The organism is Rhodococcus sp. H29-C3 (assembly GCF_030063405.1).
GTDB lineage: Bacteria > Actinomycetota > Actinomycetes > Mycobacteriales > Mycobacteriaceae > Rhodococcoides.
Genome location: NZ_JASITC010000013.1, coordinates 57,532 through 107,925, shown reverse-complemented (window position 1 = coordinate 107,925; position 50,394 = coordinate 57,532). Strand labels below are relative to the sequence as shown.

Sequence of the window (50,394 nt, the reverse complement as noted above, 5' to 3'; positions counted from 1 at the left end):
GTTGCATCTGCGAGATGCCCTTCGTTGTGGCCGAATCTTTCCCTAGACAAGATTGATTCTTTCACCACGGCAGGGCATTTCGCTTCTGCGACTCGGTCACGTTCACGGCCCAATCGGTGCATTCAGGCTTATTGCGTAGACCACATATCCGTAACTGCGTAGAGCGGTCACCCACGGACCGTTGTCGCGCTCGATACCGACCAACACGTCGCCGTCGCCGTGATCGGTGTCGCTGGTGTGTTCACTGATTCTCGTCAGAAGTGTGGCGAGTCCGTCCGCATCTTCTTGAACTCGGAACCTGGCCAGGACGTCCCCGTTCTCTGACATCAATTCTATGTCGTGATGGTCCTGCGCCCAATCGTCCCCGATAATGATCATCGTCACCTCGCTGAGTCGTGTGTAGCACTACAGGTCAAGGCAGCAGCCGTCGTTAGTCGCGACCAAATGACGAGTGCTCAAACGGCTTCTAAAGAAGTGGACCGGTCGGCACGGCATCCCATCAGCGATCAGGCGACGGCAGTCGACGAGGGCACGGTCATTCAGTAGGACTCCGCGTCACCGAGGGCCCAGGTGCTCCGTGTGCTCACCCGTCAACTGCTGCCCCGTAAGAATCTATGTTCAGTAGATCCTCACGACTCATTTGGTGCTCCTCGTGCTGGCTGGATTGTTTCCTTCGCAAGATCAATCTTCGCAGTTCAGAGCACCATTCTTCTTTTCTGACACGCCGCGCCTACCTACCGGCGTGAAAGCCCGAGGCTAAGGATTCCTATGAGCGGTTTGTCGCTGCCGCCAAGGAATTTCCCTCGCATCCCGCTGAGCGAGGGGTTCGTCAAGGAGACAATCTCGGCGTCCGACTTCGAGGCCACTACGTCCGGTTGATTGAATATTCGTCGGGGAAGTCTGTATCCATCCGAGTCTTGGGCTTTTGGGGCCCGCCGAGTTCATGCTGAACTCACCCTCGGTCACGCTATTGCCGTCGGACACGGCTGTACCGAATCGATGAGAGCTCCTGGTGTGAACGGACTTCCGGGAAACAAGCGCGCGGGTTCCAAGCATAAAACCCGACTGCGAGCGATCTCGTGGACCGTAAGTTCACTCGTGACGAGCCGAACAAGCTGTGGTTCAAAGACATTACGGAACATCCTACGCGCGAAGGTAAGGTCTATTGCGCTGTTGTCTTGGATACGTTTTCGAGGCGGGTCGTCGGGTGGTCTATCGCCAGTTCTCAGACGGCGACATTGGTGACGAGCGCGCTGGGAATGGGCATTTCGAATCGGGGCCCGACGCCCGGCACTTTGATTAATTCCGACCACGGAGTGCAAGGTAAATTCAATTGGTCGTCGCAACACCCTGATCTCGGAGGTGTGCGACTGGCTACGGCAGACTGGAGCAAGAAGGCCAGCGATGTTTCAGCGGGGGCTCGTCGGCAGTGGCGTGCTGATCGTGCGCTTCGGCCAGCGATGCGTCCGCCCGGGCGGCCGGAGCCTTCGCGGGCGGTGCAACGTCAGTTCTGGCGATTGATCGCGATTGCTACGCCAATGCCGTCATCGACTCGTTCTGGGGCAGAATGCAAACCGAACTTTTGAACAGGAAGCGATGGAAAACGAGGATCAAATTGGCCAACGCCATGTTCGAGTACCTCGAGATCTATCACAATCGCCAACGCAGGCACAGCGCTCTCGGGATGCTGACACCGATCGAGTTCGAGAACGTACACTTCACAGATCAACCCGTAGCCTGAAGTCAAATATGACGGCGCCACGAAACTCGGGGCACATCAAGTTCTCCGGACTCGCCGGTGCGGTACACAACGCATGCCGCCCTTGCGTGCGGCGCAAGATCTACCTTGGCATCCATGATTGATAGGTACGGTGTTGTTTGACTGGGTCCCCAACTGAGGAGTGAAGTGAAGACCGAAGTGCGCTCGCCGCTGGATATTTTCAATCTCCCGCAGCACCTGGTCATCCCGCTGTTTCAGCGGCCCTACGTCTGGAACCTGGAAAATCAGTGGGTCCCGCTGTGGGATGACATCCGTCGGTTGGCGGAACTGCGGCTTCAAGAACCTTCCGCCAATGCAACCCACTTCTTCGGCGCCGTTGTCCTTCAGGCCCAGGAGAACCAGACGGGAACCTTCCAGCCTCGGCTTATCATCGACGGTCAGCAGCGGCTGACGACCCTGCAGCTCGTCATGGACGCCACAGCATCGGTCCTCGAAGCGCGGGACGAGGACAACTTAGCTCGACGACTCGAAGAGCTCACGCACAACCCGGCACATTACGTCGAGCACGAGAACGACCGACTCAAGCTTCGACACACAAACCGAGACCGTGCAGCGTTCGACGAAGTCATGCAGGCAGATCCTCCCGTTGACTACGAAGCCCTGACGCATACGGCCAGCCTCCTGACCCAAGGACACGAGTACTTCTGCACAGAGGTAGACAATTGGCTGGGGGCTATGCCGGGGGCCGAATCCCATCTTCGGGCTGAGGCTCTGACGGGGGTACTGACAAGGGGTCTGCAGCTCGTAGTCATCGACCTACAGTGAGATGAGAACTCACAGGAAATCTTTGAGACGCTCAATGCGCGTGGCACACCCTTGACCGCGGCAGATCTCATCAAGAATTTCGTATTCCAAAGACTAGACGCGGATGGAACTGACACTGCGAAGTCCTACAGGGACGACTGGCCATTCGACTCTGTCTTCTGGGAACGCGAAGTCAGCGCTGGGCGCTATTTAATCAGCAGGAGTTCCCTGTTCCTAAATCAGTGGCTGGTATCGCGGGTGGGCGAGGAGATCAGTCCACGTCAAACCTTCGCTAGGTTCAAGCACTTTACAGAACATGAAGCGGCGCAGTCGATGACGTCGCTCTTACCCATTATCAAGCAACAGGCAGATCAGTACCAGCGTTGGACTGAGCGCGCTGGCGAGCCTAATTCGCCCTTGAACACAGTGGAATTGAATGTCTATCGGTTACACGCGAGTGAACTCGAAGTACTCAAGCCAGTGCTGATCTGGCTCCACGAACCGGGTTCGAACCATCACCAGACGGTGATCGACGGGGTTGTGAATGCTTGCGAAAGCTGGGTCATGCGTCGTGTGCTCACCCGCTTGGGGACCAGCGACCTCGGACGAGTGGTTGCCGATCTTATTAAAAGCCATCGTCAAATCGCATCTGAAAACCTGACCGGAGCCGTCCGCTCCTATCTGACCCGCCTCAACGCGACCAGTACGTATTGGCCCGGTGACGAACAGGTAATAGAAGAGATCAAGACTCAACCTGTTTATCGACGCTTCAAGCGGGGCCGCCTGCGGGTCTTTCTCGAAGCGATCGAAGACCACCTGCGGGGCTTCACAGGCGCGAAGCCCCTGGGCAATGAGCGGGTAGCGCGCGTCGGCTATCCAATCGAACACCTGATGCCCCAGAAGTGGGAGGCCAACTGGCCGGTGGAGAACCCATTCGAGCAGGAAAACCGCCGAGATCACATACATCGCTTGGGCAACCTCACCCTGCTGACACAGGCACTGAACGGCAAAGTTTCCAACGGTCCTTGGCTTGGCGACAACGGCAAACGAGCTCTGATAGACACCCATGACGTATTTCTTCTGAACCGACGCTTAAGAGATATCTCAGGACAAGGCTGGACAGAACAGCAGATCGATGACCGCACCCTTGCGCTCATCGAATGTCTACTCTTGACGTGGCCGGTTCCTGAGGGACATGTCGGCAAGGTCAAAGACCAGCCAGCCGGGCCCACTGCGTCAGTCACACTCAAGCAGCTTGCCTCCGCGGGGCTTCTCATCCCTGGTACCGAGCTGCGGAGTCGCGCGGGGAATTGGAAGGATATTCCCGCTATCGTAAACAACGATGCCAGCCTCTCACTGGACGGGCAACGGTTCACGACGCCATCTGGCGCCGGTCATTATCTGCGAAAGGGTGCGACCAACGGTTGGCATTTCTGGCTATTACCGGACGGTCAAAGGTTGTCAGTCTTACGCGACGAATTCCTGCTCGGCCGTCAAAGACCGAATGTAAGTCTCGATGCTTGACATGGCAACCGACTGGCAGGTCCCCGATAGTCGGACCACTTCGATCTAGAGCCGGTTCTGATTGATGTCAGTCGATCTCGCAGCCGTCCACCGGTTGGTGGATGTGGGTGCATTTCGCAGCGTACTCGGCCGGCGTTCGGTAGTTCAGCGACGAGTGGCGGTGCCGGTGGTTGTGGTCGTCCTTGAAATCCTCGATCACCACCCGCGCCTCGAGCAGACTCATCCAATGGTTGCGGTTCAGGCATTCCTTCCGTAGTCGGTTATTGAACGATTCGATGTGCCCGTTGTTCCACGGTGTGCCCGGCGGGATGTACGAGATTCCGATGCGGTCACCGCAGAACTGCTGCAGCACATGCGAAATGAACTCAGGTCCGTTGTCCATCCGCAACACCAGCGGCGGCCCACCTGGCAGGTCCCCGATAGTCGGACCACTTCGATCTAGAGCCGGTTCTGATTGATGTCAGTCGATCTCGCAGCCGTCCACCGGTTGGTGGATGTGGGTGCATTTCGCAGCGTACTCGGCCGGCGTTCGGTAGTTCAGCGACGAGTGGCGGTGCCGGTGGTTGTGGTCGTCCTTGAAATCCTCGATCACCACCCGCGCCTCGAGCAGACTCATCCAATGGTTGCGGTTCAGGCATTCCTTCCGTAGTCGGTTGTTGAACGATTCGATGTGCCCGTTGTTCCACGGTGTGCCCGGCGGGATGTACGAGATTCCGATGCGGTCACCGCAGAACTGCTGCAGCACATGCGAAATGAACTGAGGTCCGTTGTCCATCCGCAACACCAGCGGCGGCCCACCCCACAACGCGAACGCCTTCTCCAACTCCTCGGTCAACCGCCGAGCCGTGATCGACCGCTCCACGATGTTCAGCACGGACAGCCGGGTGTGCTCGTCGATCATCGACGCGATCTTGATCGCCTTGCCGCCGAAGGTGGAGTCGAACTGAAAATCAAGTGCCCATACGACTTTCGGAGCATCGGCCTCGATCTGTGGGGTCGAGCTGATGCCGGCACGCTTGCGGGGATGGTAGATCCGTACCTGCAGACCTTCCTCTTTCCACAACCGGTGCACCTTCTTCTTGTTCACCGTGATGCCAGCATCGTGCCTCAGATGCGCCCAGGCGCGGCGGAACCCGTGCATCGGGTTCTTCCCTGCGTAGGTGCAGAGCGCCGCCCTCAGGTCGGCATCAGGGTCCGCGGGTGTCTGCGCGATCGGAGTTCGGGCGTAGGTGGATCGGGGCAGCCCAACTGCTCTGCAGGCCAACCGTTTCGACAGCTTCAACGTCTTCACGAGCATGTCCACGGCGCGGCGCTTAGCAGCTGGGTCTAGAATTTTCCAGTAATAATAGGATCAACCCGCTGACGTGGTGGCCTGACTCCGAATTTTCCTGGCCCACCCGGTGCCTTTCGAAGGACCCGTCGACCGCCTCGCCCGCAGGCCACCACAACACTGTGGAGCACGCGAAGTCCGTGACCTCATAGGAGCCTGCCGCCCCACCTCGGCCCGTCACTGGCCCGTCCGAACCTCGCGCACACCACCCGAGGAAAGGCCGGACCACGTGACACCGAAACGCACACCACCACGCATCTACTGCGGCGTCGACACCCACGCAGACACCCATCACGCCGCCGTCATCACCGACACCGGAATCCTCATCGAAAGTCGCCAATTCGACACCACCACAGATGGATACCGCGAGCTACACACATGGATCCTCGGCCACGGAGCGCCCATCGCCGTCGGCATCGAAGGCACTGCCTCCTACGGCGCCGGCCTCACCCGGCATCTCCGCTCCCGCGCCGTCGCGGTCGTGGAAGTTCCGCGCCCGAACCGCAAACTCCGCCGCAACGTCGGCAAAAGCGACCCGATCGACGCCGAAGCAGCAGCCCGCGCCGTCCTCGCCCGCAACCAACTCTCCGAACCCAAACACTGCGACGGACCCATCGAGGCAATCCGAGCACTGCGCGTCGCGAGATCGAGCGCAGTCAAAGCCGCCACCGCATCGATGAACGCCGTCCGATCGATGATCGTCACCGCCCCAGAAACACTGCGCACCCACCTGCGCGGACGCACCACCACAGCACTGCTCGATGCGTGCATCGCACTCGAACCCGACCTCGGCGCGCTCACCGACCCGACCAACGCCACCATCGTCGCACTCCGCTCGCTCGCCGGGCGGTGCCGCGAATTGCGCAGAGAAGCAAAAGAACTCAAGCAATACCTCACAGCACTCGTCAAGCAGAGCGCACCACGAACTTCGGAAATCCTGGGACTAGGACCCGACACCGCAGCCGCGCTACTCGTCACCGTCGGCGACAACCCCGAGCGGCTACGGTCGGAATCGTCGTTCGCTCACCTGTGCGGAGTAGCGCCGATCCCCGCGTCGTCGGGCAAGACCACACGGCACCGGCTACATCGCGGCGGCGACCGACGCGTCAACCAAGCCCTACACACCGCCGTCGTCGTCCGCCTCAAATACAGCGACGAGGCACGCGCCTACGCCAATCGCCGCACAGCAGAGGGGAAATCGATGCCCGGGATCCTCCGATGCCAAAAACGCTACCTCGCGCGTGAGGTGTTCAGCGCACTGCGCGCAGATTACGGTGCGCTGACTGCTTGACATCTATTGGAGCGTCCTTGGCCACCTCCCTCAACGCGTCCTTCTCGAGCTCCGCATCCGCAAGCAGACGTTTGAGCCGGCCGTTCTGCTCGCGCAGGTCCTTGAGTTCCTTCGCGGCGTCGGTGTCCATGCCGCCGTACTGGCGGCGCCAGTTGTACAACGTCGCCGCCGAGACTTCGAGTTCGGCGGCGATCTCCTCCTGCGTTTTGCCCGCCGCGGTGAGCTCGTCGGCTCTGCGCAGCTTGCGCACGATGTCCTCAGCGGAGTTCCGCTTCCGTCCAGCCATAATTCTCATCTTCCTATCCGCCCAGGTCACGGGCAACAGGACTCTAGAACAAGATGGCGTCGTTCACCGGGGACACGCCAGTACGACCAAGGGCATGGCCGACGACAGACCACAAACGCGTGAAGCTGCAGTGGATCGCCACAGCCGATCCTGGCCTATACCGCGCCTAACTGATCAAACAGGCCTACGCACCGTCTTCAAAACCCCACGCCGACGAGGCCGCCAATGCACTCGAACATTGGATTCAGTGGGCACGACGCAGCCGTATCGAATCGTTCGTCATGCTGCAACGTCGCATCGTCGGGCACCGCGAACGAATCTTCGCTGCCATCGAACATGGAGTGTCCAACAGACTCGTCGAATCCATGAACACCAAGATCCGACTCCTCACTCGTATCGCCTTCGGCTTCGTCCATACCGAAGCGCTCATCTCCTCGGCCATGCTCTCTCTCGGAGGACACCGACCGTCACTACCAGGTAGCCGATAACACCCACGCATCCGGCACAAGGACCTGAAAGATTGAGGTTAGCTCGTCCAATACCGTTCAAATATTTTCAAGCCCGAACCCGTGCAGGTTATCCGCTCCCCCGCACGGGTTCCGCCCTCTAGCCAAGGAATCAGTACAGCATCTGCCGTCCATCGTGGATCGTCAAGCTTCTTTTCGAGGATTCAGAATCCCTTCGACCTCCGCGATCGCAGCGCGCAACCTCTCGGCCGAATCATGCAGGGTGTCAGATAGCTCTGCTTGTGCTGCCGCTTGACCGATTTCGTTGCGTGCTTCGGCAAGTACTTCCGCCCATGAATTAAGAGCTAGTGCGCTCACTTCCTGAGTCAGATTGTCAGTGTGACTGTTCAGTGATCGGCGCCCTTGAACTGCTACGGCTTGATGAGCCCGGGCATCATCGATCGCATCGACAATCTGTACAGCGAGCGGCAACAGTGCGGAAGCTAAAGCCAAACCCTTGCCGAGAGACCCGAAGTTGCTGGCCACCTGCGTAGCAACACCTCGGGCCTGAACTTTCTTCAATGAACCGCCTGCTTGGCTCTTTTCGAATTCGCGGAGACCATCGATGAGCAATGGTCCGAACTTTCTGAGATGCGGGGCCAACGCCTCGATTTGCGCTTCCGGTTCCTCGTTGATGTCCGCGGTGACGCGTGCTGTGAGTTCCTCCAAGTTCTTCCACGAGGGCTCATTTCGCTGCCGCACGTCGGTTCTCACCACATCCTGGAGGAGCCGATCAAGTTCTCGCTCGTGCTTCCTGAACCAACCGTCGAGCGCCGACTGCAAGTCCTTTACGACATTCGCCGAGTTGTGTTCCCCTCCCGCGTACGCCAAACGGACAGCCTGGCCCAGCGTCCCCTTTAAATCGGCTCTCGCGTCATTGTCCACATCGTCGAGTGAAATTTTCCACTGCTCGCGGCGAGTGGACGCAATATCAGCCTGAACGAGCAGCGGTGCAGACGCTGCAAGCTGGTCCTTCAGCTCGTTCACCGTGAGCAGGACAGCCTGCCTCCAATATCGCTGCTCGGTAGAAACCCTGAGGGCAACCACATCACCGGACACGACTTCATTGATCGCTTCTCCGAGTGCGTCCATACCGTCCCACGCACGCGAGTCGTCCCACACCTCGGCACCGACCTCTCGCGTGCCCCCAGCCATCTGAGCGAAGTCCTGCGATACGACATGAACTGGATGCGCTGACGAGAGCTTCAGTGAACTCGCCAATTCCGACGACTTCCGTGCTGCCAGTTGTCGATATCCGTCAAGGTCGTCGTCCGGGTCGATACCGGCTTCGTCGAATCGGGAGATGACAAACCACAGGTTCTCCGGAGTCCACCCATTCTCCACGATCTGACGTAGAAACTCGTATTCCCCGGTTGCCAATTGTGGTGTGACGGTGACGATCGCAATATCAGTTGTGCTTATGGCCGCACTTGCAAGTTCGGTGTTCAATGTCCCGCGGACGTCGTCCGCCCCGACTGCCAAGCCTGGGGTGTCACGCAACAGTGCACCGGCGCACTCAACACTGTTCACGCCGAAGGTTTCATGCCGAGCACTGATTGTCAGCCATTCCGGCACCGGTACACCATTATCGACCAGTAGTCGCCTGATCAGCGAGCTTTTTCCCGTGTCGTAAGAGCCGAATACCGTGACGACTGGTAGCTCAGTCGATGCGAACTGCTGCCAGCGCTCGAGATAGCCATCTGCGAGTGACCCTCCTGGCACGTTCGCCAGCCATGCTTTAGCCTTCAGGATTTCGATATCGTTCACTCATGCTCTCCGTTCGTGTTGGCGCAAATTTTCAGTTCGGGCAAGCAACTGTTCGATCTCCGAATGTGATGCCGTCAACGCCGCCCTCTCAGCGTTCGTCACTGCCTGCTCGGCCTCGAGCAGTTCGCCGTAATCAGAAAGTGAACGTGTGCACCCATGAAGGATCGGTATCAACCCGTCCTCTGCCGCCCCGTGCAATATCAACTTGACGTGTTCGTCTGCCGCATGTGCGATGTCTCCGTCTAGTTCCCGACGCTTTGACTCCCTGCTTTTCTGAGCAACTTCACCTTTGATCATCGTGGTCGCGTCTATTGCCACACCTACTGCGGCCAGGATCGGCGCAGCCTTGGCGACCTTACTGGCGGCGTTCACAGCTCCCCAGGGCTTAAATTTGACACCGACGCTCTTGCCAATCGCGTAGATAGCATCACGGTTTCCCAGTACCTTCGCTAAATTCGCGCCTCCCTTGGCGATGTTGGCCGCGAGTACGGTTCCGTCCAGGGCCGGTGAGTGAATTCCGTCGAGGCCGTCGTCGAGGCGTAACGCTGATACGAAATCAACAGAGGCTATCTCACGGCCAATCGTCGAGGCATGAATACGCAACCAGTCTTCGATCTCTGCCTGCGCCTTGATCCAGAACTGTCCTATATCAGATTCGAGTTCACTGTTGAACTTCCAGGAATTCATCGTGGAACCAAGTTTGTCGATCTCGTCCGAGCCTGCGGCTTGTACCTTCGCCCTAGCCGCATTCGCATGCGGAGCAACGATGCGGTGTGCCCGCTCCCTCACCGACGCTTCCAAGAGTTCGGAATCCTGCAAACTGTTCTTGATTGACTGCTGTACCGAACCGCGAGCTGTAGTCTCGCACTCGAGATCCATGATCTTTTGTTCAATTCGACTGCGTTCGTTTAACATTGCATTCAATGCTGCATCAAGCTGAGCGCCGATTACCCCCGCACGCCCCAACTTGCCCGAGAACGAATCAAGCATACGAACAAGCGGAGCAACGCCATCCCAATCACTGTGGTGGGCATAGTCTGTGCGACTGATATCCGTGCGCGCGCCTACTTCCCCGAACGGGTCACCGGATAGCGTGTGCACGTGAGTCGGATCGACCTCGATACCACGCGAGGCCAATGCCGCTATGAGTTCCGATTCCTTACGTCGTTTCAGCAGCAGGAAGTCGTCGGGTGCTGCGGTGGGATCGACGCCTAATTCGTCGGAACGATTGATCAGATAGATTATTCGGCTGCTCTTGGCGATGGTACTTCGCGTCCCTTGGACAATGTCCTGAAGCAGAACCATATCCCCGATAAGGAGATTGACGTGCAGCACAACAAGAATCAGCGAAGCGTCGCCGGCCGACGCAAGAGCTAGTGCGTCGTGGTTATGATTACCGCTCTGGAACCCGGGGGTATCGAGTAACTGCACATGTCCAAGGTCGTAGCGCTCAACCGAACTCGTTGTCGCGCTACCTCTCACATGTAAGTTCTCAGGAACTTTGCCGCTCATCTCCACCAGAAGGCGTTTGATCAAGCTCGACTTGCCGGAACTGTAGTCTCCGAGCACCACAACTGTCGGTTTTGTGACCACCTGAACCGACGCAACTTTGACGGGCTGTGCATCGGTCCTGGAAGCAACTTCGATCTCCCGAATCAACTCGGCAACAGAGTCACTCGATGGCATGTCCCAGGCATCCGTCAAGGCCTGACTTAGATCCGTGCGATCAGAATTGTCTTGCTCGACAAACACAGGCAAACGCGAAGCTTCCAACGAGCCCTCATCCATGTTTCCGCTGTCGTATTCGAACCAATCTTCACCCAACCAGACCTTGCGACCACACGCCGATCTTTCGACTTCCGAATGTCTAGAACCGTTGTCCTGCAGCATGACCCCCAACCGATCAGCCAGAACGCGATCTTGCGCGCGCGCCATAACCGTTCCAACGTCCACCGTTACCGGCAAGGTCGCCGATACTTCACGAAGATTCGCAGTCAGCTGTCCCGCAGCAGCCTTTTCGCCACGCAAAGACAGCGATTCTTTGAGTAGCTCCGTCAAAATCGGTTCAGCCATCTGCCAGGACAGGCTACGGCCCTCGACCAGCAAGTCTTGCTCAATTCGATCATAAGTTTTATGCACTGCGGCCAAGGATTCACCTATTGCCTTTGATTTGGCTTCTGCACCCTGCTTTTCAGTACTGGCTGCAATACGATCTCCAGCAAAACGACTGACAAAAGACACTGCCCCGAGGCCGACGGATGTGGTTACACCCACCCACCCCACAGGATTCCAAAAGTTGGCCACAGCGGGTAGAAAGACAACGCCTGAAGCGGCGCCGGCGGCCATGCCGGCAATTTGCATCGACCGTGCGAGGTTTGATGTCAACCCACCCGCTTTGCTATCCAGATTCGCCGAGTCGGTCGCAGTCCCGGTGATATCGGGCGCCTCATCAGCACTGGCCAATTGCAATTCCCGCAAGAGGAACGAAGCCTTGGACTTCCACATGCTCTCCACCGCGGTCTGAATGGCAGACATCGTGAAGACTACCTCTTGAAAGGTTTCCTGGTTAAACTGCTTGTCTTCGTCGAAGACAGCTTCCACAAGTCCTTTGGCCCTAGTTATGGAGTCTTCACGGAGTCCCGACAGATGAAAAGTGATCAGACGATTCATCTGCCGATCCAGCGAACCTTCGGCGCTCGCCGTAAATGGCCGACCCCGAGCTCCTTCCAGGGCAGACAGCAGATCCGGGCTGTCACCACTGAGATATTGTGCGCGTTCGTCCCCTTCGACGTACCCCAAGACATCCAGAAGCTGCGCAATCCGACGTTCCACAGCGTCGATCCGCGGATCGATCGCCTGTCCTAGTTGATCGAGTTCGCTAGCCTTTGCATCGAGCATCTCGCGCAACCCCTCCCGCAAGGACGTTTGCCGGAGGTCGGACCCTCCTTCAACTATCGACGCAATGAGCAACTCCTCGAGTACGCCGAAGTTGGACCAACGAGACAAGTACTCAGTGCCAAATTTTTTGCGATCCGACAAGAAGTTCGCTTCCGCCGGGCCTTTGAACGGTGTACTTGCGCGAGCGAACAGGGCACGGCGACTCTGGACAGCAACGACCGGTGTACGCGGAAGGTCGATCTTGGATAATTCAGTCCGAATGTTGTCTACATGTTCACCGACGCCGCGAGACAAAGAATGCCGTGCGGCATGACTGGCCACTTTATCCGGGTGACGCCATCGCAGATTACGCACATTCAGAACGGCTACTGCCGGCTTTCCGTAGGCACGCACCCACTGAGCTACTTTCGCGAACTCTGATGCCTGCTGGCTCTGGCTGTCGAAGCACAGCAAAACTACATCGGCAATTTCGACCGCGCGCCGTGCAGTTTCCTCGAGGTCAACCCGCGTCTGAGTACGACCCCAGCCGTTGATTCCCGGCGTATCCCAGAGCCGACATCCATGCCATGCGATTTCCGTTACGTCTGTGGTCCAATCGCTTTCACCAGGCGATACGTAGCCACCGTCAAGCCCACCGAACGCAGAAAGCAACGTACTCTTGCCCGCACCTGTTCTGCCGAAGAAGGCGACATTGAACGTCGACAGGGCCCGGCGCTGCTCAATGAGGTGATTTCGAATGCTACTTGCGAAACCGTCGGCAGCTTCAGCAAGCTCAACCGTCAGTCCTGCACTAACCGGAGCGACCGTAGCAGGATCAGACACTGCGGCAAACTGACCGATCAGTGAGTCGGCCAATAAATCGAGACGATCCAACTCTCGCTCACCACTACGCACGGCCTGCTCGACGGCATGCTGCAACGCCGGTCCAGTCTCTTCCATATTTGCCTTTCTAAGGCCGCGCCGCTGCACCACAGAAGGCGGGATTTGAATCGCCAATCGATTCATGACGAAGTTTTCGACGATTGTCCAGCTATCGCTGCGACAGCCCGACGTCGTCGAGCTGGTCTTTGACCTGGACAGTTCCTTCGAGCGCCGCCAGCATCAAGTACTTCGCGTCGTCGGCCAACTCGTTGTCTGCGTCGATGGCATCCAACACGACCTCCATGAGCGGTCTGTCCACGGCCTCATCGGCTGCGGTCACCGGCACTCCCCTGTCGACTAGAACGGACTCAACCAGACCACACAGTTCCACATCGCACCGACAGTTCGCACACTGTCCACGATCCATGGGCTGCGACACCTCTAACGTCGGAGACCGCCAGGCCAACAGTGGCACAGATGCGCAGGTGCATCCAGCGCTATGAGAAGTGGTCCAGTAACGATGGAACCGATCGCTGCTCGTTGCCGTCCAACTAATGGGGCACGGACTTCAGTCAGCCCTGACCTTGCTCATGGTCCCATCGCGCAAAGTCACCTTCAGCCGCCATCAGCCGGTGACCCTCCCACGGATCCCCATAGATCTCGTACGGATTCCCCAGCTCGGCCAAGCGAGCGAGACCGGCATCGGTGATATCGGCACGAAAGACTTCGGTGTTCGCCAACTCCTTGTCAGTTGCGTTCAACACACCGGGACTGCCCTCGAACCCGTTGGCGATTCGACTGATAGCAACCTCGTCGGAGACCCCCCATGGCTCCCAAGTCTGAGTGGTTTTCATTGCCCAGCCACCAAAACGGAGCTGCCCCTTCGCTGCGATTTCGGCGATTACTTCGAGAATTCTTTGTCTCGAGTAGCCGGCCGGTGTGATTCGACGTATCAATGAGGCGAACGCGCCAACAGGCATCCAGTCATCCGACATCTCGAACAGCAGAAAGTGCTCGAGTCGTTTATCTATCATGCGATGTGCACCTTCGCTATTCCTCCGTCTGGATACGTGATATCCATTGTGGCACCGCCCGATCTGCTGGACTCACGCAACCTGACTTTAGTGCCGTCAGGCAATTCCATCACTTTTCCTGGATACTTGTCGCCCTCCGCAAGTCGCGCCTCGGTAGTCAGTGAATCCCATAGATCCCTCAGTTGCTGGTCGGTGTCCACCTGCCTTACCGGCTGATTCCGCCCGGGCACCGTCCCGTCCAAAATTTGGTCCCTTACGCCATCAGCACCAACCGGGCCAGCGTCTTCGAAAAACATACTTGGGACAGCACTTTCAATCGTGTCCCACGCATCGACCCCGAACTCATCGACCAGGGCAAACAAGATCGCGCCCGCCGACACGAGCCCAGCCGAGATCAAGGCCGCGACCGCGGCGTCGATAACGAAAGCAAGTCCGATTACGACAGGCACAAATCCGAGCAGATCCGGCCCAGCTCCGAATTTTTTCAAAGCGTGATCGATCGACCGCGCGGCCTCCGCATCGCTTCTGTGCAATTCGCTCAGGCATCGACGGAGGTTGCGCTGATATTCTTCCCGCAAAGCTGGATCTGTGCCGTCGCCCGAGATCGCCCAATCCTCTGTAACCACCCACCCCGCTATCTCAATGGACTCGATCGCCGTCACCACCTGCTGACGGGCATTCGCGAATCGCGTCACTCCCTCAACTACCGCTGACTCCAAGAATCGCGTCGCGTGCGCGACCAGTTGAATGCGGTCCGACTCAGCTATTGCCCAATCCTCAGCAGCTGATTGTGCATTGCCGCTCCAGGTATGCGATACGCGGAACGATTCCATAACTTTGCTCGGGCGGGGTGCTAGGTCGTCCAAGACCTCCGCGAGGCGACGAAGTTCAGATGCTTCTGCAAGGACGTTCTCTGGGCCCCAACCGAGAACGGTGGTCTTCCCCGGAGCGCTTCTCACAAGCTTGGTCTACCAACTTCTCCACCAGGGAGTAGTCCAAGCAACGAACTCGCGAACTCATTGTCGGTCTGTTCATACCCGGATGCACAGTCGTCGATACTCTCGGACAACTGCTTCAATCGTTTCGACGGTGCTTCGACGCTGGCCGTTACAACCAGGCGAACCTGCGCCAGCACGGATGCCAGCTGAGAGCCTGCAACCGACTGCACATCGAAGTTCACTGTCGAGGCCGAGTCGGTCAATGAGTAGACATAGGTCTGGAGCTCACTCGACGTCGAACGCATCGCTGCTGGATCTGCTTCCAAGGGGATAGCAGTTCCTCCGCCTACGTCACTCACCATTGCATTCTCCCGATTTGGTACGTCAGTTTCAGCGCGCACGAGCGATACTCGCTCCAGTAGGTTTCGACGCACGTCGACCACGTTTGGTTCCATCCGGTGCGGGTTTTGTCATTCATAGCCCAACGGGAATCCTTAGTGTCGGGACAGGTATAGCCGCCCGGCACGTCGATCATCCGTTGTTGAAGAGAAGGACTGGCCGGTAAGAGTGGATCCGGTTGTATCAGTGACCGTCAATCGATTGTTCACCGAAGTCGACGCGTTCGTGTCGGACGCTGCCCTACGCGGCTCCGACGATCTCGGCGAGCAGCAACTTCACTGTGCGCACAAGACGCACTCTCCGAACTGATCGTGCTGCAGCGCCGATGACTTCGTAAGGCGCCCTTCACGAACGACCACCAGCGGCGCTCGAGACGAGCAAAGATGCGCGACGAGTGACGACGCGTCTGGTATCACCGACGAGAGTTCAACGGCGTCCAACGAGCGGGAACGAGCGATAGACGAACTACCTGCCGCCGAAAGCCATTCTGTAGCTCCTGTTCCGGTGTCCAGTCGTCCGCCATCTCGAACCGCAACAAGTTGAGATCCCGGTCTTCAACTATGCGTCGAGCTCAAAAGTGTCGGATGCTTCGACTCCGCCAGTGCGGAAGGCTTCTTCGCTGCTAGCACTGAGACTATTCCAACCACGACTTACGCCCGAAGTACCCGTCAATATCGTCCCGCTCATCAATCATGCGGTGGCCGGAAAAATGCGCTGAGAAACTCTGATATCCCAGGTTGTCCGGGTTGGGCTGACTCAGCTCTCCAGATAGCGATTCTTGCGTGACAGACGCGGTTCTTTGATCAGCGCCGGTTTCAGTCGCTGGGCTGTTGCCGATAGCCGCGTCTGCGATTCGAGCCACGACTGGGTCGTCGCGGAGTTCGGCCATGATCGCGGTCGAACGCATCTGGACTTCCTGCGAGGTAAGCCGATACACGCGCGTGATCAGATCGGCCAGCGCTTCGGGCCCGCGTGCCCACGCGTCGTGAGCGATCGAGAGTTCGGTGAGTCGACCGTTTGCGTCTGTCCGAATGGTGACACCGTCGAGGTGCGTGTTTCCCTGAACTTCGGCCACAGCCCGTTGAAGTCGTCGAACTTTGGCACCAAGTTCTTCGCGGGTCATAGCGATTGTCTCCTAGGGACACGTAAGTCGTTTGGGGCGTGGTCAGTTGCTACCGTCGGGCCATCCTGGGTAGGCCGGCTGCACTGGTGGTGGGGTGCTCCTGGCATAGGCATTGCGAGTGATGATTCGTGGTGCGTCTGGGTAGAGCGATTGCGCCCACGGGGCGCAACGACCCTTCCCAGACGTGACCGGATCGATATCTATGAAGCCATCGATTTCCCAACCGCCGAATTGGTTGCCTGCGGGCGCTTGCCAGTGCAGGGCATCGCCTACCGGTGAAGACGTTGGTTGGGGCGCAGCAGGTGACGTCAAGGGGTTGCCGGTGCGAATAAAGCGCGAGCGAAGCTCTTGTCCGTCACCGTCGGTGAGCCGCGAGGGCGAATACTTTCCGTCTACGAGTACGTCGAGGCCGACGGAAAGCGCACATGACAGTACGTCGAATCCAGCGACCGTCGGGACGACCTGTTGAATAAGGCTGTGGACTGTACCGACAAACGGACCCTGTCCTGTGTCGGCCTGAAAAAGCGAGTACAGCGGGCCGCCTGCCTCGCTGTTCGAACTGGCCGCAAACCCTAGATATCTATAGTCAAGACCAACCATCAGCCCAATGACGAGCGACTCTCCGGCGGCGCGGATAACCGTTCCCTCAGCCGAGAACAGGTCGATACCAGGTTCTGCGGACCACACCATCGTGGCGTCGCGCACGCGATCAGGAACCTCGTAAACATCAATCGCTGGCCAAGGCGACATCGACGTTGTCTCTGGAGCGGCGCCGCCGTCGTCGACAGAATCGCACGCTGCAACCGCGGTCAGCATCGTCAGCAGGACTGCGGTTGTCATACTCGCCCGCCGGTTTCGCTGTTTCATCCGTAGATCTCCGCTCGCCAAGTATTTTTCGAGTCACGAGATGATTCACCGCTTGCCTGCCAGTCCACAATTACTCCACTATTCGGGTTGTTTCCTTCGGGTCGAATCGCCGCGGCCAACTGATACCGCTGCTCATCCCCCGTAGCATTGCGTGCGCACTCGTCCAGTTGAAGTCGTCGAACTTCCTTATCGAGTTCTTTATGAGTCAAAGCCATTCCTCCTACCGAGCACGGTGTTGTTCTGGACCAATTCAGTGGCTGCTGTCGGGCCAACCGGGGTATGCCTGTTGCACCGGGGGTGGGTTGTCTCTGGCGTAAGCATCACGGGCGATCGCGGAAGTCGTGTGCGGGTATAGCGATCGCGCCCACCGGGCGCATCGACCGCTCCCCGAAGTGGTCGGATCCCTGTCGGTGAAACCGTCGATTTCCCAGCCGATGAACTGATTGCCCGTGGGCGCCTGCCAGTGGCGACTATCCGGACCTGTTGAAGACGATGGTTGTGTCACCACTGGTGATTTCGCTGGCTCACCGGTGCGGATGAACCGTGAACGTAGTTCACCTCCCTCACCGCCCGCGAGCCCCGACGGGCTGTATTTGCTGTCGACTTTCACTTCGAGGCCGACGGAAAGCACGCACGAAATGACGTCAAAGCCAGCCTCAGTGGGAACGATCTGCTGGAGGTGACCGTGAAGCGTCCCCGCGAACGGACCTTGTCCGGTGTCGGCTCGGAACAGTGAATACAGCGGGCCGCCGGCCACGCTGTTCGAACTGTCTGCAAAACCTAAATACGTGTAGTCGAGCCCAGCCAAAGACCCGATAGCGAAGGACTCTAGAGCAGCGCGAATCAGTGTTCCCTCGGTTGCAAGGAGATCGATACCCGGTTCAGCAGACCAGACCATCGTTGCGTCACGGATCTGGTCAGGAACTTCATAGACATCTGTGGCCTGCCGATGTGAGCCTGACGTCGTCGCTGGCGCCCCACCGTGCTCGGTGGTTGAATCGCACGCTGCGACACCACCCAGCATTGCCAACAGAACAGCGGCGGCCAAACGCATGATTCGCCCTCCTTCGCTCATCCGTGAATCCTCACTCTGCTTCTCGGGTCATGTCACGATTCATCGCTTGCTAGCCAAGCCAGGATCTCGCCACTGGTTGGGCTCTTCTCTTCGGGCCGACTCACCATTGCCAGCTGATCCCACTGCTCGTCCCCCGTCGCGTTGCGTGTGTACTCGTCGAGCTTCGGAATTCCGCTTTCGCTGCATTGAATCCGAATGTCGATGTGTCAAGCGTGATCTCGCGGCTCATAGACGCTTCGCGATCATCCACCGACAGTACGTAGGGCTTCATGAACTCAGAAGCAGCTGCGACGGCGATTCCTCCCCGGCGCCATTCCCCCAGCGACCAGATCTCACCGAGATCCGCTCCCAACATGCATGAATCTTGTTTTGAGCGTAGTTAACTGGCACTATCCGGCCATCCCGGGTAGGCCGGCTGAACGGGGGGCGGGTTGTCTCGGGCGTATGCCTCACGAGAGACGATGGGCTCTGCGTCCGGATACAGTGATCTCGCCCATGGAACGCAACGACCACTTTCCGCCGTGCCAGGTTCAACATCAGCAAATCCGTCGATTTCCCACCCGGCAAACCTGTTATCGGTAGGTGCCTGCCAATGCAAATTCTCGGACTCCTGGATGGACGACGGTATGGATTCACGTGCTGTCGTTGTCTTGTCGCCGGTGCGGATGAAGCGTATGCGCAGTTCTTCTCCCGCTATACCGGTCAGGAGCGACGGCGAGTACTTGCCGTTCTCGAGGGCGTCGAGCCCGATCGACAGCACGCACGTCAACGCCTCGAATCCGTTATCACTTGGATTAACTTTTTGAATACGACCATGAATCGTTCCCGCGAACGGACCGTCGCCGGTCGCGGATTCGAAGATTGAGTATATCGAATCCCCGCCTTTGTAGTTGCCGCTGGCCGCGAAGCCTCGATATGTGTAGTCCAAGCCAACCGTAGCTCCAATAGCTATCGATTCCTGGGCGGCGCGGATCAAAGTACCCTCGGCAGAAAAGAGGTCGACCTCCGGCTCTGCGGACCACACCATAGTGGCATCACGCAGTTGATCTGGAACTTCATAGACGTCGGAGCCGGACGAACGCGACGTCGACGACGTCTGTTGGATAGAACTGTCCTCGACAGGAGACCCGCACGCTGTCACCGCAATCTGGATCGTCAGCAGAACGGCTACTACCATCCGCACGCGTCGACTTCGCTGTCTCATTAGTAAATCTCCCACGGCCACTGGTTGTTTGACAGGCTTTGGGACTATTCCAACCACGACTTACGCCCGAAGTAACCGTCAACATCGTCCCGCTCATCAGTAATGCGGTGGCCGGTAGAGTGTCCTGAGAAACTCTGACTTTCCAGGATGGCCATGTCGGACTGACACAGCTCTCCAGATAGCGATTCACGCGTCACATACGCGGGTCTTTGATCAGCGCGGGTTTCAGCCGCTGGGCTGTTGCCGATAGTCACGTCTGCGATTCGAGCCACGATTGGGTCGTCCCGCAGTTCAGCCATGATCGTCGTCGAACGTTGTCGGACATCGTCGGCAGTCTGTCGGTACGCGCGCATGATCGTGTCGGCCAGCACCTCTGGTCCACGGCCCCAAGCATCATGGCCGAAGGTGAGTTCGGTGAGTCGACCGTTGGCGTCGGTCCGAATGGTGACACCGTCGAGGTGCGTGTGGCCGTGAACCTCAGCAACAGCCGCTTGAAGCCGACGGACTTTGGCGCCTAGTTCCTCTCGAATCAAAGCGGTTACCCCCTACCTCGCACGAATGTTGTTCTGAGCGTGTTTAATTGCGATTGCCGGGCCATCCTGGGTACGCAGGCTCCACCGGAGGTGGGTTGTCGTGGGCGTACGCGTCAGGCGGAATCTTCACTGGCGCATCCGGGTACAGTGATCGAGCCCACGGCGCACAACGACCGTTCCTCGATGTGGATGGATCTTGATCGATGAAACCATCGATCTCCCACCCCACGAATTCGTTGCCTGACGGCGCCTGCCAATGCAACAAGTCGGGAGACGACACCGAAGGTGGAGGTGTAGGCGAAGTTGCTGTTGAGGACTCGCCAGTGCGAACGAAGCGAGAGCGCTGCTCACTGCCCTCCCCGCCGGTAAGTCGGGACGGGACGTACTTTCCGTCGAGCTGTCTGTCGAGGCCGACCGCTAGAACACATGACAGGACGTCGAAACCACCGTTGATTGGGATGATCTGTTGGATACGTCCGTGAATCGTTCCTGCGAACGGGCCCTGTCCAGTGTCGTCCCGGAACCCGCCCAAGATGCCGCCACCACCCAGGCTGCCCGAGCTCTTCGCGAACCCCAAATAGGCGTAATCGAGACCGAGCATCAGTCCGATTACGAACGACTCTTCCGATGCGCGGATTAACGTCCCTTCCAAAGAGAGGAGGTCTACGCCCGGTTCCGCCGACCACACCATTGTCGCGTCGCGAAGGCGATCGGAAACCTCGTAACCGTCGGATGACGGCTGAGGCGACACGGACGTTGTCACTGTTACTGGGCCGTCGTCTGCGACAGAACCGCACGCTGCGACCACAATCAACGTGGTCAGTACGGCGCAAAGTAGGGGAATGAGTCGAGTCGTTTTCATCCGAGGATCTTCCACGGCCACTTGTTCTTTGGGTCACTGGACGAATCGTCGCTAGCCAACCACTGCAGAATTTCTGCGCTGCTCGGGTTGTTTCCGAGTGGCCGGACTGTCAACTCGAGAGCATGTTGTTGGCCGTCACCCGTCGCATTGCGCGTGTACTCATCGAGATCGGAGATCCCGCCATCGGCGATCAACCGCATGGCGCTTTGGTTGGCGAGAAATCCATCCGTCCCCCCTGACTCCGAGAACGCCTTTGCCACATCGGAGTAGGAAAGCAACGATTCGCCGCTCTCGCTCTTGTACACGTCAGGAACGTCGTTGATATCGATCGCGCCGTTATGAACAAGGGCATCGAGGATGTTGAACCTTCTGTAATCTGCACTACCCCAGTCGCTGGCCACGTACTTACCACCCTCGCCGTCGAAGCCGAATTGCGATGAATCAAAGGCAATCTCGCGTGCCAATGGCGAGTCGAGGTCATCTACAGACAGTACATAGGGCTTCAAGAACTCGGACCCGGCTGCGACGGCAATCCCTCCCGGACCCATTCCACCGGCAACGATTTGCCCCGCGGTCCACGCCGCGGTGAACTTCGAGTTCCGTGCTTCGGCTGCGTCCTGCTGGTCGAGCCCGTCGTGCACGCGTTGGTCCATTTCGGTACTGAGACCGTGATCGACGAGCCACTGCAAGCGGTAGGCCTGGTCACCGAGGTTGCTGTATCCGGTTGTCGCAAACATCCGATCCATCCGCAGGCTCTCGGCAAGTGCAGTGCCGTTGATGATCTGACTGGACTGATCTTCGGAGTCCAGAATGGTGAAGACACGTAGCGGTTCGACAGGGCCACCTCCGAAATCTTCACTCCCACCGAAGTCACCGAATCCATGCGTCTGTGTGAGGTCGCTGGTCATACCGGTCATGTCGCCGACGAAGGGGGCGAGGGCTTCGGCGACCTGGCCTGCAGTCCCCTCCCCGATCTTCCCTTCACCGGATAAAAGTGTCGTGTAATTGTTTGTTCCATCGGATGATTCGGTACTGGCCAGAATCTCTGCCAAGCCTCGGGCGGCGGACCCTGCGCGCACCGAGTTCTCGTATTCCGGTGTCCCTTCGGGTGCGGTCGAGTGTGCCTCGCGCGGAATCCAATCGGTGAGAGATGCCATGGCCGTTCCGTCGTCGCGTTGAAGCAACGGCATCACTGCAGTATCAGCGTGGTATTCAGATCCGAGGATGTCTGGTCCTCCTTCGCCGGTGAGAATCGCGCGCACGCCGTCCGTATTACGGGAACCAAGCTCGATCGCCTTCTCGAGGGTTTCCGCATGACCAGGATTGTCCACGGGCTCGTTGCTGAAGGGCAGGGCTCCGCCATGGGCATCGATCGACGCCGCGTGCATGCCCTGTCGAATCAGTTCGGTCGACATCTTCGTCCCGGGCTCATTGCCCGCTTCGGCTAACGCCAAAGCGTCGAACAGTTTCGTCTGGCCCTCGACGAAGTTCTTCTGGTCGTCCATGATCGGACCGGCACCGGGATACGTCATCGCGTTGCTGTCCAGGCCGTCGATACCGCGACTTGGACGAGTCGAAATGAGGTCGCGCATGTCCTGCGGCAAGTTTTCGTAACTACCTGCACCCGTCAGATTGCCGTCGGCATCGCGTCCGGTGCCGACCTTCTCGTTGGACAACACCAGGACGCCATTGGCGAGTGAGGCTGCCGCCTGTTGCCCCGCCTGACCTTGCGATTGCAGCTGTTGGCTTGCGGCAGAGAAGCCGTCGACGCCGGCAGTGTTATAAAACTCTTTCAAATATTGCTGGGTGCTCGCCGGGATCGTTGCCGTATCACCGTTGAGGTATGCCTCAAGCTGCGCAGGCTCCACACCTGTGGCACGCAGGTCTTCGATGAGTTCCGCGAGTACGTCCGCGGGGATCGGCTCACCGTCGTCGACGGCGTCTCGGATCTGGGTGCCGATCTCCTTGCCGTCTTCGCCCGACAGCTCTACCGAACCGAGGCTGGTACCGCCGGGCCCACCGTGTTGTTCGAGGTCGGCCAGACCGCCGTCCACCGCCGATTTCAATGCCGTCAGAGCAGATCCACAGTAAGCCAAATTCTCTTTCAGGCTGACCTGGAAGTCTGCTGCTTGCCGGTCGAGTCGGCCCTGCAGCACCAGGCGGAGGACGTCACCGTCCGTACCGGGAACGGTTGGGCTGGAGACAGTTCCATCAAGTCCCACAGACATGCCGTGGCGATCGACTGCCGCGTCCCGGGTGTTGACTATCACCGAACGGGACGCGTCGATCGTCTGACCCTGGCTGATCAGAGCGTCCCCGACGATGTCCGTGGCGCGCTTCGACGCCGAAGCAGTGAGAACTTCGGATACCGCACGCATCGACGCGGCCGCGCTGGCATCCCCTCGCCAAGTACTCGCACTCTTGTCGACTGCGAGGTCCACTTCCGCCAGGCAATCCGTGAGAGCGATCCCCGCCGACTTCATCGCCTCTCCTGCCGTGACCAACGTCAGCGGTTTCCACGATTCGACCTGGGGGATCGTCGGCGTCGTCACCGCCCGAGTCCTTCGATCAACGAGCCGAGCTGTCTACTGAACGCTTCCTCGACCGCTTCGTAAGTGGCCGCGGACGAGGTTGCCCCATCGGCCAGGACCTGCACAGCGCTGCGGTGTTTGGCCATAGCGGTCTCCAACGTCGTCACTATCCGACCCAGCAGATCATCGATACCCGCATCGGGCATCATCACAGCTCCAACGCTCACCTTGGCAGGCCCCGCGATGTCCGCGACCGTGTTCGCCTTGACACTCAGCTGTGCCCCCAGCGACCTGATCTCATCGAGATCCGCTCCCAGCAATTCCCCCAACAGATTCTCTCCCCCAAGAGTTACTTCACAGTGTGGCCGCCACATTCGCCAGCATTCGGCGAAAGCACCCCGGTGATGGCTTTGCCAAGGCAGCAGTCTGCCACAACTACGAGCCGGTAAGCAGTTTTCAGTTCCCGCCTCCCCTCACAGTCTCGGCGCTCGCCCTCGGTGCAGTTCTCGTTGGCGCTCCGACCGCCGCGGACGGCCCGCAGGACAACCCGTGGGATAACAACCTGGGCCTATTCCACGTGCGGATTCCTGCGGGTTCGTCGGACTGGGACTACCGGTCACGACGGGGCTACCGCCCGGTCTGACGCACTTGCGCGCCCGCATGGGGACCTTCAGCGTCGAGAATGCGATATCGAAACTGGCTTTCCTCCCCCACTGGTTTCTGCCATCCAGGCCAGAGCGTACGAAAGCGACGCGGCGTGGCCACATTCTCGGCGGCCGCGTACCACTCCTCAGCAGTCAAACTTTGCGCTCGGATTGGGCGCTCCAGCGCACGACGCGGCCCCCTGAGCACATAGATTGCGCCGGCCGCGCAACCAAGCATCAGCGCTCCCCAGTATGCGGATACTCCGACTTCCAACCCCAACCCCAGAAACCCACACAGGATTGTGGCGACAAGGGTGGTAGCAATCATCCTGCTACGCAGTTGCATTCGCTGGAACCCACTAAGATGAAGCTGCGTTCGATGCAATTGAACACACCGGTTGTAGTCGGCCTTCAATCGAACGTGCGCGGTCCTCGTCACTTCGAGATCATTCAATACCCGACGATAAATGTCACCGTCCACTACGTCAGGTTTCTTCGCGTGCAGTGTCAGAGACTCGCTCGACGATCGCTTCTTCTGCTGCTGCTTCTTTCGGAGGGCGGCGGGTCGCGCGCACAGGACATTGCCGGCGCCGGTCGGCGTAATGAACGATGCAGCTGCAGCACGGTCTGCCAGGGTCATGTCTTTTGCATGCCCAATTGCGGTAAAGATCGGCACTGGGGACTGAAGGATCGCCGTTGCAAGCTCTAGATCGTGGAAAGGCGACAATGCCGTCAACCTACCCCCACCTCGCGCGAGCACTATGAGGTCAGCATCCGAGCTTGCCTGTTTCTTGATGGCTTTCACTAGTGATTCTGCAGCGCCCCTTCCCTCCACACGTACGTTGTTGTCCACGACGTAGTTGAAGTCACGGCAGGTATCGAGTTGACGAAGAAGATCGTCTGCGCCAAACGATCCGCGAGAGGAGATGACGACAATTTTCGAAAGGTTGGCCGGCCACGGAATGTCGATCGCTGAATACCTGACGTGATGCTCGAGGTTGCTCGACATTCGATAGCGGCTTGCGCCCAAGAGTGCGAGCTCCTCCCGTCGTGCCTCGTCAGCGCGCGAGAGATTGCCAACTTTCGCGAACTTCGGGCCCACTCGGTTGACGTCGAGAAATAGCTTTCCGGACGCCGGGTCCAGGCGAGTTGCCCCTTCGAGGGTCACCTCGTGCCCTATCGAAATATGCGTGGCCAAAGAACTGGCACATTGATTTTCGAGATACGTCGAGATTCGTCTGGCCTGTTTAGGGTCGATACGAGCCTCGACCGCGCCGTTGTGTTGGTCGGTGCAAAGCGTGAACCGGTACCCTCGACCGACCTCGTACACATTCCTGCACTCTCCCCGTACGACTGTTCTCGAAGTCAGAATGTTCGCGGCTGCAGTCGATACAATTATGGTCGGGTCGACCGCAGGACGCCCTAGGATGCCAGCATTCTCGTCGTGCAAGCGTGCAAGAGTTCCTACGTAGTCGTGGTCAGTTCGACTTTCCATCTAGCGCTACCCCCCGGTTGCCGTCTTTCCGGGAAACTTAGCCGAAGCCTCTGACAGGTTTCCGCCCGCACGCCGAATGCGGCTGGACACTGGGCTACTCCCCTGGACCAGAGTCGAGCAGCACGGCCACCACGCCACACAGATCACGCACCTCCGCCACCGTCGGCGACAACTCGTACGCATGGTGGTGGCAGACGTTGCTCAGTCTGTTCCACGCGACCGCAGCCGCGTCGGCCCGTTCTGTCGTGTCCAGTGACCGCAGGATCACCAATTTCGAGCGCATGTTCGCACCGGGAACATCCACACCCACGGCTCGGCACCGCCCGTCGACCAGCTCTTCGAGCGTTTGCCTGGCGAGGAATGCGGCGAGGCGCGCCGAACTGCCTGCAGCACCGACAGTTCCGTCGAGCAATCGCTCCGCGTTTCGAAGCCCGAAAGCAGGTGAAATCGCGGTCGTCATGACGCCAGAATCCCGTCGATCATTTTGCCCAGATCGTTCACAGCGTGGGCATCGACCGTCACCACCTCGCCGTGTGTGCCGGCGTTGGCGAGCTTGAGCGTCGGGCCTCGCTCGGCTCGATAACTCAGCCACCCGCCCAAGCTCCCATCGGGATCGTCGAGCACTGCCAACTTCAGCCTGTTCGTCGTCTTGTTCGCTGCCGCCCAGCGCTGCTCCGCGTCCTGCCGTCCCGTACCAGTACGGTGCAACTTGGAGTAGAACACCTGCTGCGCTGCGGATTCGATGGCGAGCCGGAACAGACCCGGGGCTACTCGCCGCTTGACCTCGTCAGGCACGCCCTCGTCCCTCACCAACGCCCGCACGTCTTCGACGTATCTCGTCGCTTGATTGAGAGTCTCCTTGACATAGATCTTCGACCCGGTCTCGCGGGTGACCTCGAGCAACCGCGCATCGACGGCGAGTTGCCTTATAGCAGTAGCTAATCGGTCGTCATGCGAGAAGACGACGACTTGCCGAGTCGCGGCAAGCATCGACAGCACCCGGATGAATCCATCGATCTTGGCCGGGTCCATGGCCTGGATCGGATCGTCGAGAACAATAAACCGGAACGGACTGTTCGGCGTCGTCGCACGAGGGATGAACAGCGCCAACGCCAATGCGTGCAACTCGCCCTGGCTCATCACCGACAACGCCTCCGACGGTTCACCGTCGACCGTTCCCTTTAAAACAGCTTTACGCCGAGTGTTGTCTCCCTCCAAGCTGATCGCACCGATATCCACGTTGCTCTCCTGGCGGAGTTCGCTCCAGATGTCCCGCGCCTGCTCGGCAATCGGTTCGAGCCGCTGGTTGCGTAGGTCGATGGCGTGCGACGTCATCCACTTCTTGGCCGCTTCCAGGCTGGTGACGGTCGCGTCGGTCTTCGCTGCTGACTGCTCCATCTGAACCCACGACGCCAACCGTGACGCAATGGGCGCCCAAGTGTCTTCCCGAGCTTTGATCGCCGCTGCTGCCTCATGACGCAGCTGCCCACCGAACTCGACAACAGAGGGCAACGTCGCGCTGAGGTGCTCTGCGAGCTCCGTTACTGCGTCAGGCGCAGACCGGGCCTTCAGGACGGCCTCTCGGTACAACTCCAGCGATGGGAGTTCGACGCCGTCGATTGCAGCCGCGTCGGCAAGGTCTTGAACCAATGCGGTGGCCGCTCGGCGAGCGTCCTCGAAATCGCGTCGAGCCTTCTTGAAGAGCGTGAGCTTGTCTTCTTCGTCGGACATACGCGTCCGGGCGTGTTCGGCCCATGTGTCGTCGAGAGTCCCGGTTTCGCAGACCGGGCAGGCGGTGGTGCCGGTGTCGGCGTGCAATTCCAGGGCGGACGTCAGCAGCGCGTTGCGCCGTTCGACGATGGCAAGGGCGTCGGAAGCCAGGTCGACTGTGCCCGCTATCGCCTCCCGGAGCGCCACGACGACGGTATCGATCTGCTCCTGCAACGGGATTGCCAGGCCGACGATGGCTCGGAGGCCGGACAGCGCAGAGGATTGCGTCGGTGCGGAGCCGGTCGCGAGCGCCTGCACCGCATTGACATCCGGAGCTCGCTTCTTCAACAGGGTTGCGGCCGACTGGGCCCGGTCATCCGCCGATTCTCCGACAATGTGCTTGAGTTGCGCCAGCGCTTCTTTCGCTTGTCCGCGCGGTACTTTCGCGTCCTTCAACGCCGATGCGAGCCGCTTCTCGGCGTCAGCGATCTCGTCGAGCCCGAGCAGTTTGGCAAGCGCGTCGTACAACGTGGAGGGACTGTCCTCGATGAGGCCGCCGATCTCGTCGTACGACAGGATCGGGCGGTGCAGCTCGATCGCCGACTTCCACCCGAGCCCGTCGGTGCCGGGCGAACGTTTGGCCTTGCCTATCTGAGTCCACGTCGAGTTGTCGGGGAGCAATGCGTCCGCAGACCAATCGACGCCGACGACGGCGGGTTCTGAGCCCTCGATGGTCAGGCCGACGCGGATCTGGCACTGCGACGACTCGTGCAGGTTCCGCCAGGTGTCCTTCCACAGCTTCGCCTTGTTCTCCCACCGGTAGCTCTTACCGGTGACCGCGAACTCGAGTGCCTCGGCGAAGCTGGACTTGCCGGATCCATTGCGTCCGCTGACGATGGTGATGCCAGGTGCAGGATGCAGTTTCAGTTCGGACTTCGGGCCGATCCCTCTAAAGCCGGCCACCTCGATGGACGTCAAGAATGCTCCGACGGGCTTCTCGATGGCGGCCTGCGCCGCGCGCCGAGTCTGCAACAGCGTCACGCCGTCGAGCTGGTCGCTGAGCTGGTCGGATCCTTCGAGTGCCGCCAGCACCAAGTACTTCGCGTCGTCGGCCAGCTCGTTGTCTGCGTCGATGGCGTCGAACACGACCTCCACGAGCGGTCTGTCCACTGCCTCATCGGTTCCGGTCACGGCACTCCCCTGTCGTTTCGAACGGTTCCCCAACCAGACCACACAGTTCCATATCGCACCGACAGTTCGCACAGTGTCCACGGATGATCTCAGGCGATGACGGATTCGATCACTGTCGCCACCTGCTGACGGGCGCCCGAGTGCGCGAAGAACGCTTGTCGGCAGCGTGGTCGCCCTGCACTATCCGCACTCTTGACTAACTTTGGCTGGGTCAAAATATACTAATGAAGCCGCTATTCGACGTTCGGACGAGGAGCCGCCTTGACCTGGCCCACACACCGCTATGAGACGCAGGCATGGAATCCGCAGCAACGGCAGGGCTCGAAGGCCGACCGCATGCTCGAAAGCATCGAGGTGTCGATCCCGCCACCCATCGGCGATCTCAATTATTCGTCTTCCGGCAGCATCGCTCAATCCCAAGAGGCCGCCGTCATCGCAATCGCTCGACTCGAAGCCGGATTCGGCGACCATCTTGCGCCCCTTGCCGACTTCTTGCTTCGGAGCGAGTCTGTAGCTTCGTCGAAGATCGAACGCGTCGACGCCGGTTGGCGCGCGTTCGGTCGCGCATCGGTCGGAGGTAAAGCCAGTACCGATGCTTTGTCCCAGCTGGCCGCCGTAAAGGCACTGATTGCGATGGTCGATGCAACCGGCCGTGGTCCGATGACGCTCGCAACGCTCCTCGACGCGCACCGCTTACTGATGGCCCCAGATTTCTACGCAGCGCGCGACAGCGGCCACCTTCGAGACGTTCAGAACTGGATCGGGGGCAGCGACTACACCCCCATCAACGCACTGTTTGTCCCTCCACCACCCGAACGAGTTCCCGCCCTGATGGATGACCTGATGGTTTTCGTGAACCGAACCGACGTCCCGATCATTGCCCAAGCCGCAATCGCTCATGCGCAGTTCGAGTCCATCCACCCCTTCACAGATGGCAACGGCCGCATCGGCCGTGCACTGATCAGCGCTGTCTTGCGGCGTCGCGGACTCACACGGCGGATCACGGTTCCGCTCGCTTCGGTGATTCTCGCCGACACCAATCGCTACTTCGATCGACTCACCGAATACCGCGCAGGTCGAGCCGACGAATTCGTCGAGTACCTCGCGTCCGCCGCTGTTCACGCCAGCGAGGCTGCAGAAGAGTCCGCGAGGGCGCTTTCCGAACTTCCTGCCCGCTGGAAGCATCTAGCCGCGCCACGCGCGAATTCCGCAGACGAAGCCATAGTCTTCCGTCTCCTCGACACGCCAATCCTGAACGCGGACATAGCGCAACAGATCACTGGCACTACCGACGCCAGCACCTATCGCGCTCTCGGACGGCTTACCGATGCAGGCATCCTCGAACTCATCTCCACGAGCAAACGCAACCAGGTCTGGGCCGCTACCGACGTGCTCGCCGAATTGGATGCACTGAGCAACGCGATCAGCCGGCGCACGACAAGTCACCTCTGACCGCCGCTGGTAAGCCCAACACGGCATCAGCACGATTCGGACGAAGACAGCGAGGCGCGGCACGCTTCCCCCACGCCAGCCCTCGCGCGCACGACCGTTCTCGGTCGGTAGGGGGAACACCACGTTGTGGACAGATGGACCAAGATGACCGTGTGACCTTGTGGACAATTGCAGCCGGAGTCGAACTCATCGCGATCGTGGGGCTCTGCGTTCTCCTCATCGTGTCCCAGAGGAAGCTTCGTGACACACGGAGCGCGCTCGATCGCGCCCGGAGCAACTCACCTCGCCGACGGCGGCGAGGGCTCGCCCCGCTTGCCATCAAGACGGCCTTCGATACTGCTGATTCCCTGATCCAGAAAGGTTTCGGCGCGACCGTGCGCAACTCGGTCGAAGACCTTGCGGGGTGGGCCAGAGTCGAACGCCCCGATCTGGCGCGAATGATTGCCGACGGTGACATTGTGGTCGTCTTCTCCGACATCGAAGGATCCACTGCACGCAACGAAGAGTTGGGTGACCGCGGGTGGCTGAAACTACTCGAACGACACAACAGGCTCATCACCAAGCAAGCCGAGGACCACGGCGGCCGCGTCGTAAAGAATCAGGGCGACGGCTTCATGATCGCCTTCTCCGACCCAGCTGAAGCCGTGCGGTGCGGGCTCGAGATACAGCAGGCTTTGCGCGAGAACCCCGACCGATGGAACCAGATTCGGGTGCGCATGGGCGTTCACGTGGGTAGTTCGGTGCGCCGAGGTGACGACCTCTTCGGGCTGAACGTCGCTATGGCTGCGCGGGTTGCAGGACACGCGGATGGCGGCGAAATTCTCGTCAGCGAATCAGTGCGAGATGCAATCAGCGCGGCAGAGGACATCACACTCGGCGCACCGCGGGCAGTCGAGCTCAAGGGCATCAAGGGTAGTCACCAGTTGTATCCGGTCGAGTTCCCTACCGGCGACTCCGTTCGGTCGTTCAAATAAACCGCCGCACAGTGGGTTCCGTCCCATTTCACGCGCGATCTGGTCAACCGCACGCTACCGAAAGCCGTTCCGGCGATCGTCGTCGCTGACAACTTTTTGATGACTCAGTAGTCGAACATCAGCGAGAACTCTTACCCGGGGGGAGGCTAGTACCTCAGCTGAACACCCAGCCCACTACTGCCGCAACCATGCAGAGGAAGAAGATCACCTCGATGATCGCCTCCGCCGCACCGCTGCTGCCCTTCTTGCTCACTCCCCACGCGCCCGACGGCGATCGGCCTCGGAGAAGCCCCGCGCCGGCGGGGAACCGAAGACCTGTGCCCGCTTGCGGTCCTGATAGCTCGCCACCGAATCGAAGGCCGCAGTGACGCCGACGGTCGTCGACACGTAGGTCATCGACTTGTCGCGTGCAAAGCCCAGATCGGTGCCGACATCGACGGCATCGATGTTGGACCCCAGGAACACGAAGTCCCACTGGTAGTCCTTCTCCTGCTGCGCGATCAGTTCGCGCACAGCGGTATTGGTCCACTCCTTGCTCGCGTTCTCGTGACCGTCCGTCATCACCACAACGGTGACCGAGCCGGGGCGCTCGTTCTCGGGCACTGCAGCGAGCTCGACGCCGACGTCGGTGATGAGCCGACCGATGGCGTCGTACAGTGCCGTTGAGCCGCGGGGCTGCAGCACCAGCGGCGGCACCGTTCGGATCGGCTGCGAACTGTAGACCAGCTCGTACTGCTGATCGAACTGCGCCAGCGTCACGACGGTATTTCCGTCCTGCTCGCGCTCTTTTCCGATGAACGAATCGAACCCGCCGCGGGTGTCGTCCGCAATGGAATGCATCGAGCCCGAACGGTCGAGCAGGGCAGCAACGAGAGAGAGCTGTGGATTGGTCACATGAGCCTCCTGAAGAAGTGCGTCGAAGCGACGCGATGAAGTGATGTTGAAAACGATACCGAGGGGTACCGACAGTGATGATGAAACCTGTAACGTCCGCCCTTTCAGGCGCGGTCGAGCAAATAGGCCGTCACGTCGTCCCAGGTCTTGTACGGTTCCTTCCCGTACTGAAGCCATTCGCCTTCGAATATGTTGGCGCCGTTCTTATCTCGGTCGTCGACCAGAAAGTCCCCGCGGTTCAGGTTCTTGTGATGCGAGAGAATGAGACGCTTGTACGCGACCGATCCATCCTCCATCCCGAGATGCTGCTGGACCCACAGCACCTTGTCGTGCCATGCGCTCGGGTTCCTCCACGGCGCCGTGGACAGGATGTAGGTATCGAAAACTGCTGCGAGCGTGCGGTATGCGTCGAGCGCGCCCTCGATGGGATCCATCTTCGAGAAGATGTGCGGCACCTCGTCGAGGTCGCCCTCGTATTCGACGAGGTCAGCTGGGTCGGTCCGATCGATGCCGGACTGGAAGTTGACCAGCGTGTTATCGAGATCGATGTAGAGAATTTTCATGGCCATGGCAGGCACCTTTCGTCGACGCACCGAACGAGGTACATCGGGAGGGAGGAATGGCGGGAACATCACCGCCGGAATGCAGAACCTGAACCTGTTCTGTATTTCAATGATGACACACGGGTCCGACAACCTCCGTGGGTAGGCTTATGCACGTAGCCAGCTGGTTGGTAACGCGGCTTCGACTGTCACCGATTTATCCTTTACTGGGCCGAGGCCCTCGATGATCGGAGCACGAATGCTGAAGAAGACTCTCGCCGCATCTGCACTCGCAGTAGGGTTTGCCGCACTGGTCGCGACGCCGGCCGCTGCCGAGAGGCCATACGACAACATCTTCACAACAGAGGTGACGGAGCACTATGTCAGTGCGTTCGATCCGGCCGCCTACGGCTCACGCAGCGGGGACTCCATGATCATCAGCCCGTTCGGAACCAGCCAGCCGATCTGGTGCTTCAGTTTCCACGGACAGAGTTCGTGCTGGCAGACTGATCCGTCGGGCGTCGACCACACCCTGGGGTCGGTCCAGATCCCGACGGGTTCGTCTTCAGGTAGTTTTCGCACGATTGCCATCTACAACCCATTCTGATCGCATGTAATAGCAGTGGATTTCGAGGCTGTGGCATTGCGCTCATAGTCAGGCCACGAGCTGGCCTGTGATGTGCTGAACTTCGGGCATGGGTCGTTCAGTCGATTGACCGAATCCAGTCTGCAGCCCGGTCGAACACTCCACGCTGTACTCGATCGAGTGCAGCGTGGAGGAAAATCTTGCATGTTGCGGCCTCAGCATTTCCGTCGCAGGCGCGTTTTGCGTTGCGTGACCGGCGATTGCGCGCAACCGAGACTGTAGGAGCGTGGCTGCCATCTTGTCGGAGCTACCCGCTACAGTGAAAATATCGGGCCGAGCCTCCAGGCCGCCCACATTCCCGCACCAACTCTGCAAGGACACCTATGACTGATTCAAGAACCGCCGACGTCGTCGGAAACAACTTTCGGAAGTTGCCACTTCATGACATGAATGCCGCGATGCTCACGCTCTCGATCAACTACGAGGTCGGCGATCAACCCCTCGTACAGAGCGCGATGGGTCTCGCATCCCAGGCGCATCGTGACCAAACCCGACCCGGGCAAAACGGCACCGCCGAACCGTACATTACTCATCCACTACGAAATACACTGCGACTCATACGATTCAACTGCCGCGACGAAGAGGTCCTCGCCGCAGCAGTCTTGCACGACACCGTCGAAGACCAACCCGTGCGACTCGTCGAACTCATGGATGGCGACCACAGCGCGAATCCGAGAGTTGAAGCCGCGCGATTGCTGACAGCTCATTTCAGTAGGACAGTGTCGGACACCGTCTGGTCCGTCACCAACCCGCCGCGTCCGGCCGGGCTCACCAAAGAACAGAAGAACGTGACCTACGTCGAGCACGTGAAAGCCGTCATCACCGATCCACGAGTCTTTCTGGTGAAAGTCACAGACTTCATCGACAACGCCGGTAGCCTGAGTGCCCTCACCGATCTCGACAAGCGAAATCGATTGCGCACCAAATACGCACCGTTGGTGCCGATCTTCCAGCAAATGACACTAAGCCACGGAACCGAGCTGGGGCTGAATCCCGACGGGCTCGAGCGGCTCACCAGTTGCCTCGATAGGCTGGCCGAATCACTGCGCGAGGAATCCGAATCGGACGAAGGGGCGTTTACCTGACTCTTCGAAGCATTCCCTCCCCCACCAGCCGACAAATAGATCTCGTCGGACTGGGAACATCGCTGACGGATTTCATGGTTCGTCCGAGAAGGCTCGCCAACATATGTCGTTACGACGGGCTTGATCTTCGAGAACCAGCTCACGAATCGGTTCGGACAGTTTGTTGCGCTGCCAATCTCGTTCAAGCGTGCCCGCATCTGGGTCGTGAGGGTTCGCACTGCGCACTGCCTTGATCGCATACGCTGCCGCCCCCAGATCATGTTCGGCAACGTGTCCGACACACGCGGCCTGACCAGCCGAGTACGCAGCGAAGCGGGCCGCACCTCCAAGGGGTCTCGCTGCGCCCATCGCATGCCCTCCAGCTGCACGCGCCTGCATCATCGGTTGGCGACCATCTGCCCACGCCCGAGCGGCCGCAATCGCGTCCCGGGGGCGCGCGTCGTAAAGCCGTTCGCGCTCGAAAAGAAACAGAACATGGTCGGCGCATTCCGCGGCCCACAGGGCGAGCAACCGGTGATCAGTATCCGTCAGAAAGCCACCTCGACGGACAGTCACCATGCGAGTATCTCGAACCTCGGGCAGAATCACCGCAGCTCCGTACTTGGGTCGCGTCGTCGATCACCGGAAGGTCAGAGTCTATAGCTCTCGGACAGCATCGTTTGAGCCGCGGACTCATCGAGATCCTATTCGTAGCCCACGACGGGTATCCGACTCCACCACGCGGAGGAATTCCATCCTTCGACAGCTCCTAGCCCAAACACCCGTCACGCCCCCAGGAGTCAGTGCCACTATCGGTATGGCTTGCTGAATGTTCTCCCGATACGTTTCGAATATGCCGACCCGGTGCCTTTACGTGCGACCTAAGTCACCGACATCGCTTGCAGCGACCCGACTATGGTGAGGATGACTCTCGGCCTCGGAGGTAGATCGCACTATGACAGTGAAGGTAGTCATTCTCGGCGCAGGCTATGCCGGTATCAGTGCAGCGCAACGCCTTGCCCGACGCGGCGTCGATGCGGACGTCACGGTGGTCGACCAACGCGACCAGTTCATCGAAAGAATTCGGTTGCATCAGTTCATTTCCGGTACCCATGCAGCTGCAACACCCCTCAGGTCGATCCTTCCCACGTCGATAGAATTGAGAATCGGCGCGGCAGAGTCGATCGACTTCCATGAGCAACGACTTCAGCTGGCTAGTGGCTCTCTCGACTACGACTACCTCATCTACGCAGTCGGCAGCCACAGCCATACCGATTCGATTCGCGGATCTGCTGCCAATGCAGTCACGATCGGAACTTTCGAGCAGGCACAACGCGCTCGCTCGCGCATCGAACAGCTCCCTCCTCGTTCGACAATCACGATCATCGGCGGCGGACTCACTGGAATCGAAACAGCAGCAGAACTAGCCGAGAGCACCAGCCACCGCATTCGGCTGATTTCCGATCAGCGACTGGCCCCCACCGTCAGCGAGCGTGGACGACGCCTTCTGTACTCCCATCTCATTGCCGCCGACGTCGAGATCATCGACGACACCGCAGTGCTCGGTATCGCCGACGGTGGCGTGGAATTGTCGGACGGGAATTTCCTGACGAGCGATCTCATCATAGATGTGGCCGCATTCGGTGTTCCTGACCTCGCTCGGCGTAGCGGGCTGAGCACAGACCCTCGTGGAGCTCTGACCGTGGATGACACCCTGATCAGCAACAGCAACTCGACGGTAATCGGGGCCGGAGATGCGGCGGCAATTATCGGTTCCCCACTTCGTATGAGCTGCCAAGCTGCTATTCCAACCGGCGTCCACGCCGCGGAAACGGTCCTGAATCTCGTAGCTGGCACGACGCCGAAACCGTTGCGCCCCAAGTTCGTCGGCCAATGCGTCAGCTTAGGGAGGCGCAATGCAGTATTTCAGCTGACGAACTCTGCCGATCGTCCACGGTCAAGCGCAACGCTCACCGGACGTCCAGCCGCTCTGGTCAAGGAGCAAATATGCTCATCCACGATGTGGTTCGGTCACCGCGGCCCCATCAGTTACAGCTGGTCGTAGTTGGCAACAAGCAGCCACCTGCCGCCTTCCGAGGTGCGAATCTCACGTGGTTGACGCGACCGGACAGAACTAGCAAGCGCTTTGCCGAATTCATTCACATAGCGGCGGCTGCACAAACACCGAGTCAAGGCTCCGAACTGGAGGAGGGCCTCGGATCCTCATGCGGAGCCGCTCGGATAGTCGCAGTTTCGACGGTAACCAACTTCGGCAGGAGCGTGTCATTCACTCAAATGATTCGTGAACACCGCACGTCGAACGAAGCTGCATAACCGCAAGTTCGTGCAAAGATCCATGCGCATACGCGGATCCACCGCGTTTCCATCATGGAGACCCAATGACTTCCCCGATCGCTCGAGGCCTCGCGATGAAGACTCGCAATCCCTTCGCCGTATGGATCGGCCTCCCGCTGATCACCCTCGGTATCTATCACTTCGTCTGGTACTACAAAATCCACCGGGAAATGGCAGAGTTCGACCGCCGTAGGAGCGTCCCGGTCGCGGGCCCGATGCTTGTAATTTTGCTGCTTGGGTGGACGATCATCGCCCCACTCATCAGCTATTACAACACCGGTAACCGCATCAAGAATGCGCAGCGTGCGGCAGGCATCGAACCGACCTGCAGTGCAGTAGTCGGCTTGCTGCTCTGCTTCGTCTTCGGATTGCAGTCGCTGTACTACCAGGTGCAATTGAACAAAATCAACGAACACTTCGACTCTGCAGAACCTGGAACGGTTGTTGCGCTCGCTGCCTGACACTGGGCGCAATCATCGCCCTCGGAACCTAGGTTCCGAGGGCGATGTCAGCGACATCAGAACCGGATGACGCCCCGCAGGTTGAGGCCGGCGTGCATGTCCTCGAAGCCGCGGGCGACGTCGTCGAGCGTGTAGGTCTGAGTGATCAGACCGTCGAGCTCTAGCTTGCCGGCTTTGTAGAGATCGATCAGCCAAGGGATGTCAGCGCTCGGTGCCGAAGCACCGAAAAGCGATCCCACCAAACGCTTTTGGTACAGCGTCAATTCCATCGGGCTGATGGGGATCCCGACGTCGGTCATCTTCCCAAGACCCGTAACCACGCACACACCGGCCTTGCGGATCGATGAGAATGCCTGCGCGATGTGCTCACCGGTAGTGACACCGATAGTGACGATGGCTGCGTCGGCGCCCTGTCCGTTGGTCAGCGAACGTGCAACATCGGCTGCTTCCTCGAGAGTCGAGAATGCTTGTGTGGCACCGAACTTCAAAGCGCTGTCACGCTTGAAGGCAACAGGATCGACGGCCAGGATGTGCGCAGCGCCGGCGTGCGCGGCACCCTGGACTGCGTTGATGCCGATCCCGCCGATACCAATGACAATCACGGTCTGGCCCGGGTAGATCTCCGCAGAATTGACCGCCGCGCCCCAGCCGGTGCCGACGCCGCAGCCGAGCAGGCACAGCGATTCCAGTGACAGACTCTTATCGGCAACCTTGATGACGGAATCAGTACTAACAGTGGTGTATTCGCTGAAGGTGGACAAACCGCATGTCTGCGCCACGACCTCTCCGTCGAGGCTCAACCGAAAACTGTTCGGGTCGTCGGGGCGACCGCCGGTCATGATGGCGGCACCACGATCGCACAGGTTCTGCATGCCCTTTGCGCACCAGCGACACTTTCCGCAACCCGCGATGAACGAGAACAGCACGTGCTCGCCTTCTTCGAAGCCGATGGTCTCCGGACCGACCTCGACGATCACGCCGGCGCCCTCGTGCCCACCACAGATCGGGTAAACACCTACAGCGTGATCACCTTTCGCTATGTGATCGTCGGAGTGACAGATGCCAGAAGCCACCATCTTGACGGTGATCTCGTTTCTGCGGGGCGCGTCGAGGTCGAGCTCGACGATTTCGTATGTGCCGGGGGTGCTGCGAATGATCGCGCCACGGGTCTTCACGGTGTGTGCTCCTCGATGAGAGTTCTAAGGGATCGGTGCAGGAAAGAATTACGGGGTGACTTGAGAAGCCATCGCGGTGTAGAAGCCGTCTGCATACGGGGGCAGCACACCCCAATCGCGGCGTAGTTCCACCGCCGAAGCTTCGAACACCGCACGTGCGTGGCTGAACTCCTCGAAGCCCTCACGGCCGTTGTAGTGGCCCATGCCGGAGGCTCCGACACCGCCGAACGGTGCATCCTGAAGACCGGGGTGCATCATCACGTCATTGATGGTGACGCCGCCGGACAGAGTGTGGTCCAACACCTTTGCCTGTTCCTCAGCATCGGTGCCGAAGTAGTACAGAGCCAGCGGACGTGGGCCCGAGTTGATCTCGGCGAGGACGTCGTCGAGATTGTCGTAGCCGAGAACCACCATGGCAGGACCGAAGATCTCTTCACTACGGATGACCGAGTCGGAAGGTGGATCGACAACCATCCGAAGCGGACGACGTCCACCCTCGCTGGGCATCGCACCGGCCGGAGCAATCTCGACACGGGCACCGCGGGCAACGGCGTCGTCGATGTAGCCGTCGACGCGGGCAGCATGGCGCTCGTTGACCACGGAGACGGCGTCGGGGTTGCCTTCGATCGTCGGCAGCAGCTCCGCGTATACCTTCGCGGTCGACGCGACGAACTGTTCGAGCAGTTCGCGAGGAACATACGTCGTGTCCGGGTTGACACAGAGTTGGCCGGCGTTGGTGGTTTTGGCGACAGCTATCCGGAAAGCCGCGGCATCGATGTCGGCGCTGAGGCCGATCACTGTCGGGGACTTACCGCCCAGCTCCAGTGTGACCGGAACAAGGTTCTTAGCGGCATTCGCCATGACCAGCTTGCCGACCGAGGAGCTGCCGGTGAAGACGAAGTGATCGAACGGGAGCGAGGTCAGCAGTTCGGCCACATCGGGTCCACCGGTGACAATGGCGACGACGTCGGGATCCAAGGACGCGTCGACGATTTCGGCGAGGAGTGCGGCGGTGCGGGGCACTACCTCGGATGGTTTGAGGACGGCACGGTTACCGGCAGCGAGTACGCCCGCCAACGGACTGAGAACTGTGAAGAGCGGAGCGTTCCAGGTGCCGAGGATGCCGACAGAGCCCTTCGGCTGATACCGGACGTGTGCCTTGGCGCCGAGCTGGTCATAAGGGGCGAACACAGCCCGATCCTGCGGAGCCATCCACGTCTCGAGGTTGTCACGCGAGTTCTTCAAGCTGGTGATCGTGCCGAGTACGTCGTTCATCAGGGAGTAACCGCGTGGGCGTCCACCGAAGTCCGCGTCCATCGCTTCGACGAGGCCTTCGTGATGCGCGACGAGCATGTCGATGACAGCTTGAATCCGCTGTCGCCGCAGCTCGGCTGAGGGCTGGCCCTCGGTATTCGTTGCCGCGCGCTGACGATCGAGGATGTCGGTAATGCGCGCTGAATCTGTGCTGTTCTGAGCCATGTCCGAACGCTATGAGCTGGGCCACATCACTCGCGCCCAGGTCCCGGTGAGTGGAACTCGAAACTGACCAACCCGAAACCGAAATGGACCACCATCGACGGAACCGAAGCAGGCGTCTGTGCGTCTAACCCAACGACGAGCCGAACAGATGGGGGTCCCGTGCAGCGCCGATGGTTACCACTTCTCGCGGTGGCCGCTGTCCTCACAGCCTGCGGTCAAACCGTCGATGGAACGGCCGTCGCGGGGGTGCCGGGGCTGGCCGAGCAATTCGAACCCTGCAGCATCCCTGACGACGCCATCGCGGCGACGGGGCTGAATCCGAAAACTGGGTCAGGATGGCTGGAAGGGATAAGCGTCAAGGCCTGGACGGCGTGCGGTTGGGACGGCCCGACAATCAATTCCTGGTACCGCTTCAGTGTCCTGTTCTCGATTCAGTTCACCCTCGACGAGGTTCGACAAAACCCTGCATTTCAGGATTTCCAAGACATCAGCTTGGGCGGAAGACCGGCCCTCGAATTCGGACTCGAAGACATGCCCATAGACGAAGGCTGCGGCACCAGCTTCGACACCACAGAGGGCGTTGTGATGTTCACGCTCAGGACCTTCGGAACAGCCTCACCGCCAGGCGACCCGTGTGAGCTCATCCGCCGACACACCGCCGAGCTCAGTCAGTACTTCCCACCCTCGATCTAGCTGGACGGAATCGAAATGGCTCCAAATTCTCCGATCGAGTACTGGAACGGTCTCGCTACCGCAGCTGACGATGGGCATCTACTGCTCGACCCTGCGGCCGCACGACACTGCGACGCGGCATGCACCGAGTATTTGGCGACCCTAAAATCCAACCAAGAGTCAGCGCGCATGCTGGGAGACGTTCGGGGTATGGGTACTTTCGAATCCGGAATCGCGCTCGCCCGCAAATTCTCGCAAAAGGCCGTGGGTGGCCCGAACAACCTCGTCGACGTCCTCCAAAGCCATATCGACGTCGTCACGGCGATGCAAGCAGTGTTCCGAAAGTTCTTCGTCACTGCGGAGGACGTCGACGAGCACAACGCAACCTCGATCGGTCAGCACGGACCGCGGTAACCGAGTCGCTATCCGTTCCGCCCGCCGGCTTCTCTTGCCCTGATCAGTCTCCGCAGAGACCGGCCGGTGTCCGCCCACCTTCGATTGCGGCAAGGAATGCGAGAGTGTCCTCGGCTGAGGCACCCACCGTCGGCACATGATCGAGCCCATCGTAGACGGTGTAACCGACCTGAGATCCTTTCGCGCACAATGATTCAGCGAGAGCCGCGGAACCCGGTTCGGTCACCGAAGTATCCCCGCCGCCCTGCAGGATAAGCGTCGGTACACGAGGACTGAGACGATCGGGGTTTTGCTCGGTCAAGTAGGACACCAGCGGAGTGAAGTCAGCCCCGGGACGGATCACCTTGTCCAGCGGAACCGTGTCGGCGAGCGCCCACACAGCGTCGGTGCAACCGACCTTCGCAGCCTCCAAAAGCGGCGTCATCTCGTCTGTGACGTAGTTGTAAGCGTCAAGAGCGGGATCGGCTGCCTGCGCGCCGAGCAATATCAAGGGCAGGTATCCCAGTACCGCGCGAGCTTCGGTACCGCCGGCCACGAAGTACTCGACAGTGTCACCGAGGTTGTTGCCCGGCGAGATCGACACTGCACCACGCAGTTCGAGTTGCGGTGCTAGGTCCGGTCCCTGGTCAGCGGCGAACAATGCTGCATGCCCGCCTTGGCTATGCCCGGCGGCGTACCAGCCTGTGCCGACGCTGGAGTCCAGCTGGCGAGCTGCGCGCACGATATCGGTGACGGCTGCAGCTTCGGAGTCTCCGTTGATGTACGGATGAATCCCCGACGTCCCCAGCCCGACGTAATCCGTCTGCGCAACCACGTAACCGGCGCGCAGGAATTGGTCCAAGGTCTCGTTGACGTAGCGCAGATATTCACCGTCTGATCCGGGCACTGTTCCGGAGGACGGCGCGCAGGCGTCCGAAACCCCGGTAGTCCCGTGCGCCCAGCTGATTACCGGCCAGCCGGCTTCCGGAGCCTCGCCTGCGGGGATCGACACCGAGCCGGACACCTCGACGTCATCACCCTGCGGCCCACGGGACAGGTAGGTGATCTGCTCGCTACGTACGGCGCCGGGCAGGACAGCGTCGCCAGCAAGTGGCTGAGTAGCCAACAGCGTGCCGTGCTCTTTTGGCTGTTCCGCTTCAGAGCGCTCGCCGGTTGCGGAACCACAGGCCACCATCAGGCCGGCCGTCGCGAGGACAGCAGCCAAGCGAACTCCCCGGTGCAAGTGTGTGTTGATCTCATTCTCCCAAGCTGGATTCAGCAATTTAGGTCAAGTGACCTAATCGGGACATTAGCACTGCCGTAGTCTCAGGTCCATGCCTGCCCCGAGCACCCGCGAGGAGCTTCTCGATGCCGCTGAGCGACTGATTGCCGAGCGAGGACTAGCAGGCGTCTCGGTGCGCGAAGTCATTCGAGCTGCCGGGCAGCGCAACAACGGTGCAGTGGATTACTACTTCGGGTCTTGGCATGCACTGTTGATCGAGTTGTGGTCGCGTAGGGCCACCAGCGACGCAGTGGTCCGCGAACTCCATACCGCAGCCGAAGACGCACAAGACCGGCTCGGCGCACTGGTCGAGGCTTATGTACGCCCGTTTGTCACCGAGATCGCGGCATGCTCGCCCTCCTACTGGGCTCGGTTCAACGAACAGTGGCTGGCGGGCATCCGCAGCGATTTCGTCGCATCGCCACAGCCGCTGATGCCTGATGACTCGACCTATCCGCCGATTCCCGGACTGGAAAATTTGCAACGGTTACTTATGGACATCGCCACCGAACTCAGGCACCTACCCACCGGAGACCGCCCCGCCCGGGTGGCACTGGCCGCGCGATTTGTGGTCTCCGCGCTCGCGTCATGGGAGCGCGATCGGGTGGCTGGCGTGTGGCGCGATCTCGACGCCTTCGAGACCGAATTGTGTGCACTGATGCTCGCCCTGCTACTTACTGGATCACATGCCCATTGACTGCCACCGAGCCGGGGTTCTCGTGCTCGGACTCGGTTGCCCAGCCAATCCCCCAGTTGGGTTGCAGCTTCCCCCAGCAGAAAGATTTAATGGAAAGCGTTGCGGCACAAATTTACTGAACTTTGACCGGTATCGCGGAGCCCGGGAGCGCAACCGGATTCAGTTCTGCTGAGCCTTCCTGTCGGTATGGGATGCCAAGATGTCTGCATGTCACGATTCGACGAAGGTTTCGCACCACCATCAGCCTGTGTGCAGTGGTGCCAGCTGCGCACGTACGATTTGCACGTTCTGGACGATGGTGTCGAGATCGACCTCGACTGGTGGAACAATCATCTCGACCGCGCAGGTCACGATATTCGACTTCGCGGACGCGACCTCGACGGGCACCTCGTCTCCGACGGAGTAGCGACTGTACAGCGCAACGACCTTCACATCGGCACTGATCTCGCCGACGGCGACCACGACTCGCTCGGCCTCCTCTTTCTGTGTGCCGCATGGCAGGGCAGCCACAAGAACCGCAAAGCGATACGGCGATTCCCCGACGTCCACAACCCACATTTGACGCGTCCAGACGAGAATCCAGTTGCGAAAACATTGACGGTGCTCCAACGATGCATACGTGACCGCGTAGTACCGGAACTCCCGAACGGATCCTGGTCCGGATGGCCCGACACCCCAGGTGTCGGAACATCCCTTATGGCCACGTTTCTCTGGGCAGCCAAAGCATCCGTGGACGGTGGGCGCGCTCAGTTGATCGACCAGTACGGGGTGTCCACCCTCATTCACGAGGGGTGGCTGGAAGATCCCGCTGTCACCGGCTTCACGCGGCGTCGTTACGACCGCTACGTACAACTACTTTCCAACTGGGCTATCGATATCGGCACCAGCCCAGAACTGATCGAGATGTGGCTCGTTCAACGGTGGAGCGCTCGAAAGTCCGAAGCACGCTTCGGCAGTAACGCGCAGCCGACTCTGTTCTGAACCGCGCACTGCCACAGATACATCGACGATGTAATTTGCTACACCCCCACCGGCGGAGGAGTGATAGCCAGGGTGGAACCAAAACCGGGGTCTCTGCGTCTAACCTAACGACGAGTCCAACGGATGGGGGTCCGATGCAGCGCCGGTGGGTACCACTTCTAGCGGTCGGCGCCGTCCTCACAGCCTGCAGCCAACCCGTCGAGGGAGTAGCCGTCGCAGGGGTGCCAGGGCAGGCCGAGCAATTCGAACCCTGCAGCATCCCGGACGACGCGATCGCGGCGACGGGGCTCAAACCGGAGACTGGGTCAGGATGGCTGGAAGGGATGAGCGTCAAGGCCTGGACGAATTGCGGGTGGGAAGGCCCGCAAGAGGATTCCTGGTACCGCTTCGATGTCTTGTTCTCGATTCGATTCACCCTCGACGAGGTTCGTCAAAACGTTGCGTTTCGGGACTTCAAGGAAGTCAGCGTGAGCGGCCGACCCGCCCTCGAGTACCTGTTCGAGGGCAGGCCCTCAGAAGAGGGCTGCGGTACAAGCTTCGATACCGCCGAGGGTGTCGCAATGATCTCGGTCGACGCACTCGGAACGGCCCCACCCCAGGGTGACCCATGTGAGCTGGTCCGCCGACACACCATCGACCTCCAGCAGTACTTTCCTCCGTCGATATAACTGAGAAGGAACACCATGGCTTTGCAATCTCCGATCGACTACTGGAACGGCCTCGCAACCGCAGCAACCGACGGGCAACTGCAACTCGATCCGACGGCCGCACGGCATTGTGACAAAGCATGCAGCGAATATCTAGAGACTCTTGAATACAACACGGCGGCGGCACGCGAACTGGGAAACGTCGAAGGGTTCGGTACCTTCGATTCCGGAATCGCTCTTGCCCGCAAGTTCTCCCAAAAGGCCGTGGGCGGCCCGAACAACCTCGTCGACGTCCTGCAAAGCCATATCGACGTCGTCACATCGATGCAAGCAGTCTTTCGAAAATTCTTCGTAGCCGCAGAGGACGTCGACCAGCAGAACGCCGCATCGATCGGCCAGAACGGGCCTAGGTAGCCGACAGCCCCTCCGCTGGCTACCAGCGGTCTACGTGCAGAACAGTCTCGATAGGATCGCGCGGTGCCACCTTGAAGGTCTCACCCGTGTAATAGGCCGTCGGAATCAGCGCACCCTGATGAAACCCCTCGGGGATGCCGAGAATCTCGGCCACCTCCGCTTCACGGGCGAGATGTATTGTGGTCCAAGCGGTTCCGAGGCCACGTGCCCGGGCAGCCAGGGCGTAGTTCCACACAGCCGGTAGCAATGAGCCCCACAGTCCGGCTTGATTGCCACTCGGGAGCACCTTGCCTGCCTTGATGCAGGGAATCAACAGCACCGGCACTTCACCCATGTGTTCACCGAGCCACCCGGCACTGTCTCCGACACGCTTCTGGATCGGCCCCCGCTCGGGATCGTCGGCGAAAAGAGCGTTCGCTGAGTGCTTCGACGCCTGGTACTTGGCAAACAGTTCTCCGTAGATCGCGCCGATCTGTGAACGCAGGTCCGGATCGGTGACCACCACCCACTGCCAACCCTGCTGGTTCGATCCGGACGGACCTTGCAACGCGATCTCCAGACACTCCTTGATCACGTCCAACGGCACGGGCCGCGTCAGATCGAGACGCTTGCGGACGGTACGCGTCGTGGTCAGTAGCTCGTCAGGTGTCAGGTCGAGAGTCGGGTACGAAGTCATCCTTCGATCATGCCCCAGTTCACTGGAGCTCAACCTTCCCGCGATCGATGACGAGGAGATCGCTTGCCTTCACCGTGTGGCTTCCGATATCCGCGATTCATTTGGCTACGCGCTCCCACATCTGCAGGTAAGCCTCGGCACCGTGACTGAGGTCCTCGATGAATTGGTCGCCGTCCGCACCGGCCACCAGTTGCGCATCTGCAATCCAGTCCGGGATCAACCCGTACTGTGCCGCACCATCGGTGTTGACGTCGAAAACTCGTTCGCCGGTGCGCTGACGGTCCATCACGGTACCGCCGTCGAACGTGGTGAACGGGTAGCTCAGCGGATTCTCGGCGGCATCCGCGCGGGGTGGAACTTGCGGGGCAAATCCGTTGGTATCGGCGCCGAAGCCGAAGCCGTAGTAGTTGTCGTCATTGCGCTCCGCCCGGTATGTACGCCAACTCTTCAGGAAATCGGCCGGTGTACTTGCATACTCCGAGACGAATCCACCGAGCGCGTAGATACGAGGCACGTTGGTCGGATCGGTCCAACCGTGGCTCGACACCACACCCGAGTAATGAGCGGCATCGAGCATCTTCAAGGTGTCGTCGGCGGTCTTGACGCTCATGTGGTCGATGTCGACGATCATGCCGCGGTCCATCATGCCCTCGACCGCATGCTCACCGAGAGCGCTAAGTCCTCGGGTGTTGCATTGCGGGCCGTCCGGGTAGCTGAGTCCCGAGCTGCCTGTCGGTAGTTCGGCAGACATGCTCCCGAGATTCCCCGGGATGATCGACATGAGCGGATTGTCGGCGGCCTCACCGGTGCAGGGCTCTACCTTCCAGAACTTGCCTGTTCCCAGAAAGTTTCCGATGTTGACCGCAACACCGGTGAGGCCGGGATCGAATCGTGTTCCGCCGAGGGCGTTGTCGAACTTGTGGGTGAGGATGACCTGGCGGACACCCATTCCGTACACCTCGTCGAGACCTTCGTCGATGTCAGCTTCGGTGCACTGCGGCTTGTCATTACGCAGGGTGCAGCCGAACATTTCTGAGACCTCGATGCCCAGGGTGACGGCCAGCTTGCCGTCGGCCGCCACCCGGCGGACCTCCTCCGGTGAGCTGACGATACGGAACCAGCCTTTGCCTGGCCCGCCGTACTGGGCGTCGATGTAGTCCTGCATGTCGCGGACCTGCGCGGCCTGGATTCGGACGGTGTCCATCTCGTTGCACGGGTTGCGCTTACTCGGATACAGCTCGCACAACACGCGGTTGGCTACGAACATGTTGGTGAAGATGCGCAGTCCACCGCGCCAGGCGCGTTCGACCCACTTGTAATAGGTCTGTTCGTGGGTCTGCGAGTCCTGGGCAGGCCAGTCCGCGAAGGTCGGCCATCCCGTGGTGTCGTGTTCCTCGAACGGTGAGCCACCCGAAAGAATTTGCTCGAGCAGGGCGGGCCTTCCGGTGCTGCCGTGGTCGGGGCAGTCCTGCAGGGCGGCGGTTATACCCTGTGGGTCGAACGGTCTGCCGCAGTGGACATTTCCGCCCATGAACTCCGACGCGTCCAGATGCACGTGCGTGTCGATGAAGCCACGGACTTCACCGTTGGGTCCGGTGGCGGTCGACGGTGTACCGGTGGCGTTGACTTCGGAGTCGGGGAAGTCGGCGCATCCGTCCGTCGGAGTGACAGTGAACTGGCCGTCATCTGAATTTCCACCAGGATCGGTCAGAGTCAGACCGGAATCGACGGAGGTAAGTTGGTTGCCGTTCTCGGTCGCGGTAACGCGGAACTCACCGTCGGTGTGGGTCAGTGTCCAGTCAGTATTCGGGAGGGCATCGCGCGTCGAAACCACTGACTTATTGCCATCATGAGCTAGAAGGTCACCTTCCGGACCGAAGAACATGAACCGGCCCAATTGGGCGGCGTGGAGTCGAAACGGTTCGGCTTCTTCCGCGGTGGCGTCGGCGCGGTAGCCGTCGCCGACTCGCCGTACGAACTCCCCGCTCGGCCCAGCCTGGAGCGCATAACAGCCGTTGGCGAGACCGTAGACGGGATTCTCAGCGAGGGGGTCGAGGCCCGCTGTCGGCTGGGCGACTGACAGACCCGCCGACGCGACGGAGAAAGCGAGCGCCGCGGCCAGCGCCTGAGAGAGGAGGCGTATGCGCCGCGAGAGGATGGCCATGTGTTCCGTGGTCCCGTCAGTTGAAAGGCTCGACTCCCGCAAAAGCGTAGATCGAATTGGACTCGGGGTCCGCACTTTTGAACCATTTTGGAAACTGGGGCACTAACGAGACTGAAACCGTTCTTTGGATTATGACAAATCACACAACCGGCACTTCAGTTCCTCCGCCGACCGGCCGTCATACGTTCGAAGAGCGATTCGGTCCTCGAGCCTTGAAGTAGGCGGATCATCCTGTACAGGTACGCATTTCGCGTTCACAGGTGGTTCTCGATGATGACCGCTCCTTCGGGACGAGATTAAGAAATGACTGGCATTCAAGACAGCCAGGGTGGCTCGATCATCTATCTATCACTTCGTCTCGATTACAAGATCCATCGTGAGTTGGCGGACTTCGATCGCCGCACAAGCGCTCCCGTCGCCGGCCCCATGCTCGTTCTTCTATTACTCGGATGGACTGTCATCGCCCCACTCGTCGGTTACTACAACACCGGCAACCGGATCAAGAACGCTCAGCGTGCAGCAGGCGTCGAGCCGACGTGCAGCGCAGCCGTCGGGCTACTCCTTGCTTCGTAGTCAGATTGCGGTCGCTCTACCATCACGAGGTCAACGAGCATGACGCCACGTGCAGCCTGGAATGGTCGCTCCCGGACGGCCTGAACCTATGCAGGCTTGACGGCCGAAAGTCATACGTCGCCGAAAAACCCTGAGCGCTAGACCTTTTTCGCGAAATACCCGACCGGCGAGAATCTAACGTTCTCGGCACGCTGCCCGGTCGAAGTCGACCCGCTCTCGTACTCCGATGTGCTCGCCCAGTCGCGCTATGCTTCGGCCATGGGCAAGTTGAAGAATGCAGTAGAAGGACTGTTCAAGCGGAAGAAGACTATTCCAGAACCCGCGGCCAAGCAGCTCGATCGTTGGGCCGACGAGGGTGGAACACTTCCACCCGAGCCACCCAGAGCTCCTGGCACTCGGTAAATTTAAACCAAACGTAACAGGGCGTTCGGCCGGATCCCTTGTCTCCATGACTAAAGTCGAATTTTCCTGCAAAGAAACACGAGGTCGATCGATGCAACTGGTTCCATCGGACACGGAGAAGTTGCTCCTGAGTGTGGCCGGGATGGTAGCCCGTGACCGACGTGAAAGAGGCGTCGTCCTGAACTATCCGGAGGCGACAGCGCTACTGTCCTGCTGGGTGATGGAGCGAGCCCGCGAGGGTAGACGCGTCGCCGAACTGATGACCGAGGGCAGGAACGTGCTCAGCCGGGAAGAGGTCATGGAAGGCGTCCCGGAGATGATCGGTGCCATTCAGGTAGAAGCGACTTTTCCCGACGGTCGCAAGCTGGTCACCATCACGGATCCGATCCAATGATCCCCGGCGAATTTCGCTTACGCCCCGAGGCCGTGGAACTCAATGCCGGCCGGGAGCGCCGCACCCTCCTGGTGGTCAACACCGGAGACCGGCCAATACAGGTCGGCTCACATTTGCATCTGCCCGACGCCAACTCGGCCTTGGATTTCGAGCGTGACCAAGCCGAAGGCTTCCGTCTCGATGTGCCTGCAGGCACGTCGGTACGACTCGAACCCGGGGTAAGCCGGATGGTCGACCTCGTGGCTTTGGGCGGCCGCACACGCGTACCGGGCCTCCAGATCAAGACCGATACCAACACTCCATCGGCGAAAGAGAAGTCATGAGTTGGATCGATCGCCTCAAGTACGTACAGCTGTACGGGCCGACGACGGGTGACCAGATCAGGTTGGCGGACACCGACCTGTGGATCGAGGTTGCCGAGGATCGCACTGCCGGAGGCGACGAAGCCACGTTCGGCGGAGGCAAGACGATCCGCGAATCCATGAGCCAAGGCCATTCGATGCGTTCCGAGGGCGCGCTCGATGTTGTGATCACCAATGCGGTCGTTCTCGATCACTGGGGCATCGTCCGCGCCGACGTCGGAATCCGTGACGGTCGAATCGTGGCGGTCGCCAAGGCCGGCAACTCCGACATCATGGACGGAATCCGCCCCGACATGCAGATCGGGCCTGCCACCGATGTGATCTCGGGAGAAGGCAAGATCCTCACCGCGGGTGCCGTCGACACGCATGTGCACTTTCTCAGTGAAATCGAGATGCGCGAAGCACTGGCGACCGGCACAACGACGGTCATCGGCGGCGGCACCGGGCCCACCGAAGGATCGAAGGCGACCACTGTCACCGGCGGCGCATGGGCGCTCACGATGATGCACCGTGCACTCGACCACATCCCTCTCAACGTCATCCTGTTCGGCAAGGGCAGCACCGTGTCGCAGGGAGCATTGCGTGAAGACGCGCTGGCAGGTGCCGGCGGATACAAGATCCACGAGGATTGGGGTGCAACCCCGGCCGCGATCGACGCATCGCTGCGCGCCGCCGACGAGTTCGGTCTGCAGGTCGCACTGCACGCCGACAGCCTCAACGAGACTGGTTATGTGCAAAGCACTCTCGACGCTATTGCCGGACGCGGCATCCACGCGTTCCATTCCGAGGGCGCAGGTGGTGGCCACGCCCCCGACATCATCACGGTGGTCAGCGAGCCGAATGTGCTTCCTGCATCGACCAATCCGACGCTCCCGTACACCGTCAATACCGTCGACGAGCACCTCGACATGCTGATGGTCGTCCACCACCTCAATCCGAAAGTGCCCGAGGACCTGGCATTCGCGGAGTCTCGAATTCGGGCCTCGACGATGGCTGCAGAGGACATCCTGCAGGACATGGGCGCGATGTCGATCACCTCGTCCGACGCGCAGGCAATGGGTCGGATCGGCGAAGTAATCTGCCGCACTTGGCAAGTGGCGCA

52 protein-coding genes and 2 pseudogenes (1 of these 54 only partly in view) are annotated in these 50,394 nt (G+C 59.9%); 25 read left to right on the top strand and 29 right to left on the bottom strand.

Features of this window, described 5'->3' with window-relative positions; genetic code table 11:
* Positions 1-102: 102 nt before the first annotated feature.
* Positions 103-378 (bottom strand): IS110 family transposase, encoded by a 276-nt coding sequence (locus QMK32_RS21215; protein ID WP_283477273.1) that lies wholly within the window; start codon positions 376-378, stop codon positions 103-105.
* Between the two features lie 701 nt (positions 379-1,079).
* Here QMK32_RS21215 and QMK32_RS21210 point away from each other — a divergent pair.
* The 4 genes and pseudogenes from QMK32_RS21210 to QMK32_RS21195 all read left to right on the top strand — a co-directional run.
* Positions 1,080-1,526, top strand: a pseudogene (locus tag QMK32_RS21210) (DDE-type integrase/transposase/recombinase); the annotation flags it as partial.
* Complete coding sequence (locus QMK32_RS21205; RefSeq protein ID WP_502943727.1) at positions 1,511-1,741, top strand: integrase core domain-containing protein; 231 nt, start codon at positions 1,511-1,513, stop codon at positions 1,739-1,741. The pseudogene QMK32_RS21210 and the gene QMK32_RS21205, both read left to right, overlap by 16 nt.
* A gap of 165 nt (positions 1,742-1,906) precedes the next feature.
* Positions 1,907-2,545 carry a DUF262 domain-containing protein gene (locus QMK32_RS21200; protein ID WP_283477271.1) on the top strand — a complete coding sequence of 213 codons (639 nt, stop codon included), beginning with the start codon at positions 1,907-1,909 and terminating at the stop codon, positions 2,543-2,545.
* Positions 2,546-2,782: 237 nt separating this feature from the next.
* On the top strand, positions 2,783-4,048 hold the full coding sequence (locus QMK32_RS21195; RefSeq protein WP_283477269.1) for a GmrSD restriction endonuclease domain-containing protein: 1,266 nt from the start codon (positions 2,783-2,785) through the stop codon (positions 4,046-4,048).
* 67 nt (positions 4,049-4,115) lie between these two features.
* Here the strand turns inward: QMK32_RS21195 and QMK32_RS21190 are convergent, their stop codons facing one another.
* Together QMK32_RS21190 and QMK32_RS21185 are read right to left on the bottom strand one after the other, a co-directional pair.
* A complete protein-coding gene (locus tag QMK32_RS21190; protein ID WP_502943724.1) occupies positions 4,116-4,439 on the bottom strand; it encodes an integrase core domain-containing protein in 324 nt (107 codons plus the stop codon).
* Between the two features lie 69 nt (positions 4,440-4,508).
* Positions 4,509-5,339 (bottom strand): IS3 family transposase, encoded by an 831-nt coding sequence (locus QMK32_RS21185; protein WP_283477268.1) that lies wholly within the window; start codon positions 5,337-5,339, stop codon positions 4,509-4,511.
* A gap of 268 nt (positions 5,340-5,607) precedes the next feature.
* On the opposite strand from QMK32_RS21185, the gene QMK32_RS21180 reads away from it, so the two are divergent.
* On the top strand, positions 5,608-6,669 hold the full coding sequence (locus QMK32_RS21180; protein ID WP_283477267.1) for an IS110 family RNA-guided transposase: 1,062 nt from the start codon (positions 5,608-5,610) through the stop codon (positions 6,667-6,669).
* Here the strand turns inward: QMK32_RS21180 and QMK32_RS21175 are convergent.
* Complete coding sequence (locus QMK32_RS21175; RefSeq protein WP_269306752.1) at positions 6,629-6,955, bottom strand: transposase; 327 nt, start codon at positions 6,953-6,955, stop codon at positions 6,629-6,631. The two genes, QMK32_RS21180 and QMK32_RS21175, sit on opposite strands and share 41 nt — an antisense overlap.
* A gap of 122 nt (positions 6,956-7,077) precedes the next feature.
* Between QMK32_RS21175 and QMK32_RS21170 the strand changes: the two are divergent.
* Positions 7,078-7,443: pseudogene (locus QMK32_RS21170) on the top strand (transposase); the annotation flags it as partial.
* 162 nt (positions 7,444-7,605) lie between these two features.
* Here QMK32_RS21170 and QMK32_RS21165 read toward each other — a convergent pair.
* From QMK32_RS21165 to QMK32_RS21140, 6 genes are all read right to left on the bottom strand, one after another.
* Positions 7,606-9,228 (bottom strand): GTPase domain-containing protein, encoded by a 1,623-nt coding sequence (locus QMK32_RS21165; protein WP_283477266.1) that lies wholly within the window; start codon positions 9,226-9,228, stop codon positions 7,606-7,608.
* Positions 9,229-13,131: a GTPase gene (locus QMK32_RS21160; protein ID WP_283477264.1), complete on the bottom strand. Its 3,903-nt coding sequence runs from the start codon at positions 13,129-13,131 to the stop codon at positions 9,229-9,231.
* Positions 13,132-13,156: 25 nt separating this feature from the next.
* Complete coding sequence (locus tag QMK32_RS21155; protein ID WP_186629419.1) at positions 13,157-13,327, bottom strand: hypothetical protein; 171 nt, start codon at positions 13,325-13,327, stop codon at positions 13,157-13,159.
* A 232-nt stretch (positions 13,328-13,559) separates the two neighbouring features.
* Complete coding sequence (locus tag QMK32_RS21150) at positions 13,560-14,021, bottom strand: hypothetical protein (protein ID WP_283477262.1); 462 nt, start codon at positions 14,019-14,021, stop codon at positions 13,560-13,562.
* Positions 14,018-14,683 carry a hypothetical protein gene (locus QMK32_RS21145; protein ID WP_283477261.1) on the bottom strand — a complete coding sequence of 222 codons (666 nt, stop codon included), beginning with the start codon at positions 14,681-14,683 and terminating at the stop codon, positions 14,018-14,020. The genes QMK32_RS21150 and QMK32_RS21145 overlap by 4 nt, the downstream gene beginning before the upstream one ends.
* 293 nt (positions 14,684-14,976) lie before the next feature.
* Entirely contained in the window at positions 14,977-15,321 is a 345-nt protein-coding gene (locus QMK32_RS21140; protein ID WP_283477260.1) for a hypothetical protein, read from the bottom strand.
* Between the two features lie 223 nt (positions 15,322-15,544).
* Between QMK32_RS21140 and QMK32_RS21135 the strand changes: the two genes are divergently transcribed.
* Complete coding sequence (locus QMK32_RS21135) at positions 15,545-15,667, top strand: hypothetical protein (RefSeq protein WP_261392990.1); 123 nt, start codon at positions 15,545-15,547, stop codon at positions 15,665-15,667.
* Between the two features lie 325 nt (positions 15,668-15,992).
* On the opposite strand, the gene QMK32_RS21130 is transcribed toward QMK32_RS21135, so the two are convergent.
* From QMK32_RS21130 to QMK32_RS21095, 8 genes are all read right to left on the bottom strand, one after another.
* Positions 15,993-16,481, bottom strand: coding sequence for a YbaB/EbfC family nucleoid-associated protein (locus tag QMK32_RS21130; protein ID WP_283477258.1), 489 nt, complete (start codon positions 16,479-16,481; stop codon positions 15,993-15,995).
* 42 nt (positions 16,482-16,523) lie between these two features.
* The gene (locus tag QMK32_RS21125) at positions 16,524-17,321 is read right to left on the bottom strand and encodes a hypothetical protein (protein WP_283477256.1); all 798 of its coding nucleotides are present in this window, start codon (positions 17,319-17,321) and stop codon (positions 16,524-16,526) included.
* A 277-nt stretch (positions 17,322-17,598) separates the two neighbouring features.
* Entirely contained in the window at positions 17,599-18,423 is an 825-nt protein-coding gene (locus QMK32_RS21120; RefSeq protein WP_283477254.1) for a hypothetical protein, read from the bottom strand.
* Positions 18,424-18,802: 379 nt separating this feature from the next.
* On the bottom strand, positions 18,803-19,627 hold the full coding sequence (locus QMK32_RS21115) for a hypothetical protein (protein WP_283477253.1): 825 nt from the start codon (positions 19,625-19,627) through the stop codon (positions 18,803-18,805).
* 44 nt (positions 19,628-19,671) lie between these two features.
* Positions 19,672-20,160 (bottom strand): YbaB/EbfC family nucleoid-associated protein, encoded by a 489-nt coding sequence (locus QMK32_RS21110; RefSeq protein WP_283477251.1) that lies wholly within the window; start codon positions 20,158-20,160, stop codon positions 19,672-19,674.
* Positions 20,161-20,203: 43 nt separating this feature from the next.
* On the bottom strand, positions 20,204-21,022 hold the full coding sequence (locus QMK32_RS21105; RefSeq protein ID WP_283477249.1) for a hypothetical protein: 819 nt from the start codon (positions 21,020-21,022) through the stop codon (positions 20,204-20,206).
* Positions 21,019-23,574, bottom strand: a complete 2,556-nt coding sequence (locus QMK32_RS21100) for a TPR repeat domain-containing protein (RefSeq protein ID WP_283477248.1) — start codon at positions 23,572-23,574, stop codon at positions 21,019-21,021. Before QMK32_RS21100 ends, QMK32_RS21105 begins: the two co-directional genes overlap by 4 nt.
* Complete coding sequence (locus QMK32_RS21095) at positions 23,571-23,882, bottom strand: hypothetical protein (protein WP_283477246.1); 312 nt, start codon at positions 23,880-23,882, stop codon at positions 23,571-23,573. Before QMK32_RS21095 ends, QMK32_RS21100 begins: the two co-directional genes overlap by 4 nt.
* A 32-nt stretch (positions 23,883-23,914) precedes the next feature.
* On the opposite strand from QMK32_RS21095, the gene QMK32_RS21090 reads away from it, so the two are divergent.
* A complete protein-coding gene (locus QMK32_RS21090) occupies positions 23,915-24,196 on the top strand; it encodes a hypothetical protein (protein WP_283477244.1) in 282 nt (93 codons plus the stop codon).
* On the opposite strand, the gene QMK32_RS21085 is transcribed toward QMK32_RS21090, so the two are convergent.
* The 3 genes from QMK32_RS21085 to QMK32_RS21075 all read right to left on the bottom strand — a co-directional run bounded on the left by QMK32_RS21085 (position 24,181) and on the right by QMK32_RS21075 (position 28,593).
* Positions 24,181-25,395, bottom strand: coding sequence for an exodeoxyribonuclease VII large subunit (locus QMK32_RS21085; protein WP_283477243.1), 1,215 nt, complete (start codon positions 25,393-25,395; stop codon positions 24,181-24,183). The two genes, QMK32_RS21090 and QMK32_RS21085, sit on opposite strands and share 16 nt — an antisense overlap.
* 391 nt (positions 25,396-25,786) lie before the next feature.
* Positions 25,787-26,152: a hypothetical protein gene (locus QMK32_RS21080; protein ID WP_283477241.1), complete on the bottom strand. Its 366-nt coding sequence runs from the start codon at positions 26,150-26,152 to the stop codon at positions 25,787-25,789.
* Entirely contained in the window at positions 26,149-28,593 is a 2,445-nt protein-coding gene (locus QMK32_RS21075) for an AAA family ATPase (protein ID WP_283477239.1), read from the bottom strand. Before QMK32_RS21075 ends, QMK32_RS21080 begins: the two co-directional genes overlap by 4 nt.
* Positions 28,594-28,854: 261 nt before the next feature.
* Here QMK32_RS21075 and QMK32_RS21070 point away from each other — a divergent pair, with 261 nt between their 5' ends.
* Together QMK32_RS21070 and QMK32_RS21065 are read left to right on the top strand one after the other, a co-directional pair.
* Positions 28,855-30,045: a Fic family protein gene (locus QMK32_RS21070; protein WP_283477238.1), complete on the top strand. Its 1,191-nt coding sequence runs from the start codon at positions 28,855-28,857 to the stop codon at positions 30,043-30,045.
* A gap of 152 nt (positions 30,046-30,197) precedes the next feature.
* The gene (locus tag QMK32_RS21065; protein WP_502943723.1) at positions 30,198-31,019 is read left to right on the top strand and encodes an adenylate/guanylate cyclase domain-containing protein; all 822 of its coding nucleotides are present in this window, start codon (positions 30,198-30,200) and stop codon (positions 31,017-31,019) included.
* A gap of 249 nt (positions 31,020-31,268) precedes the next feature.
* On the opposite strand, the gene QMK32_RS21060 is transcribed toward QMK32_RS21065, so the two are convergent.
* Positions 31,269-31,913 (bottom strand): vWA domain-containing protein, encoded by a 645-nt coding sequence (locus tag QMK32_RS21060; RefSeq protein WP_283477236.1) that lies wholly within the window; start codon positions 31,911-31,913, stop codon positions 31,269-31,271.
* A 104-nt stretch (positions 31,914-32,017) separates the two neighbouring features.
* Entirely contained in the window at positions 32,018-32,491 is a 474-nt protein-coding gene (locus tag QMK32_RS21055) for a 5' nucleotidase, NT5C type (protein ID WP_283477280.1), read from the bottom strand.
* A 223-nt stretch (positions 32,492-32,714) separates the two neighbouring features.
* Between QMK32_RS21055 and QMK32_RS21050 the strand changes: the two genes are divergently transcribed.
* Together QMK32_RS21050 and QMK32_RS21045 are read left to right on the top strand one after the other, a co-directional pair.
* Positions 32,715-33,062, top strand: a complete 348-nt coding sequence (locus QMK32_RS21050; protein ID WP_283477235.1) for a hypothetical protein — start codon at positions 32,715-32,717, stop codon at positions 33,060-33,062.
* A gap of 362 nt (positions 33,063-33,424) precedes the next feature.
* Complete coding sequence (locus QMK32_RS21045; protein ID WP_283477233.1) at positions 33,425-34,186, top strand: HD domain-containing protein; 762 nt, start codon at positions 33,425-33,427, stop codon at positions 34,184-34,186.
* Positions 34,187-34,258: 72 nt separating this feature from the next.
* Here QMK32_RS21045 and QMK32_RS21040 read toward each other — a convergent pair whose 3' ends face one another.
* Entirely contained in the window at positions 34,259-34,774 is a 516-nt protein-coding gene (locus QMK32_RS21040; RefSeq protein ID WP_283477232.1) for a putative immunity protein, read from the bottom strand.
* Positions 34,775-35,120: 346 nt separating this feature from the next.
* Between QMK32_RS21040 and QMK32_RS21035 the strand changes: the two genes are divergently transcribed.
* A complete protein-coding gene (locus QMK32_RS21035; protein ID WP_283477231.1) occupies positions 35,121-36,230 on the top strand; it encodes an NAD(P)/FAD-dependent oxidoreductase in 1,110 nt (369 codons plus the stop codon).
* Between the two features lie 334 nt (positions 36,231-36,564).
* Positions 36,565-36,981: a DUF4234 domain-containing protein gene (locus QMK32_RS21030; RefSeq protein WP_283477230.1), complete on the top strand. Its 417-nt coding sequence runs from the start codon at positions 36,565-36,567 to the stop codon at positions 36,979-36,981.
* A gap of 56 nt (positions 36,982-37,037) precedes the next feature.
* On the opposite strand, the gene QMK32_RS21025 is transcribed toward QMK32_RS21030, so the two are convergent.
* On the bottom strand, positions 37,038-38,156 hold the full coding sequence (locus tag QMK32_RS21025; protein WP_283477229.1) for an NDMA-dependent alcohol dehydrogenase: 1,119 nt from the start codon (positions 38,154-38,156) through the stop codon (positions 37,038-37,040).
* A gap of 48 nt (positions 38,157-38,204) precedes the next feature.
* The gene (locus tag QMK32_RS21020) at positions 38,205-39,635 is read right to left on the bottom strand and encodes a coniferyl aldehyde dehydrogenase (protein WP_283477228.1); all 1,431 of its coding nucleotides are present in this window, start codon (positions 39,633-39,635) and stop codon (positions 38,205-38,207) included.
* Positions 39,636-39,794: 159 nt separating this feature from the next.
* Between QMK32_RS21020 and QMK32_RS21015 the strand changes: the two genes are divergently transcribed.
* Entirely contained in the window at positions 39,795-40,328 is a 534-nt protein-coding gene (locus QMK32_RS21015; protein ID WP_283477227.1) for a DUF3558 domain-containing protein, read from the top strand.
* 15 nt (positions 40,329-40,343) lie between these two features.
* Positions 40,344-40,721, top strand: coding sequence for a hypothetical protein (locus tag QMK32_RS21010; protein ID WP_283477226.1), 378 nt, complete (start codon positions 40,344-40,346; stop codon positions 40,719-40,721).
* A 43-nt stretch (positions 40,722-40,764) separates the two neighbouring features.
* Here QMK32_RS21010 and QMK32_RS21005 read toward each other — a convergent pair whose 3' ends face one another.
* The gene (locus QMK32_RS21005; RefSeq protein WP_283477224.1) at positions 40,765-41,925 is read right to left on the bottom strand and encodes an alpha/beta hydrolase family protein; all 1,161 of its coding nucleotides are present in this window, start codon (positions 41,923-41,925) and stop codon (positions 40,765-40,767) included.
* Positions 41,926-42,034: 109 nt separating this feature from the next.
* On the opposite strand from QMK32_RS21005, the gene QMK32_RS21000 reads away from it, so the two are divergent.
* The 4 genes from QMK32_RS21000 to QMK32_RS20985 all read left to right on the top strand — a co-directional run bounded on the left by QMK32_RS21000 (position 42,035) and on the right by QMK32_RS20985 (position 44,721).
* A complete protein-coding gene (locus QMK32_RS21000) occupies positions 42,035-42,679 on the top strand; it encodes a TetR/AcrR family transcriptional regulator (RefSeq protein WP_283477223.1) in 645 nt (214 codons plus the stop codon).
* Positions 42,680-42,886: 207 nt separating this feature from the next.
* Positions 42,887-43,660, top strand: coding sequence for an 8-oxoguanine DNA glycosylase OGG fold protein (locus QMK32_RS20995; protein ID WP_283477222.1), 774 nt, complete (start codon positions 42,887-42,889; stop codon positions 43,658-43,660).
* A gap of 134 nt (positions 43,661-43,794) precedes the next feature.
* On the top strand, positions 43,795-44,328 hold the full coding sequence (locus tag QMK32_RS20990; protein WP_283477221.1) for a DUF3558 domain-containing protein: 534 nt from the start codon (positions 43,795-43,797) through the stop codon (positions 44,326-44,328).
* Between the two features lie 15 nt (positions 44,329-44,343).
* Positions 44,344-44,721 (top strand): hypothetical protein, encoded by a 378-nt coding sequence (locus QMK32_RS20985; protein ID WP_283477220.1) that lies wholly within the window; start codon positions 44,344-44,346, stop codon positions 44,719-44,721.
* Positions 44,722-44,740: 19 nt separating this feature from the next.
* On the opposite strand, the gene QMK32_RS20980 is transcribed toward QMK32_RS20985, so the two are convergent.
* Together QMK32_RS20980 and QMK32_RS20975 are read right to left on the bottom strand one after the other, a co-directional pair.
* Positions 44,741-45,397 (bottom strand): nitroreductase family protein, encoded by a 657-nt coding sequence (locus tag QMK32_RS20980; protein WP_283477219.1) that lies wholly within the window; start codon positions 45,395-45,397, stop codon positions 44,741-44,743.
* Between the two features lie 97 nt (positions 45,398-45,494).
* Entirely contained in the window at positions 45,495-47,561 is a 2,067-nt protein-coding gene (locus QMK32_RS20975) for an amidohydrolase family protein (protein ID WP_283477217.1), read from the bottom strand.
* A gap of 303 nt (positions 47,562-47,864) precedes the next feature.
* Here QMK32_RS20975 and QMK32_RS20970 point away from each other — a divergent pair, with 303 nt between their 5' ends.
* From QMK32_RS20970 to QMK32_RS20950, 5 genes are all read left to right on the top strand, one after another.
* Entirely contained in the window at positions 47,865-48,134 is a 270-nt protein-coding gene (locus QMK32_RS20970; protein WP_283477215.1) for a hypothetical protein, read from the top strand.
* Between the two features lie 258 nt (positions 48,135-48,392).
* The gene (locus QMK32_RS20965; protein WP_283477214.1) at positions 48,393-48,536 is read left to right on the top strand and encodes a hypothetical protein; all 144 of its coding nucleotides are present in this window, start codon (positions 48,393-48,395) and stop codon (positions 48,534-48,536) included.
* A 91-nt stretch (positions 48,537-48,627) separates the two neighbouring features.
* On the top strand, positions 48,628-48,930 hold the full coding sequence (locus QMK32_RS20960) for an urease subunit gamma (RefSeq protein ID WP_283477213.1): 303 nt from the start codon (positions 48,628-48,630) through the stop codon (positions 48,928-48,930).
* Positions 48,927-49,253: an urease subunit beta gene (locus tag QMK32_RS20955; RefSeq protein ID WP_283477212.1), complete on the top strand. Its 327-nt coding sequence runs from the start codon at positions 48,927-48,929 to the stop codon at positions 49,251-49,253. Before QMK32_RS20960 ends, QMK32_RS20955 begins: the two co-directional genes overlap by 4 nt.
* A protein-coding gene (locus QMK32_RS20950) for an urease subunit alpha (protein WP_283477211.1) crosses the window boundary here: on the top strand, positions 49,250-50,394 show its 5' portion. Its footprint extends 565 nt past the window's final position; only the first 1,145 of its 1,710 coding nucleotides appear in the window; it begins with the start codon at positions 49,250-49,252; the stop codon falls past the right edge of the window. Before QMK32_RS20955 ends, QMK32_RS20950 begins: the two co-directional genes overlap by 4 nt.

Excerpts from the sequence above, each read along its gene's own strand:
- QMK32_RS21215 (WP_283477273.1), bottom strand. The coding sequence starts at position 378 with ATGATCATTATCGGGGACGATTGGGCGCAGGACCATCACGACATAGAA.
- QMK32_RS21140 (WP_283477260.1), bottom strand. The coding sequence starts at position 15,321 with ATGGTGAGTGACGTAGGCGGAGGAACTGCTATCCCCTTGGAAGCAGAT.
- QMK32_RS20960 (WP_283477213.1), top strand. The coding sequence starts at position 48,628 with ATGCAACTGGTTCCATCGGACACGGAGAAGTTGCTCCTGAGTGTGGCC.
- QMK32_RS20995 (WP_283477222.1), top strand. The coding sequence starts at position 42,887 with ATGTCACGATTCGACGAAGGTTTCGCACCACCATCAGCCTGTGTGCAG.
- QMK32_RS20975 (WP_283477217.1), bottom strand. The coding sequence starts at position 47,561 with ATGGCCATCCTCTCGCGGCGCATACGCCTCCTCTCTCAGGCGCTGGCC.
- QMK32_RS20965 (WP_283477214.1), top strand. The coding sequence starts at position 48,393 with ATGGGCAAGTTGAAGAATGCAGTAGAAGGACTGTTCAAGCGGAAGAAG.
- QMK32_RS21050 (WP_283477235.1), top strand. The coding sequence starts at position 32,715 with ATGCTGAAGAAGACTCTCGCCGCATCTGCACTCGCAGTAGGGTTTGCC.
- QMK32_RS20970 (WP_283477215.1), top strand. The coding sequence starts at position 47,865 with ATGACTGGCATTCAAGACAGCCAGGGTGGCTCGATCATCTATCTATCA.
- QMK32_RS21010 (WP_283477226.1), top strand. The coding sequence starts at position 40,344 with ATGGCTCCAAATTCTCCGATCGAGTACTGGAACGGTCTCGCTACCGCA.
- QMK32_RS21080 (WP_283477241.1), bottom strand. The coding sequence starts at position 26,152 with ATGACGACCGCGATTTCACCTGCTTTCGGGCTTCGAAACGCGGAGCGA.
- QMK32_RS20955 (WP_283477212.1), top strand. The coding sequence starts at position 48,927 with ATGATCCCCGGCGAATTTCGCTTACGCCCCGAGGCCGTGGAACTCAAT.
- QMK32_RS21160 (WP_283477264.1), bottom strand. The coding sequence starts at position 13,131 with ATGAATCGATTGGCGATTCAAATCCCGCCTTCTGTGGTGCAGCGGCGC.
- QMK32_RS20980 (WP_283477219.1), bottom strand. The coding sequence starts at position 45,397 with ATGACTTCGTACCCGACTCTCGACCTGACACCTGACGAGCTACTGACC.
- QMK32_RS20985 (WP_283477220.1), top strand. The coding sequence starts at position 44,344 with ATGGCTTTGCAATCTCCGATCGACTACTGGAACGGCCTCGCAACCGCA.
- QMK32_RS21120 (WP_283477254.1), bottom strand. The coding sequence starts at position 18,423 with ATGAGCGAAGGAGGGCGAATCATGCGTTTGGCCGCCGCTGTTCTGTTG.
- QMK32_RS21125 (WP_283477256.1), bottom strand. The coding sequence starts at position 17,321 with ATGACAACCGCAGTCCTGCTGACGATGCTGACCGCGGTTGCAGCGTGC.
- QMK32_RS21130 (WP_283477258.1), bottom strand. The coding sequence starts at position 16,481 with ATGACCCGCGAAGAACTTGGTGCCAAAGTTCGACGACTTCAACGGGCT.
- QMK32_RS21115 (WP_283477253.1), bottom strand. The coding sequence starts at position 19,627 with ATGAGACAGCGAAGTCGACGCGTGCGGATGGTAGTAGCCGTTCTGCTG.
- QMK32_RS20990 (WP_283477221.1), top strand. The coding sequence starts at position 43,795 with ATGCAGCGCCGGTGGGTACCACTTCTAGCGGTCGGCGCCGTCCTCACA.
- QMK32_RS21175 (WP_269306752.1), bottom strand. The coding sequence starts at position 6,955 with ATGGCTGGACGGAAGCGGAACTCCGCTGAGGACATCGTGCGCAAGCTG.
- QMK32_RS21105 (WP_283477249.1), bottom strand. The coding sequence starts at position 21,022 with ATGAAAACGACTCGACTCATTCCCCTACTTTGCGCCGTACTGACCACG.
- QMK32_RS21150 (WP_283477262.1), bottom strand. The coding sequence starts at position 14,021 with ATGATAGATAAACGACTCGAGCACTTTCTGCTGTTCGAGATGTCGGAT.
- QMK32_RS21020 (WP_283477228.1), bottom strand. The coding sequence starts at position 39,635 with ATGGCTCAGAACAGCACAGATTCAGCGCGCATTACCGACATCCTCGAT.
- QMK32_RS21000 (WP_283477223.1), top strand. The coding sequence starts at position 42,035 with ATGCCTGCCCCGAGCACCCGCGAGGAGCTTCTCGATGCCGCTGAGCGA.
- QMK32_RS21035 (WP_283477231.1), top strand. The coding sequence starts at position 35,121 with ATGACAGTGAAGGTAGTCATTCTCGGCGCAGGCTATGCCGGTATCAGT.
- QMK32_RS21030 (WP_283477230.1), top strand. The coding sequence starts at position 36,565 with ATGACTTCCCCGATCGCTCGAGGCCTCGCGATGAAGACTCGCAATCCC.
- QMK32_RS21045 (WP_283477233.1), top strand. The coding sequence starts at position 33,425 with ATGACTGATTCAAGAACCGCCGACGTCGTCGGAAACAACTTTCGGAAG.